This window comes from Actinomycetota bacterium (assembly GCA_019347575.1).
Taxonomy (GTDB): domain Bacteria; phylum Actinomycetota; class Nitriliruptoria; order Nitriliruptorales; family Nitriliruptoraceae; genus JAHWKY01.
This window is the reverse complement of the sequence record JAHWKY010000002.1, coordinates 1-57671: the sequence shown is the minus strand read 5'-3', so window position 1 is coordinate 57671 and position 57671 is coordinate 1. Positions and strand designations below refer to the sequence as shown.

Sequence of the window (57671 nt, the reverse complement as noted above, 5' to 3'; positions counted from 1 at the left end):
ACGAGCCCCGACCGGCTGAGCCGGACCCCGCCGACGCGACGCCACAGCCGGACGATGCGCGCGTCGATGGGGCTGAACGCGGCCGGATCGTCGTCCGCGCCGGCCAGCGCCGGGGCGTGCTCGAGCGCCCACTCCCGCCCATCGCCCCAGGCCTCGGCGGTCAGGGTCTCACCGTCGAGCCGCAGGTGGAGCGTGACGGGCCCGACCGGCGTGTGGAAGGCACGCCACCCCTCGTGCGGTGACAGCCGGATGGTCGGGTCGTCGGTGCCCATCCTCAGTGGCGCCAGGAGGCGTTCGAGGTGGACGGGCTCGGACAGGGTGAGGCGTCGGCGCATGGCCGCACGGTACCCATCGGTGTCCCGGTTCCGGTGCCACGTCACCCCTCACCGCTACATCGACGCCCGCGGGCCGGCCCCGCTGCGGGCTAGGTTCGTGGGCCCGGACCTGGAGGGGAAGGTGACCACCCTGGAACGTGCGCTGGTCACGGGTGCATCCAGCGGCCTGGGTGCGGAGTTCGCCCGGCAGCTCGCTGCCCGAGGGCTCGATCTGGTGCTCGTCGCCAGACGAGCGCCCCGGCTGCGCGAGCTCGCCGCCGCCATCGAGCGCGACCACGGCGTCGAGGTCGACGTGCACGTCGCCGACCTGGTGGACCCCGATGGCCTCGCCGGCGTCGAGACGCGGCTCGCCTCGGGCACAGACCCCGTCGACCTGCTGGTCAACAACGCAGGTTTCGGTCAGTACGGCGGGTTCGTGGACGTGCCCGTGGGCCAGCAGGAGGAGCAGATCGAGTTGAACGTGCTGGCCGTCATGCGGCTCACCCGCGCGATCCTGCCGCGGCTCGTCGCCGTGCGGAGCGGCGGCGTGATCAACATCGCGTCGATCGCGGCGCTGCAGCCCGGTCCCTACGGCGCCGTCTACGCCGCGACCAAGGCCTGGGTGAAGCACTTCACGGAGGCCATCCACGAGGAACTTCGGGGTACCGGGGTCCGCGCGCTCGCCGTGTGCCCCGGCATCGTCGAGACCGAGTTCCAGCAGGTGGCGGGTCTCGACGCCAGCGTCATGCCCAGCTTCCTCCGCAGCGACGACGCGGCGGCGGTCGTGCGTGAGTCGCTCGAGGCGTTCCGACGTGACCGCGCGGTCGTCGTGCCGGGTGCCGTCAACAAGCTGGCCGCGGCGGGTTCGAAGCTGACCCCTCACGTCATCTCCGCCCGGATGGCCGCCGAGGCCCACCGCCGCCAGCTCGACAGGTGACCCATCCGCCCGCGTTCCTCCCCCGATCGTCCTGGATATGCAGGACGACACGGGGCGAAGTCGAGGTTGCCCGCTCGTCGTCGGGCAGCTCCGCCCTGTCGGCTTCCACAGCCCGCAACAACCTCGTCGTTGGGAGCGGGTAGCGGGCGTGCGACGCTCGCCCGCATGGAAGAGGACGCGACCGACCGCCCGCTCGCGCGGCTCGCCTACGAGGCGAGACGCCGAGGCGGGTGCTTCACACGCCAGCAGGCGCTGGCGGAGGGCGTGACGCCCAACCGGCTCGACCACCTCGTCACGACCGCGGCCATCTTGACCGTGCGCCCCGGAAGGGGCGTCTACCGCTTCGCCGGGGCGCCGGCGACGTGGGAGTCCGACCTGCACGCCGGGGCGCTCGTCATGGGGCCGGCGGCGGTCGTGAGTCACCGCTCGGCCGCACGGTTGTGGGACCTTCAGCGCTTCGCCACGACCCGGGCGCTCGAGGTGCTCGTGGCGGGGCGCAAGTCACGCAAGGCTCCGGGCGACGTGCGGGTTCACCACACGAGGTGGCTTCCTGACGACGACGTCGTCAAGGTCGGGACTCACGAGCGCGTGACCAGTGCGACCAGGACCGTCCGTGATCTGGCGCGCTACCTCGACGACGACCCGCTGCTCGAGGTTGCGGTGGACGCGTGGCGACGCGGCCTCACCGACCCGGAGCGACTCGCGCGGTGCGATGCCGAACTCGTCGGAGCATGGGGTGCGGCGCGGATGAGACGGGTCCTGGAGGCCATGGACACACCGTGCGTCCGTGCGCGGTCCGTTCCTGAGCTGCGGGTCCACGTGCTCATCGTCCGGGATGGTCGCTACCCGCCGCACGTGCTCGACCACGCGGTCGTGCTCAGCAGCGGACGGAGGGTCGTGTTCGACGTCGCGTGGCCGGAGCTGCTCGCCGCGGTCGAGGTCGACAGCACCCGCTACCACGGCACCGACTACGACCAGGAGCGCGACCAGGAACGGGATGCGGTGACGACGGCGGATGGGTGGTTGGTGCTCCGGATCACGACGGACGATCTCGAGCGCCCCGCCGAGGTGCTCGCCGCGATCACCGCACACCTCGACCGGGCGCGTCAGACCTTGCCTGCGCGGCTGGCCGCTTGAGGAGAGCGAGGCCGGACTTCTCCCCTGATCGCCCTGGATATCCAGGACGTCGCGGGGAGAAGTCGGATGGCAGGTGGACTGCGCCCCGCTCACGTGCGGAGAGCGCGCGCGCCCTCGTTCGGTACCTTCGGCGTTCCCTCGCACCGGACAGGAGGTGGCTGTGCGAGTCTGGTGGCTGACCCCCGCCGGGACACCCGTCGTCGTGCTCGAGGCAGCGGGCGTCGCGGCTTCGGTCTCTGACCGCGTCCGTGACGGTGGTCTGGGGAGCGTGCCCGCGTTCTACGACCACACCCCGCCGCGCCGACCGCCGCGCGTCGGGTTCGCGCTCGACGCTGCCGAGCTGCGGCTCGTCGACGAGCACGGCGATCCGATCGTGCGTGTCCCCCGTGAGAACGTGGACCGGACGTGGCTGCAGACCGCTGTGGCACGCAAGGGCACGCTCACCTACGTCACCCCCGAGCTCGACCTGGATGACGAGGGAGGGCGCGAGGTGGCCGACGCGGTCGATGCAGCCGCGCGCGAGGGGAGCGTGCTGGGCGGCATCGTCGGAGTGGTGGAGGAGCATGTGCGACTGCCGTTGACGTTCTGAGTTGGGGCTCAGATGCGGCGGAGGATCCCGGGCTCGAGGTCGTCGAGGGACGTGAACCCCGACATCGCCATCGTCAGGTCGAGGTCCGCGAGCAGGCCGCGCACGACGTGACGCACGCCGTCCTCGCCACCGAGCGCCAGACCCCACACGTACGGCCGACCGAGCAGCACCGTCTTGGCTCCTAGGCCCAGTGCCTTCACGACGTCAGCGCCCGTCCGGATGCCGCTGTCGAAGAGGATGTCGAGCTCTCCGTCGACCGCGGCCGCGACGTCGGGTAGCGCATCCAGGCTCGCGATCTCGCCGTCGACCTGGCGTCCACCGTGGTTCGACACGACGATGCCGTCCATCCCGTGGTCCGCGGCACGGCGGGCGTCGTCGGGATGCAGCACGCCCTTCAGGACCATCGGCAGATCGGTGTGCTCGCGCAGCGATGCCAGGTCACCCCAGGTCGCCTTCTTGTTCAGGAACACCTGCGCCCAGCGCAGGACGGCAGCCTGCAGGTCGTCCTCGGCGGACACGTCGAGCGGGTCGGTGAACACGGGGTCGGTCGTGTAGTTGGCGAGTCCCTCGCCCACGAGGAAGGGCAGGTACGCCCCGTCGATGTCGCGCGGTCGCCACGCCAACATCTTCGTGTCGAGGGTGACGAACACGGCGGTGTACCCCGCGTCCTTGGCTCGCCGCATCAGGCTGGCGGCGAGCTCCACCTCACCGGGCCAGTAGAGCTGGAACCAGCGCGGCCCGTCTCCGGCCGCCTCCGCGACCTCCTCGAGGGGCTTGGACGACACCGTGCTCAGGGTGAAGGGGATGCCGACCGACGCCGCGGCACGTGCGGTCGCGACCTCGGCCTCGGGGTGGACGATCGACTGCACGCCGACGGGTGCCAGGGCGACCGGCGCGATCAGGTCCTGACCGAGCACGTGCGTGGAGAGGTCACGGACGTCGATGTCGACCAGCATCCGCGGGACGATGCGCCAGCGACGGAACGCCTCGCGGTTGGCCGCGACCGTGTCCTCCGACGAGGCGCCTCCGGCCACGTACCCGAACGGACCGTCGTCGAGTTCCTCGCGGGCCCGCGCCTCGAGGTCGTCGTAGTTCGCGGGCAGCTCGGGCACGACACCCGCCAGTCCCTGGAAGTAGATCTCGTACTGGTAGTTGGCGAAGTCCACGGCGGCCTCCCTGTCGGCGCGCACCGTAGTCATCGGTCACAGCGGAGCCGGCGCGGGACGACGCCGCGCCGAGAGCGTCGCGATGGCGACCCCGGCGAGGATGAGCGGGGCGCCGACCCAGAACAGCGGTGCCGGCGACTCGTCGAGGAGGATCATCGCCAGAACCGTCGCCCCGACCGGCTCGGCGAGCACGACGATCGCGATGACCGTCGCGGTGACGCGGGACAGCAGCGTGTTGAAGACCGTGTGGCCCAGCAGCTGGGGGCCCACGACCAGCCCCAGCAGCGCGAGCCAGGTCGCGCTGTCGTAACCGGTCAGGGCCGCCTGCGAGAGGAGCGTGGCGATCAGGAGCGCGACGGCTGCCACCCCGTACACCACGGTCCCGTAGACCGCGATCGGAACCTGGGGTCGCAGCGCACGTCCGATCAGCAGGTACGCGGTCACCGCGACTGCGGAGGCCAGCGCCATCGCGTCCCCGAGCAGCGCGCGACCCCCCAGCTCGAGTCCCGACGCGTCTCCGACCCCGATGGTGATGGCCCCCACGACCGTCACGGCCATCCCGGTCCACATGCGGCGGCTCGGGGGTTCGCGGAGAAACCAGGTGGCACCCAGTCCGACGAACAGGGGCGACATCGTCGCGAGCGTGACCGACGACGCGACGGTCGTGTACGACAGCGACCCGATGAACAGCGCGAAGTGCACCGCCAGCGCGAGACCCGACCAGGCCAGGCTTCGCACCACGCGGTCGGTGGGTCGAGCTGCGCGCAGCCGAGGCGCCGCGAACGGGGCGAGCGCGATGGTGCCACCGAACGTGCGCCAGAACGCGATGGCGAGGGCAGGGGCGGCAGCGACGCGGATGAGGATGGCCGCGGACGACACCGCCAGGACGCCGACCGCGAGGCCCGCCGTCGTGACGGGGTCGAGACCGCGCTCGCTCAGCTCGGCGGCTCGGTCGGGGGCACGCTCGGGGGCACGCTCGGAGGCGGCAGGTCCGCCGTGACGAGGTTCTCGTACAGGCCGAGCACGCGCAGCACGTAGAACTGCGTCTCGGCGTACGGGGGGATGCCTCCGTACCGCTGCACCGCCCCCGGCCCCGCGTTGTAGGCGGCCAGTGCCAGGTCCCAGCGGCCGAAGGTCGCGTGCTGTGCCGCCAGGTACCGCGCCCCGCCCTCGAGGTTCTGGATCGGGTTCCACGGATCGACGCCGAGCCGCTGCGCCGTGAACGGCATGAGCTGGCTCAGACCGATCGCCCCCGCGTGCGACACCGCACCGGGGTGGAAGTTCGACTCGGCCCACACCAGCGAGGCGAACAGGCGCGGGTCGATGCCGTGGCGGAGCGCGGACTCGACGATGTGGGGCACCCACGTGCGCGCGTGCGCGGGGAGGGAGTTGACCCAGTTCGGCGCCGACGCGGGATCGAAGACGCCGTCGGCGTACGACTCGGCGAGCTCGGCCGCGAGCCGTGCCTGCAGCGCGCCGACCCTGCGGGTCAGCTCGTCGATGAGGGCGAGCTGGCGATCGCGATCCTGCTCGAACGACCCGAGGATCTGCGCCCGCCCGGTGCGCTCCTCCTCGATCGAGTCGATCAGGCCCTGCTGCCGGTCGACCAGCCGCTGGACCTTCGCTCGGGCCCGCGCGGTCGCGTCCCTCGTCGCCACCGCCTCCGCCCGCTTGACCGCGACGTCCCGGCGAGCGTGGGCGGCGGAGACGGCCAGGTCGCTCGCGTTCTCGACGAGGTCCCGGTCGTCGCGGAGCACCTTGTCGAGCGCACGCGTCGTCACCGCCGCGTCGTGCAGGCTCTGGGCCTCGAGCAGCACCCCGAACAGCGTGCCGGCCGCCGCGCCGGCGCCGTGCTTGTAGGCGCTGGTGATGCGGTCCTCGAACACGCGCCGGTGGGTGGTCCACTGGCCGACGAGCGCGTCGAGCTGCTCGTCCGCAGCGGCGAGGTCACGGGAGATCGCGAGCGCCTCGGCCACCGCCTCGGCCTCGACCGCGCGAGCATCGGCGAGCTCGGCTTCGAGCTCGAACAGCTCGGCGCTGCGTTCGTCGAGATCGCGCTCGATGACGCTCAGCGCGTGCTCGGCCTCGCTGACCGTTAGGGTGAGCTCGTCCAGGCCCGCCCGTGCGCCGACGAGCTCGCGGCTGGCCTCCTCGATCTCGCGCGCGGTCTGGCCCGGGTCCTGGGCGAACGCGGGAACCGCAGCCAGCGCGACGAGCGCGGCCGCAGCGATCGTTCCCCCTTTGTGACGCATCACCACCCCACGTGAGCCACGGAAGAGTACCGTGGTGTCGCTGGACTCGGTAGGGAGCTGCTATCCGACCGAGAGGTCCAGCCAGCGCTCCTCGGCCGCTCCCAGGTCCTCTTCGACCCGTTGGAGGTCACGGTTAAGGCGTTGTGCCAGTTCGTGGTCGGCGCCAGCGGCCGCGAGTCGCTCGTGCAGCTCGCCCCGTCGGCCCTCGAGCTTGGCGATGCGCTCCTCGAGGCGGCGCAGCTCCCGGCGCTGTTCCTGCCGCTCGCGGTTGCGCGCGGCCGACGCGGACTCCTCCTCGGCGACGTCGATCTCCACCGGTGCGGCGGCCGACCGGTACGACTCCCAGTCGAGGTGGTGTCGCAGACCGGTGGCGGTCGGCTCGACCAGGCCATCGACCAGCCGGTCGAGCAGGTAGCGGTCGTGGCTCGCGACGACGAGGGTGCCCGCGAACCCGTCGAGATGGTCCTCGAGCGCCGCGAGGGTGTCGAGGTCGAGGTCGTTGGTCGGTTCGTCGAGCAGCAGCACGTTCGGGGCGCGGACGAGCGTCAGCAGCAGTGCCAAGCGGCGGCGCTCACCGCCGGACAGATCGGCGACCCGGGCCTGCTGCAGCGTCGCGTCGAACCGGAACCGCTCCGCGAGCGCGCTGGCGGGTAGCCGTTCCCCGTTCGCGAGTGGGATCCACACGCCGACGTCGTGGACGAGATCGATCACCCTACGATCTGAGGGCGGGGCGGAGGCCTCCTGCTCGTACACCGCCAGCTCCACGGTGGCGCCGATTCTCACCCTGCCGCGGTCCGGTGCGATGCGCCCCGCCAGGACCTCGAGCAGGGTGGTCTTCCCGGACCCGTTCGGGCCGACCACGCCGACCCGGTCGCCCGGGCCGAGCCCCCACGTGACGTCGGTGAGGACGGGGCGGCCTCCGCGGTCCACCGACACCGCGTCGAGATCGATGACGCGGCGACCGAGCCGCCGCCGGCCGGTCCCCAGCTGCAGCGTGGTCTCGTCCGCAGCATCGGCGACGGCGCGCATGGCCTCGACCTGCTCCAGGCGGAACTTCGGCTTGCTCGTCCGCGCCTTGGGCCCCCGTCGCAGCCAGGCGATCTCCTTGCGGAGCAGGTTGCGTCGGCGCCGGTCCGCCGCCTCGGCCTGAGCCTGCCGTTCGGCTCGTGCCTCCAGCAGGTCCGCGTACGTTCCGTCGTGCCACCGGACGACGGCACCGTCGATCTCGAGCATGCGGTTGCTCAGCCGCTCGAGGAGGTAGCGGTCGTGGGTGACGACGAGCAAGCCGCCCCGCCGCTGCGCGAGGTGCTGCTCGAGCCAGTCGATCGTGTCGACGTCGAGGTGGTTGGTCGGTTCGTCGAGGATGAGCAGGTCGCTGTTGGGGAGCAGGGCACGCGCCAGCGCGACACGTCGCCGCAGCCCGCCCGACAGGGTCCCGAGCGTCGCGCCGGGATCGAGGCCGAGCGCGTCGGTCATCGCGTCGGCCTCGTGGTCGCGCACGGCGGGGTAGGCCGGATCGTGGATGGCCTCGGCAACGGTCAGATGGTCGGCGTGCTCGGGCTGCTGCGGGAGGTAGGCGCTACGAGCCGAGCGGTTCCACACAACCTCACCCGCGTCGGGCGGCTCGATACCCGCCACGGTCCGCAGGAGGGTGGACTTGCCGGAGCCGTTGGGACCGACGAGCCCGACGTGGTCGTCGGTCGTGATCCCGAACGTCACGTCGGCCAGGACCGTGCGGCCGTCGTGCACCCGAGCGACGTCCTTGACGCTGACGACGTGCACGACCTAGAACGGGACGTCGAGCGCGCGGCACAGGAAGCGCATCAGCGGCTTGGCCTCGACGCACGCCTCGAGGTACGTGTCGAGGAAGTCGGGCGAGGTCACGTCACCTTCGTCGAACGGCTTGACGACGATGACGTCCTTTCGGCGCAGGTCCTCGATCAGGGGGTGATCGCGGTCGTAGCCGCGCGGGGCGGTCTTGACCGCGTCCCCGGTGAACGCCCAGTCGCCGTCGCGCAGCCACCTCCCGTTGCGCACGCGCTTCCAGGCCGCCTGCTCCCCGTCGATGCGCTCGCGGATGGCCGCGAGGGCGGCGCTGTCGGGGTGCCAGATGCCCGCCCCGGCGAACACGTTGCCAGGTTCGAGGTGCAGGTAGTAGCCCGGGGCGTGCACGTCCCGGCCCAGCTCGTGGCGGAACTGGCACGCCGCCCACGTCTTGTACGGGGAGGCGTCCTTGCTGAAGCGCGTGTCACGGTGGATGCGGAACATCGATCCACCCTGCTTGCGTGGATCGGCCACCAGGTGTCGTGATACCCGTCGCCGTAACGGGGCCGCGATGTCGGCGATGAACGCCAGCATCGGCTCGCGCACGTCGCGCTCGTAGCGCTCGCGGTTGCCGTCGAACCACGTGCGATCGTTGTGCACGTCCAGATCGAAGAGGAAGTCGAACAGCTCCGGACCGAACTGCGCTGCCAGCGTCTCACCTCCCGCTCGTCGGCAACGGACGGTACCGGGGTAGGTAGCTTCCTCGTTCCGTCGGATCGCTGGAGGAGGGTTGGAGGAGCTGCAGCGCGACGACGACGTTGCCCCGTACGTGGCCGAGCTCGGGTTACCCGGGCTGGTCGACATCCATGTGCACTTCGCGCCACCGTCCGTCCAGCGGGCGATCTGGGGATACTTCGATCGGCTGGAGGGGCCGGCGTGGCCGATCGCGTACCGGGTACCCGCACAGCAGCGACTCGTGACACTCTCGGCGCTCGGCGTGCGCCTGCACACGGCGCTGGCGTACGCCCACAAGCCCGAGATGGCAGCGTTCCTCAACCGCTACACCCTCGACCTCGCGGCGCGCGAGCCGACCGTGGTGCCGACGTTCACCTTCTACCCCGAGGACACGGTCGAGACCTACGTGGGGGATGCCCTCGACGCCGGTGGACAGGTCGCGAAGGTGCACCTGCAGGTCGGACGCTTCCACGCGACCGACCCGCGCCTCGACGAGGTCTGGCGCGAACTCGCACGCCGGCGCGTGGTGATCGTCCTGCACGCGGCCGCCGTCTACGGCGTCGACGGAGGCGAGGAGTACTGCGGGGCGGACGAGGTCGCCGCGCTCCTCGACCGCCACCCCGACCTGGTCATCGTGATCGCGCACCTCGGCGCCCCGGACTTCGGTGACTTCCTCGTGCTGGCCGAGCGCACCCCCGGCCTGTACCTGGACACCGCGATGGTGCTGACAGACCCGCCCTACATCGGGCGGTACCCGGAGGCACTGCACGAGCGTCTGCTGAGGCTGCACCCACGGATCCTGTTCGGGTCCGACTTCCCCACCATCCCGCACGACTACGCGGCTCAGGTGCGCGGGGTCGTCGAGGCTGGATGGGGGCCGGAGGCGCTGCGGGGGATCCTGCATGACAACGCGGTGACGCTACTGGAGCGTGTCGGCAGCGGCCTCTGACACCGTGGTGATCGAGCGGCGCCTGACGAACGCTGTTACGTCGTCGGCCTCCAGCGGTGGGGTGAAGTGGTAGCCCTGGGCGACGTCGCACCGGATCCGGCGCAGGAACGCCACCTGCTGCTCGGTCTCGACCCCCTCCGCGATGGTCGCCAGCTTGAGGTGGCGGGCCAACCCGGTGATCGCCGCGGGCACCACCGTTGCCTCCTCGTCCTCGCCGAGACGTTCCACGAAGGATCTGTCGATCTTGAGTGCGTCGATCGGGAAGGAGCGCAGGTAGCTGAGCGACGAGTAGCCGGTGCCAAAGTCGTCGATCACGACCCGGACGCCGATGCCGCGCAGCAGCCGCAGGGTGACGCTCGAGGCCTGCACGTCGCTGACGAGCGTGTCCTCGGTGATCTCCAGCTCCAGCAGCCTCGGATCGGTGCCGCTCGTGGTCAGGATCGACGCCACGGTCTTGGCCAGGCGGTCATGGTGGAACTGCCGCTCCGACAGGTTGACCGCGATGCGCAGCCCCGGCAGCCCGTCATCCCGCCACGCCCCGCTCTGACGGCACACCTCACGCAGCACCCAATCGCCCAGTGGCACCATCAGGTCGGTGTCCTCAGCGAGCTCGATGAAGTCGGCGGCGGGGACGTCGTGGCCGTCGGGGCGCTCCCACCGCACGAACGCCTCGACTCCGACGACCCGGCCGGAGTCGATCTCGACCTGCGGCTGGTAGACGAGGCGGAGATCCCCACGGTCCAACGATCCGCGGAGTGCCGAGATCGTGTCGAGGCGCCGGATGTTGCTGGCCCGCAGCTCCGGCGTGGAGAACTCGAAGGTGTTCCGGCCCGCGCTCTTCGCGTGGTACATCGCGGAGTCGGCCTCTCGGATCAGCGACTCGATCGTCGTGCCGTCGTCGGGGTAGATCGCGATGCCGATGCTCGTGGTCACCATCACCTCGTTGTCGTCCAGAGGGATCGGCGTCCGGAGCGAGTCCGTGATCTTCTGTGCGACCGTCGCTGCGCCGTCGGCGGTCTCGAGGTTCTCGAGGATGAGCGTGAACTCGTCGCCTCCGAGGCGTGCGACCGTGTCGGTCCGGCGGGCACAGCCCTGGAGGCGCGCCGCCACCTCGATCAGTAGCTGGTCGCCGACGTCGTGGCCGAACTGGTCGTTGACCTCTTTGAAGCGGTCGAGGTCGAGGAACATGACCCCCACGAGCTTGCCGCTGCGTTCGGCGGCCGCCAGGGCGTGCTCGAGACGCTCGCGGAACAGCGCCCGGTTCGCGAGTCCCGTCAGGTGGTCGAAGCGAGCCAGCCGCTCCAACTGACCGCGTGTCCGCTCGCGCTCGACCTCCTGTTGCTGACGCCGGCGCTCCATCACCTCGCGCACGCGTCTCGTCGCGGGCAGCAAGACGAGCACGCCCTCGATCAGCAGCAGCAGGAGCACGCCGGCGAGGACGGCGAGGTTCACCCACTTCGCCTGCTGGCCGTCGTCCATCGCGCGGCTGCGCAGCGTCTGCTCCAGCGTGCCAAGGTCGTCCTGGAGGGACGTATTCGTCGTCGCGATGTCCGGTGATCGTGTCGGCGCGAGCGAGGGGTCGGCGACGACCTCCGTGGCCATGCTCGTCAGAGCAGCGGTCCCGACCTGGGCGTCCTCGAAGACCAACCGGAGTGTGGTGGGGACCGTCGCATCCGCTCGGCGCTCCAGCAACAGGGCCCGTTCCCTGATCGCCTGGATGATCTCTTCGAGCTCGACCGCGATCTGCTCGGCGGTGTCCGGGCTGGTGATGTCGGTGAGTCGCTGGGTGAGGGCGGTGACCCGCTCCGCGTCGGCGCGTTGCGCGGCGACATCGGTGACGGATGCGAAGCTCGCCTGGCTCGAGTTCAGCACCGACCGGGTGAGCGCCGCACCCGCGACCACGACGATCGCGATCGCCACGAGCGCGACCAGCCACGCGAACGTCAGGCGTTCGGTGCCCGCTCGCGTGCCCGCGTCCGTCGTCGTATCGCTCATCATCGAGGTTCTCGGCACGTCGGACCGCCAGGTTTCGTGATCGGAGCGAGCCGCGCGAGATATGGCTCCGAGCGTCTAGTCACCGGTTGACAGCACGAGGCCGGGCTTGGCATCGCGTGCGGTGGTCGGCAACGCTCCCCACGCCGTCCGAGAGGAACGTCACGTGGTGGAGCTCCGCGATGCGGTCTACGTCGATGGTGTGCGCGTCCCGATCGGTCGTGCGCGAGACGACGGCTACTACGCCCACACCAGAGGGGACGACCTCGCCGTCCGCACGGTGCGGGCGCTCCTCCAACGGAACCCCGGCCTCGATCCTGCACGCATCGACGATATCGCCTACGCGGCCACGGCCCAGGTCGGCGACCAGGGTCTGACGATGGGTCGCGCCGTGGCGGTGCTGGCCGGGTTGCCGCGGTCCGTGCCCGGCTACGCGCTCGACCGCATGTGCGCCGGGGCCGTGACCGCCATCGTCAACGCTGCCAACGCCATCCGCGTCGGGGGACAGGACGTGGTGATCGCGGGTGGGGTGGAACACATGGGCCACCATCCGATGGCCGCCGAGGTCGATCCCAACCCGCGGTTCCTGGCCGACGACCTCGTCGATCCCTCGGCGCTGGTCATGGGCAACACCGCCGAGAACCTCCACGACGAGCTCCCGAGCGTGACCCGCGAACGTGCGGACGAGTTCGCCTTGCTCTCCCAGGAGCGCGTCGCCAAGGCACAGGCCGAAGGGGTGTTCGCCGAGCATGTCGTGCCGATCACCGTGTGGTCACCCGCCGGCTGGCGCGTCGTCGACGTCGACGAGCACCCGCGCCCCGGCACCGGCCTCGAGGACCTCGCCGGGCTGCGGCCGTCGTTCCGCCCGGGTGGGCGGGTGACCGCCGGCAACGCGGCGGGACTCAACGACGGGGCGGGGAGCGTGCTGCTGGCCAGCCGCGACGCGGCCGAGGAGATGGGCCTGCAAGCACGGATGCGCCTGGTCGACTTCGCCTTCGCCGGGGTCGAGCCCGAGACGATGGGCTACGGACCGATCCCGGCCACCGAGAAGCTCCTGGCGCGCACCGGCCTGGGCATCGACGACATCGACGTCATCGAGATCAACGAGGCCTTCGCGGTCCAGGTCGTCGCCTTCCTCGACCACTTCGAGCTCCCGCTCGACTCCCCGAAGGTCAACCCCTACGGCGGTGCGATCGCGCTCGGCCACCCCTTGGCCTTCTCCGGTGCGCGCCTCGCCATGCAGCTGGCCCATCACCTCCAGGCGAACCCCGAGGCCAACCGCGGCATCACCACGATGTGCGTCGGTCTGGGGATGGGCGCGTCGGTCCTGTGGGAACGGGACTGACCGACCACCGGCACCCCCGACGCGAGGAACGCTCATGGCCGAGACCGAGATCCACACCCAGTTCAAGGTCACCTACCACGACTCGCGACGGACGGGGCGCCTGGCACTCGTGACGATGGACAACGGACGCGACCACACCAAGCCCAACACGTTCGGCGAGCGCGCCCTGGAGTCGCTCGGCGCCGCGCTCGACGAGGTCGAGAGCCAGAGCGACGTCAAGGGGCTGCTCCTGACCGGCAAGCCGTTCATCTTCGCCGTTGGCGCCGACCTCGACCGGTTCCCAGGAGCCGATGCGGAGTTCGCACGGCGCGCCGGCGAGGAGGGCCATCGCGCCTTCCGCCGCCTCGCCGGCTTGCCCTTCCCCACGCTCGCGGCGATCAACGGGGCGTGCATGGGCGGAGGCCTCGAGATCGCGCTGCACTGCGACTACCGCACGCTGTCGACCGGCTCGACCGTGCTGGCGTTCCCGGAGGTGTTCCTCTCTATCCTCCCCGCCTGGGGAGGCACCCAGCTCGCGCCCCGCATCGTCGGGGCGGAGGCGGCGCTGCAGACCATCATCACCGACGCGCTGAACAACAACACCACGATGCGGCCCAAGCAGGCGTTCGAGCGCGGCTTCGCCGACCGCTTCCTGCCGTCGGTCGACTTCCTCGAGCACAGCCGCGAGCTGCTCGAGGCGTTGATCGTCGGGGACGAGACGATCGAGCGCGAGCCAGCGTCCACCGACGGCCTCGACGAGGCGCTCGAGAACGCCCGAGCGTTCGCCGACGCGAAGGTCCACGGCGCCACCCGCGCCCCGTACGTGGCGATCGACCTCATCGAGTTCGCCGCACGCGGAGGTGAACTCGACGAGGGCTACCGACGCGAGGAGGACGCCCTGGCCGAGCTCCTGCCGGCACCGCAGGCGCAGGCCTCGGTGTACGCGTTCAACCTCACCCAACAGCGGGTGAAGCGCCAACCCTGGCGCCCCGACGTCGAGCCACGCTCGATCCGCAAGGTCGCCGTCATCGGGGCCGGCTTGATGGGCGCGCAGCTCGGGGCGCTGTTCCTCCAGCGTTTCGAGGTGCCGCTGGTCATGAAGGACATCGACCGGGAGGTGCTCGACCGTGCCCGCGAGCACATCGAGGGCGAGCTCGACGAGCGCGTGCAGAAGGGCCGGCTGAAGGCGGGGCGCGCCGAGTTCCTGAAGGGGCAGGTCACCTACACGCTCGACTACGCCGACGTCGCCGGTGTCGACTGGGTGATCGAGGCGGTCCTGGAGCGCATGGACCTCAAGAAGGCCATCCTCGCCGACCTCGAACAGGTCCTCGACGACGGGGCGGTGCTGGCGACCAACACGTCCTCGCTGTCCGTCGCCGAGATGGCCGCCGACCTCGACCATCCCGAGCGCGTCGTCGGCTTCCACTTCTTCAACCCGGTGAACGTGCTGCCGCTGGTGGAGGTCGTACGCGCGAAGGCCACGAGCGACGAGGCTGCCGCCACCGCCTTCGAGGTGGCCAAGACGCTGCGCAAGTCCGCGGTCCAGTGCGCCGACGCCCCGGCGTTCGTGGTGAACCGGCTGCTGTCGAGGTTCATGGGGGCGTGCATCGGGGCGACGCGCCACGGCAACGGGTTCAAGGAGATCGACGCCGCGATCCTCGAGCTCGGCCTGCCCATGGGACCGTTCACCCTCCTGGGGTTGGTCGGTCCTGCGGTCGCGCTGCACACCGTCGAGACCTTGCACGATCACTTCCCCGAGCGGTTCGAGGTCGAAGACGACTTCCGCGCGTTCGTCGAGCTGGGGCTGCCGGGGGTGTACGACTGGGACCGGGGCGGGGAGCCCTACGAGCAGGTTCTCGACCTGTGGCACGTCGCCGAGGACGCCGAGCCGCTCACGGGCGACCAGATCCGCCAGCGCGCGCTCGAGGCGGTCGCGGACGAGGCCAAGCGGATGCTCGACGACGGCGTGGTCGCGGACGCCCGTGACATCGACACGTGCCTGCTGCTCGGGGCGGGCTGGCCGTTCTTCCTCGGCGGCATCTGCAAGCACCTCGACCAGATCGGCATGAGCCAGGACCTGTTCGGCGCCGCGCTCGTCGGCCCGATCGACGAGGCCACCTGACCCCGCTCCGTGGAGACCTGTGCTCACCAGTGAGGCCAGCTCTCCACGCAGCGGGCGCGGCCCGCCCCGGCCTCGGCTCCGTGGAGACCTGTGCTCACCAGTGAGGCCAGGTCTCCACGCAGCGGGGCGCGGTAGCGTGGGGGCTCCGCTACCCGGGAGCAGCACCATGCCGGTCGCGAGCGCGTCCTACTCGCTGACGATGCGTCTGCGTCTGGCGCCCGACGACCCCGGTGCGCTCGGACGCGTCACGACGGCGATCGGTGACCACGGCGGCATCGTCACAGCGGTCGACTTCGTCGAGCCGGGACCGATGCAGCAGACCGTCGACGTCACCGCGAACGCGCGCGACTCTGACCACGCCAACGAGATCACCGATGCGGTCGACGGGGTCGAGGGCGTGTCGGTGCACCGGGTCTCGGACCGCACCTTCCTGCTGCACCTGCACGGCAAGCTCGCCATCACACCGACGGTCCCGCTGGCCACGCGCGACGACCTGTCGATGGCGTACACGCCAGGGGTCGCGCGGGTCTGCCTAGCCATCGCCGAGCGCCCCGAGGACGTGAGGCGACTGACCATCAAGGGCAACACCGTCGCCATCGTCACCGACGGCTCGGCCGTGCTCGGCCTGGGCAACATCGGCCCCGAGGCGGCGCTGCCGGTGATGGAGGGCAAGGCCGTGCTCTTCAAGCACTTCGCCGACGTCGACGCCTGGCCGGTGTGCCTCGCCACCCAGGACCCCGACGAGATCGTGCGGACGGTCGAGGCGATCGCCCCGGTGTACGGAGGCATCAACCTCGAGGACATCGCGTCGCCCAAGTGCTTCGACATCGAGGCACGGCTGCGTGCGTCGCTCGACATCCCCGTGTTCCACGACGACCAGCACGGGACCGCCATCGTGGTCCTGGCCGCTCTGCACAACGCGCTGCGCCTGGTCGGCAAGACGATCGGCGACGTGCGCGTGGCGATGTCCGGGGCGGGCGCGGCTGGAATCGCCATCACCAAGCTCCTGCTCGCGGAGGGCATCGGCGACGTGATCGTCTGTGACCGCGCGGGCATCATCTGGGACCCCGCCGCCGAGGAGGACGAGTCCAAGCGCTGGGTCGCCGAGCACACCAACGACGAGCGTCGCACCGGCGAGCTGGTCGACGCCCTCGACGGCGCCGACGTCTTCATCGGCGTCAGTGCCCCCGACGTCCTGCAGCCCGACGACCTCCGGCGGATGAACGAGGACGCGATCGTGTTCGCCCTGGCCAACCCCGATCCCGAGGTTGATCCGGAGGGTGCGCGCGAGCACGCGGCGGTGGTGGCGACGGGGCGCAGCGACTACCCCAACCAGATCAACAACGTGCTGGCGTTCCCGGGTGTGTTCCGCGGGGCGCTGGATTCGCGGGCGCACAACATCACCGAGGAGATGAAGGTCGCGGCCGCACACGCGATCGCGGACGTGGTCCGGGAGGACGAGCTGCACCCGACCTACATCATCCCGAGCGTCTTCAACGCCGACGTCGCCCCCGCCGTCGCCGCCGCCGTCACCGACGCCGCGGAGTGACCGAACCGGTCAGCGCTGGTCGAGGGGGACGTAGTCGCGCTCGTCGGCACCGACGTAGATCTGGCGCGGCCTCGCGATGGCCTGCTCGTCGTCGAGCAGGTTCTCCTGCCACTGCGCGCACCAGCCGGCGATCCGGCCGATCGCGAACAGGACCGGGAAGATGTCGGTGGGGAAGCCCATCGCCTGGTAGATGATCCCCGAGTAGAAGTCGACGTTGGGGTACAGCCTCCGGTCGACGAAGTAGTCGTCCTCGAGGGCGATCTTCTCGAGCTCGACGGCGATGTCGATGAGCGGGTTCTTGCCGGTGACCTCGAACACGTCGTGTGCCAGCTTGGTGATGACCTTCGCCCGCGGGTCGTAGTTCTTGTAGACGCGGTGGCCGAAGCCCATCAGGCGGAAGTCGCCGCGCTTGACCGCATCGATGTACTCGGGGATGGCCTCGGTCGACCCGATCTCCTCCAGCATCTGGAGCACCGCTTCGTTGGCGCCGCCGTGCTTGGGCCCGTACAACGCCGCGACCGCCCCGGCCGAGGCCGAGTACGGGTCGGGATCGGAGGAACCGACCGTGCGCATCGTCGTCGTGGAGCAGTTCTGCTCGTGGTCCGCGTGGAGGATGAACAGCTTGTCCATCGCGTCGACCAGCACCGGGTCCGGTTCGTACTTCAGCTCGGTGGTCTTCCACATCATGTTGAGGAAGTTGCCGGCGAAGCTGAGGTCGTTGTCCGGGTACGCGTAGCGCATCCCGACCGAGTGCCGGTACGCGAAGGCCGCGATCGTCGGCATCTTGGCGATGAGCCGGATGATGTTGAGGTGGCGGACGTCGGGATCCTCGATCTTCTTGGCGTCGGGGTAGAAGGTGGACAGCGCCCCGACCGTCCCCACGAGGATCCCCATCGGGTGGGCGTCGTGGTGGAACCCGTCGATGAACTTCTTGATGTTCTCGTGGATGAACGTGTGGTGGGTGATGTCGTACACCCACTGCTCGTGGGCCTCGCGCGACGGCAGGTCACCGTGGATCAGCAGGTAGGCGACCTCGAGGAAGCTGGAGCTCTCGGCGAGCTGCTCGATCGGGTAGCCGCGGTACCTCAGCGCCCCGGCGCCACCGTCGATGAACGTGACCTCGCTGCGACAGCTGGCGGTGTTCTTGAACCCCGGGTCGTACGACAGGAGGCCGAAATCCTCCTCGGAGGCCTTGATCTGACGCAGGTCCATGGCCCGGATCGCACCGTCGACGACCGGCAGCTCGTAGGTCTGACCGGTGCGGTTGTCAGTGACCGTCAGCGTGTCCTTGGAACCGCTCATCGGCGTGGTTCTCCCTGGGTAGCTTCGGAGGTCGTTGCCCCCGAACCTAGCCCGCCGCGCGGGTGGGCGTGTCTCAGGGAAGGTCCGCGAGCCGGCGGCGGAGCGCGTCCAGATCGAGGATCGTCACGTGCTTGCGTCCGGTCTCGATCACGCCCTGCTCCCGCAGGGTCCGCAACGCCTTGGCGACCGCCTCGCGGGACGAACCGATCCAGGCGGCGAGCTCCTCCTGCGTCAGGGGGAGCGATACCTCCAGTCCGCGCTCGCCGACGCTGCCGTAGCGCGCCCCGAGCTCGAGCAGGCGGCTCGCGACCCGACCGGCCGCGTCCAGGGCACCGAACTCGATGCGCTTGCGGTCGCTGTCGCGGAGCTGGCTCAGCACGCCCCGCAGCAACGCCGCGGCGACCGCCGGCTGCTGGTCGAGGAAGTCGTTGAACGCCGGACCAGGGACCACCTGGCCCTCCGTGGGTTCGATCGCCGTCACCGTGGCCGATCGTGGGCGTCGGTCGAGCACCGAGTACTCGCCGAGGATCTCTCCCGGGCCGCGCAGCGCCAGGACGACCTCACCGCCCGCGGGTGTGTACGACGAGACCTTCACACGCCCCGCCTGCAGCAGCACGACGTGGTCGGACCGCTCGCCTTCCCGGAACAGGATCATCCCGGGCCGGTAGCGGCGCCGCGCACCGCGGGCGAGCAGCTCCGCGCGGGCATCAGCGTCCAAGCCGGCGAGGAACGAACCGGGCGGAGCGTCGGCGCTCAAGACCCCCCTTGACCCTCGGAGGTCACCAGCCTAAACGGCTGGATCGATCCGAGAGAGCGCGCCGACGCTCCGTCCTGAGCCGTCAGCTCGTCCGGACGACGAGCACGTCACACGGCGCCCCGTGCGTGACCCGATCGGGTACACACCCCCCCAGCAGCCGCGGTGTCGTGCTCATCCCGACGTTGCCGACGACGATGAGCTGTGCGTCGTGCGAGACGGCTGTCTCGCACAGTCCTTGTGCGACATCGTGGGCCACGACCACGTGCGTCTTGGGCTCCACGCCGCACGACCGCGCGACCTCGGCGGCGACCTCGAGATGACCGACGTCGTCGTGCCCGTCGGTGACGGTGGCGATGAGCAGCTCGGCGCCGGTAGCGCGCGCCAGCTCGGCAGCCGCGTGGGTCGCGCGCGCAGCGGACTCGGTGGCGTCGACGCCAACCAGCAGACGCGTGTAGTCGGGCAGCTCGGATCGGGGCGTCAGCGCCTCCTCGTGACGACCGTCGGTCGAGTGCACGATCAGCAGATCGGTCGGCGGGCGGTGCGACAGCTCGTCGGGCACCGAACCCATGAGACGGCGACGGACCGACCCCATCCCGCGGTTGCCGACGACGACGAGGTGCGCGCCGGAACGCACCGCGGCGTCCTCGAGCACCTCGACGACGTCGCCGGCCCGCAGGATCGTGGTGAGACCGACGGTCTCGTAGCGCCGCCTCGCCGCGTCGAGTACGACGCGGCCCTGGCGGGCGGGGTCGAGCGGTTCGCCCCCCAGCAGCGGTCCGGGCACCCCCCTGGTGTCGGCGTACGCGTGGACGACCAGCACCTCGCTGTCGTCAGCGTCCGCCACCCGGACCGCCCGCTCGACCGCGAGCTGTGCGCTCGGCGAGCCGTCGGTCCCTACCACGATCGTTCCCGGCATCCCAGGTGCCTCCCTGCAACGTGGGACCATCATCACCTGAGCAGCTGGGGAGCTCTGCGGCCCAGGACGCACCCCGGGTGTGTCGTTGTGCACATCTGGAGCGGACACCGACGCCGGGGCGGGGGTCGCGGCGTGGGGTAGCCGTCGTGCCGCGCGTCGCCACGCCCGCTCACCTCAGGAGCCGGCCCTCCATCCCGCCCGCGACCGTGATCAGCTCGCCCGTCACGTGCCCGGCAGCGGTCGGGGACAGCAGGAAGGCGACCGCGGCCGCGACGTCCTGGGGCGTGGCCACCTTGCGCAGCGGCATCGTCGCCGTCACGCGGTCGATGGTCGCCTGGTCGAGGTCGCGGGTGGTCATCGGTGACACGGTCCAGCCCGGCGCGACCGCGTTCACGCGCACGCCCGGCCCGAGTGCGACCACCTCGTTCTTGAGCGACAGCAGCAGCCCGTACGCCATCGCGGCCTTCGCGGCGGCGTAGTCGGCGTGGCCGGCCTCGCCGAAGCGTCCCGCCGTGGACGCGGTCATCACCAGCGAGCCGTGGCCCACCGTGCGCACGTGTCGCAGGTACGCGCGGGCGGTGAGGAACGTCGCGGTGAGGTTGGCGTCGAGCGTCGCGCGCCAGCGGTCCAGGTCCATGTCGACCACCGGCACGTCCTCGCGGGGCCACACGCCCGCGTTGGCCACACAACCGTCGAGGCGCCCCCTCGGGGCGCCGGCCTCGGCGACAACGCGCGCGACCTCGACCTCGTCGCGCAGATCGCCTGCGACCACGTGGCCGGCGATCTCGGCCGCGACCTCTTCGGCGGCGTCGCGGTTGCGGTGGTAGTGCACCGCAACGTGGGCGCCCTCGGCGGCCAGCGTCCGGGCGACCGCGGAGCCGATGCCTCCGGATGCCCCCGTCACCAGGATGGTGGTGCCGTCCAGCCCGAGGTCCATCAGCCGAACCGCCTCCCACCGACCGCGCCCGAACCCTAGCCACCGGGGTAGAGGCTCCTGTGCCACCGGTACCACACCACCGCCCCGGCGGTCACCAGGAACAGCAGCACCAGCCCCGCACCGCCCGCATCCATGGGGACGGAGGGTACGGGGCGCCCACCCGAGCGTGTGCAGATGGACCCGCGAGGCGGGCCTGGATGCACACGCTGGAGGTTGCGGGGACGAGCGTGTGCAGATGGACCCGCGGGGCGGGCCTGGATGCACACGCTGGAGGTTGCCGGGACGAGCGTGTGCAGATTGACCCGCGGGGCGGGCCTGGATGCACACGCTCAGGTCGGGGCGGGTTGGCAGGCGGGGCACCAGTACCGTGGACGGTCACGCCGCTCCCTGGAACTACAGCGCTGTCGGGGGTGTTAGCGACCGTGTGTACGGATGGCCACCATCGCGGAACAACGCGCCAGCCCCCGGCGTGAACCGGGGGCTGGGACGCGTGGTGTCGCTGGTACGGCCTACAGGTCGTGCGGACGGACCGTGCTGCGCCCGTTCTCCTTGGCGCGGCTGGCCGCTTCCTTCAGCATCGAGTGGATCTTGTCGTTCAAGGCATCGGGCAGGCTGCCGTCCGTGCGCATGCCCTGCTCCTTGATGGCTGCCTTGACCTTGCTCGTCACGATGACGGATTCCGCCATGGTCGGTGCTCTCCTTCGTATCGGAGGTGGATCGCGGTTCGAGCCTACGCCACGTCCGGCGCCGTTCGGCGCATCTGCTGCACGTTCTGCGGGGGTTGGGGGCGGTTCCGGTGCTCCACCGGCGGGCGGGCGCGCGCTCGCGGCAGCGCCCGTGCCGTCGCGTCTGCTCGCGCAACGCGGCCGGTCAACCGCGATACGTGAGCCCTTGAGGACTGTCCGTGAAGCCGACCCGACGCAGCGTGTCCGTCACGGGTGATCGGTGCGGTTCGTCACCGTCGATGCGGCTCAGCGCGATGCGGCGCAGGCGGCCCTCCTTGACCAGCGTGGCCAGCGTGTCCGCCCAGCGCTCACCGCGCTCCACGGCCCCGTAGGTGAGCAGAGAGCGCGCACCACGCTCCAGGAACGCCGCCGGCGCCCCGCCGTCGAGCACCACGTACGCCCCCGCGCTGCGTGACGGCCGCCCCGCATCCTCCGGCCGATCCGGCCACGGCAGGGCGGCGCCGTAGGGCTGCGCCGGGTCGGTCGCGGCCAGCGCCAGGCAGTCGCCGGGATCGGCATCGCGCTCGCCGCGCAGACGGTCCACCGCGCCCGGGACGGCGAACTGGGCCGCCCCGAGCCCGGCGACGAAGTAGCCGCGCCGCAACTGGCCCGCCTCCTCGAGCGCGCGCAGGACCGGGTAGACGCCGGCGAAGCCCCCCGGCGTGCCCTCGGCGCGGACCGCCTCGCGGGTCACGACGCCGTAGCGGTCGAGCAGGCGCGACGCGAGGGCGTGGGCGACCTCCGTCGACGTCGGTTCCGGCTGCAGCAGCGGTGCGACCAGCGACCAGCGACCCGACGCCGGGGCGGGAGCGGCCCGTCGCGGGCGCCGGGGACGGCTCCGTCGCGGCCGACGGCGCCGGCGACGGGCGCGGACCGGCACGAGCGTGTCGTTGGTCACCTCGCCGGCCCACACCAGGTCCCACAGCGCCTCGAGCACCTCCGTGGGATCGACCGGCCCCGCCGCGGCGAGCAGGTCGGCCCAGAAGGAGGCGCCGCGGTCGTCGAGGTGATCGCGGATGACCGCGTGGAGGGGCCCGTCGGGCACGTCGTCCGTGGCCAGCAGCGGACCGAGCAGCGGCGCCTGGTCGCGGTACGCGAGCACGATCCGACCGTCGTCGGCGCCGAGGCTGCCCGCGCCGATCCACACGATCTCGCCGGTGGCACAGAGCTGGTCGAGGTCGGCCTCGCGGTAGTCGGCGACGCGGGCCGACAGGACGTCGCGTTCGAGCACCGAGGCGGGGATGGCCGCCCCCTCGAGCCGGCCGACCGTCTCGTACAGCGCGTCGGGTCCACGGCGGCGGCGGTCGAGGCCGTGCCACGCCGGCAGGAACCGGCCGTAGGCCTCGGCGTCGACCGGCTCGATCTCGCGGCGGAGCGCCGCCAGCGAGCGGCGCCGCAGCCGCCGCAGGACGTCGACGTCGCACCACTCGCGCTCGACGCCACCGGGGCGGAACTCCCCCTGCACGATGCGGTCCGCCTCCTGCAACCGCGCCAGCACGGGACGGACGCGCTCGACCGGGACGCCGAGACGGGCCACGAGCTGGCGCGTGAGGAAGGGGCCGTGGGTGCGGGCGTAGCGGCCGACGAGCTGGTCCAGCGGCAGGTCCACGGGCTCGGTGAAGGCTGCGGGCAGGCCCGGCGGCAACGCCACGCCGAGCGCGTCGCGGTAGCGGGCGGCGTCCTCGGCAGCGGCGACCCGATCCTCGTCCGCGACGCGGATGCGGATGGCGCGCCGTTCGGTGACGAGCTGGTCGATCCACGCGGTCGGATCGGACGCGCTGCGCACCGCGAGCTCGGCCGGTGTCAGGTCACCGAGGACCCGCAGCAGGTCGGCGAGCTCGTCGGCGTTCCGCGCGCGCCGGTCGTCGGTGAGATGCTGCAGCTCCAGCTCGAGCTGGTCCAGCACGTCGGCGTCGAGCAGCTCGCGCAGCTCCTCGCCTCCAAGCAGCTCGCGGAGCAGGTCGCGGTCGAGCGCGAGCGCGGCAGCCCGCCGCTCGGCGAGCGGGGCGTCGTACTCGTACATGTAGGTGCCGACCCAGCTGAACAGCAGGGACTGGGCGAAGGGGGAGGCGTGCTCGGTGTCGACCGCGACCAGCCGGACCCGCCTCGAGCGCAGGTCGGTCAGCAGCTCCTTCAGGGCGGGCAGGTCGAACACGTCCTGCAGGCACTCCCGCGTCGCCTCGAGCGTGATGGGGAACTGCGGGTACGCCGCCGCGACCTTCAGCAGGTTCGCGGCGCGTTGGCGCTGCTGCCACAGCGCCGTGCGTTCGCCGGGGCGGCGCTTGGGCAGCAGCAGGGCACGCCCCGCCGCCTCCCGGAAGACGGTCGTGAACAGTGCGGTGCCGGCGAGCTGGCCGACCACCAGCGGCTCGACCTCGTCGGGATCGGTCTGCAGCAGCTCGAGTGGCAGCTCCTCGACCGCCTCCTGCAGGCGCAGCACGATGCCGTCGTCGCTCCACAGGATCTCGGCGTCCAGCCCCGCCCGGAGCAGCTGCGCCTCGATGGCCATCGCCCACGGGGCGTGTACCTGCGCCCCGTGCGGCGAGTGGATGCACACGCGCCAGTCCCCGATCTCGTCACGGAAGCGCTCGACGAGCACGGTGCGGTCGTCGGGGACCGAACCGGTCACCTCGGCCTGCTCGTCGAGGTAGTCGAGGAGGTTGCCGGCCGCCCACGGGTCGAGGCCGTGGTGCCGCTGCAGCGTGGCGAGCGCCTCGTCGCGCGGGGCGGCCCGGACCTCGCGGACGAACGCCCCGATGGCGCGGCCCAGCTCGTAGGGCCGCCCCGGGCCGTCGCCGTGCCAGAACGGCAGCTTCCCGGGCTCGCCGGGGGCGGGGGTGACGACAACACGCTCGTGGGTGATGTCCTCGATGCGCCAGGTGGACGCTCCGAGGATGAAGGTCTCGCCGGGGCGGCTCTCGTGGACCATCTCCTCGTCGAGCTCGCCGACGCGCGTGCCGTCGGGGAGGAACACGCCGAACAGGCCGCGGTCGGGGATGGTGCCGGGGTTGGTGACGGCGAGCCGCTGCGCACCGGGGCGGCCACGGACGATCCTGCCGATGCGGTCCCAGACGATGCGGGGGCGCAGCTCGGAGAACTCCTCGGACGGGTAGCGGCCCGCGAGCAGGTCGAGGACGGCGTGGAGCACCTCGTCGGTCAACTCGGTGAAGTTGGCGGCGCGGCGGACCACGCGGGCGAGGTCGTCGACCGTCCACTCGTCCATCGCCGCCATCGCGACGACGTGCTGGGCCAGCACGTCGAGAGGGTTACGTGGGTAGCGCGTCGCCTCGATCTGCCCGTCGAGCATGCGCTGGACGACGACCGCGGTCTCGACCAGATCACCGCGGTACTTGGGGAACAGCTTGCCGCGGCTGGGCTCGCCGACCTGGTGTCCCGCACGACCGATGCGCTGCAGACCCCGCGCGACCGAGCCGGGGGAGGCGACCTGCACCACGAGGTCGACGGCGCCCATGTCGATGCCGAGCTCGAGGGAGCTGGTCGCGACCAGCGCCCGGAGGTGACCGGCCTTGAGCTGGTCCTCGATGTCGGTGCGGCGCTCGCGGCTCAGCGAACCGTGGTGGGCGGCGACCAGCCCGGCCAGCGCGGCCGACTCCTCGTCGTCGGACTCGAGCGCGAGCTCGTTGAGACGCGCCGCGAGGCGCTCGGCGAGACGCCGGGCGTTGACGAACACGAGGGTCGAGCGGTGCTGCTTGACCAGCTCGAGCAGGCGGGGGTGGATGGCGGGCCAGATGCTCTTGCGGGTCGGTCCGCTCGCGGCGGGTCCGTCGGTGTCCGGGATCACCGACCCCAGGTCGCCCATGTCCTGCAGCGGCACGACGACCTCGACGTCGAGCTCCTTGCTGACTCCGGCGTCGACGATCGTGACGGGGCGGGCCTCGAGCCGGTCGTCCTCGATCCAGCGCGACCCGCCGAGGAAGCGGGCGATCTCGTCGAGGGGCTTCTGCGTCGCGGACAGACCGATGCGCTGCGGGGGCCGGTCGGTCAACTCCTCGAGCCGTTCCAGCGACAGCGCCAGGTGCGCCCCCCGCTTGGTCCCGGCGACCGCGTGGATCTCGTCGATGATGACGGTGTCGACCGAGGCGAACCGTTCGCGCACCTTCGAGGTCAGCATGAGGAAGAGGGACTCGGGCGTCGTGATGAGGATGTCCGGGGGGTGGCGCTGGATGCGTCGGCGCTTATCCGCGGGGGTGTCGCCGGTGCGGATCGCGACCTCGGGGGCGTGCACGTCGACGCCGAGGCGCTCGCCGGCGAGGGCGACGCCGCGCAGCGGGGCGCGCAGGTTGCGGTCGATGTCGACGGCGAGCGCTCGCAGCGGTGACACGTAGACGACCCGCAGGCGCCGGTCGTCGTCAGGAGGCGGCTCGCGCGTGAGCTGGTCGAGGGTCCACAGGAACGCGGCCAGGGTCTTGCCCGAGCCGGTCGGGGCGAGGATCAGGCTGTGCTCGCCGGACGCGATGGCGGGCCAGCCCCGCGACTGTGCCGGGGTGGGCTCCGCGAAGGTGGTGGCGAACCAGGTCCGGACGGGCTCGGAGAACCCGAGTTCGTCGAGGACGGCGTGCGGGCCGGTCGGGGTGGCGGGGTGGTCGGGCACGCCCCGACCGTACCCCGCCGCTGCGACACCGCCGACCTCCGCACCTCTACCCTCGCCCGCCAACGACGAGGAGGCGTGCGTGGACGTGTCGGGTCGGACGGCGATCGTCACCGGCGGAGCGTCAGGTCTCGGCAACGCGACGACGCGGGCGCTGCACGGGGCGGGCGCGAACGTGGTGCTGCTCGACCTGCCGGAGTCGGCCGGTGCCGACCGAGCGTCCGAGCTGGGGGATCGCGCCGCGTTCGCCCCGGCGGACGTGCGCGACCCGGACGCCGTGACCGACGCCCTCGATCTCGCCACGGAACGGTTCGGCGGGATCGACATCGCGGTGAGCTGCGCCGGGATCGGCCCGCCCCAGCGGATCGTCGGCCGTGATGGCCCCCACGATCTGGACCAGTTCAAGCTCGTGGTCGAGATCAACCTCGTCGGCACGTTCAACGTGCTGCGTCTGGCGGCCGTACGGATGGCCGAGCGCGACCCGGACGCCGATGGCCAGCGGGGGGTGATCGTCAACACCGCGTCGATCGCGGCGTTCGAGGGCCAGATCGGCCAGGCCGCATACAGCGCCAGCAAGGGCGGGATCGTCGGGATGACGCTCCCGGCGGCACGGGACCTCGCCCGCTACGGGATCCGCGTCGTCACCATCGCGCCGGGCACGTTCGACACGCCCCTGTTGGCGATGCTGCCGCAGGAGGCCCGCGACGAGCTCGCCGCGGCGATCCCCAACCCGCCCCGACTCGGCGGCCCCGACGAGTTCGGGGCGCTGGTCCTGCACATCGCGCAGAACGACTACCTCAACGGGGAGGTCATCCGCCTCGACGGCGCCCTCCGCATGGCGCCCCGCTGACCCGACGCCGCCCGCCCCGCTGCACCGCCGAGCCGAAGGCCCCGCGCGTGCGCTAGCAGGAGTTCGCGCCCCGGGCGTCGAAGCGGTGACAAGGCCGTCAAGCCCACCCTCCGACCTAACGTCCAGGACGCCCAGATATGAACCTCCGTCGCCACGCACGCCGCTTCCTCGTCGCCGCGCTCGCGGCTGCCGTGCCCGTCGCGGGCGCCGTCGCCGGCACAGTGACCGCCCCGACCGCTCCACTCACCCCCACCGAGGTGACCGCGGCCGAGCGGGCCGACACCGCCCCGAGGGCGCCCGACGTCGCCGCCGACGCCGCCGCGCCGGGCCTCGACACCTCCGGGCTCGACGAGCTGCTCGACAGCGCCGCCCTCCAGGACGGCCAGGTTCTCGTCGGGGCGCACAAGGTGTCGCTGTACCCCGACCCGGAGGCGTACGAGGAGGAGTTCCCCGGGGCGCGCTGGGAGACCGACCACGGCAAGTGCGCCACGCTGTCCGACTCGTTCTTCGAGGAGTTCGTCGAGGACCCCGAGCACGCGCACCTCGTCACCTCGACCACGAGCCCGTGGCCGGAGAACCCCGACTGCATCTACAGCGGTGGCTTCGGGCTCGGACCGATGAACCCACTCACCGAGTGGGATCTCGCGCCCGGCGATCCCGGCTACGAGGACAGCGGCTTCGGTGAGGACGGCGATCCCACCACCGGCAACGGTCTGTGGGTGCGCTCGGTCGCGCTCAGCGACGGTGACGACACCTTCGTCCTCACGGTGATCGACGCCGAGGGCTACCTGTACGACTACCAGAGCAAGTGCGACGACTGCGGCATCAAGCAGCTCCAGCAGGAGCTGGGCGTCGAGCTCGACGTCGACCCGGCCGGCATCATCATCCACGCGACCCACGCCCACAGCGCCATGGACTACCTCGGGGGCTGGGGGTTCGTGCCCGACTGGTACATGGCGCAGACCGTCGATGCCATCCGCGAGAGCGTCCGTGGCGCCGTCGAGGCTGCTCGCCCCGCGGTCGTCGAGATCGGTGAGCAGGAGGCACGCGCGCACAACAGCGAGCGCCGCGACACCTACCGCTCGGCAGAGGAGCAGCAGCTGTCCTGGCTGCGCGCGCTCGACGCTGAGACCGGCAAGACGATCGCCACCGTCGGAACCTTCGCCGGGCACCCGACCACCCGCGGCAGTGGTGCCAGCCGAGCGCACGCGGACTGGCCGGGGGTCTTCGCGACGACCGTCGAGCAGCGCTTCGGCGGGATCGGCCTGCACTTCATGACCGGCCTGGGCAACATGTCCACCCGCGGCGGCACCGCCATGGGTCACGCGCTGGCGCAGCGCGTCCCCGAGATCGGCGCGGGCACGACGCTGACCGACAACGACGTCCGCGTGGCCGGCGCGACGTGGGTCCAGCCGGTGACCAACGCCCCGCTGTCCGCCCTCGGCCTCCCCGGCTTCTTCGACCGCGAGTTCGTGCCCGGTCCGGTATCGATCCGGACCGGCAAGGAACCCGACTCCGCCCCGTGCACGTCGGCGTCGGCCTTCGGTGTCGAGCTGCCGGTCTCGGCGGCGCGCATCGGCACCCAGTTCGCGCTGACCACCGCGCCAGGTGAGGTGTTCGCCAACCTCACCAACACGATCAAGGAGAAGTCCGGGGCGCTGGTCACGATGCCGATCGGACAGACCAACGACTCGCTGGGCTACATGCCGCAGGACTTCGAGATGAGCATGGTCGGTCAACAGGGCCTGGGCTTCGTCGCCGGGGGCGTGCTGATCGTCAACTACGAGGACAGCTACGCGATCGACCACTGCACCGGCGACCACGTCCTCGAGACGTCGATCCAGCTGCTCGACGATCTGAGGTAGCCCGCTCCGCCCCTACCCTCTCTACCCTGACGCCGCCCCGATCGGGGCGGCGTCACTTTCCGAGGAGGTAGGAGCGACCGTGGTCGACGACCATGTGCCTGCGCACGCGCGGGACCGTCCCCGCGCGGCGGAGATCACGGGCGAGCTCCCCGCGTTCGTCGCGGACGCCATCGCCGACTCCGCGGTCGAACTCACCGAGGAGGACGAGGAGACGATCGAGGCCCTCGTCAGCCTCGGCGTCGACGAGGACGAGGCCCGTCGGGCGGTGCGCACGGGGCGCGTCCCGCTGGTGCTGACCCAGCAACTGTTCTCCGATCGGCGCAGCTACACGCTCGCCCGCATCGCGGGCAAGTCCGGCGTACCGGAGTCGGTGCTCGGCGAGATCCGTGCCGCGCTCGGCCTGCCAGTGGTCGACCGCTACGGACGCAACGAGCTCGAGTGGGCCCGGGAGGTCGCCAAGCTGCTCGAGACCATCCCCGTCGACACCGTCATCCGTGGCACGCGCAGTCGCGGTCAGGCGGCGTGGTCGATGGCGATGAGCGACCTCGCGCTGATCCGCGACGAGCTGGTGATCCCGCTGCGGCAGTCCGGCGCCGACGACCTCACCGTCGCGGTCGCCCTCGCCGAGATGGCGCGGCGGCTCGAACCCATCTCCGAGAAGCTCGTCGTGGCCACCTACCGCATGGTGCTCGAGCACGTGCTCAGCACCGAGGTCGCCGCACTCGCAGCACGTGGGCACGAGCCCGAGATCGACATCGCGGTCGGCTTCGTCGACGTCGTCGGCTACACCGCCCTGTCGGCGCGCATCGACCCCCAGGGACTCGACGAGGTCCTCGACCGCTTCGAGTCGCGCGTCATCGAGGTGGCCGCATCCGCCCTCGAGGTCGCGGTCGTCAAGTACCTCGGCGACGCCGCCATGCTCGTCGCCCCGGACACCGTCACCCTCGTGCGGGTGCTGCTCGACCTGGTGCGGCCGATCGAGGCGCTCGAGGAGGCCCCCCTGCGGGCCGGCGTCGCTTCCGGCCCCGTCCTGGTCCGTGAGGGCGACTACTACGGCTCCGCCGTGAACCTCGCCGCTCGCTTGACCGACCGCGCCCGCCCGTGGTCGCTGCTCGCGGACCCGACCCTGCAGGACGACCTCGAGGAGCTGTTCGACGTCAAGCGCATCCCGCCGGTGCGGCTCCGCGGCCTTGGGACGCAGCGTCCGCTCGTGGTGCGCTGGCTCGAAGGTCCCACCTCCGAGGAGGAGTGACGGGCGTCACGCGGTCACGCTCAGGGAGGGTTCCCCGCGAACAGCGGGGCGTTGTTCGGAGGCAGCAGGCCCTGCTCCTCGGCACGGGCGAACAGCTCGGCGACCGCCATCTCTCCCTCGTCGCCCACGTCGAGGGAGAAGTCGTTGACGTACAGCTCGATGTGGGCCCGCGTGACCTCGGGATCGGACTCCTGGGCGTGCTCGGCGACGTAGCGGGCGGACTCGTCCGGGTGCTGCTGGGCGTACTCGAGCGAACGGCGGATGCCGTCGTTGACCGCCTCGGCGACGTCGTCACCGAGGCTGCGGCGGATGAGGATGGCGCCGAGCGGCAGCGGCAGGCCGGTCTCCTCCTCCCAGCGCTCGCCCACGTCCATCACCGCCGTCAGCCCGTGCTGGCGGTAGGTGAAGCGCGACTCGTGGATGATCAGGCCCGCGTCGACGTCACCGTGCGCGACCGCTGCCTCGATGTCGTCGTAGCGCATCTCGACGGTCATGACCTCCTGCGGGACCAGCATCCGCAGCAGCAGCGTCGCCGTGGTGAGCCGCCCCGGGATGGCGATGGTCGCCTGCTCGACATCGAGCATCCCGTCGCGCGCCACCAGCAGCGGGCCCACGCCCCGCCCCATCGCCCCACCGGCCCGGAGCGCGACGTACTCGTCGCGGAGGTGGCCGTAGGCGTGGTAGCTGATCTTGGTCAGGTCGAGCCGCGCCTCGGTCGCCCAGCGGTTGAGCGTCTCGACGTCCTCGAGCACCTCGCGGACGGTGACGTCGCCCACCTCGACGAGCCCGTGCGTCAGCGCGTGGAAGATGAAGGTGTCGTTGGGACAGGGGGAGTAACCGAGCTCCAGGTCCTTCACGGGGCGGTCACCTCTGCGATGGTGGGCAGGACACGACGGGCGGCCTCGGCAGCGGCCGTGATGGCGTCGTCGAGACGCCACGCCGCGCGGTCGCGACGGCCGACGACGTTGGACGCGGCGCGGATCTGCACGAACGGGGTGTCGGTGAGCGAGCACACGTGGGCGGCCGCGGCGCCCTCCATCGACTCGACCAGCGGGGCGTAGCGCGCGACGAGGTCGCCGGCGCTGTCGTCGCTGCTGGTCACGGTCTCGAGCGTCACGAACGGTCCCGTCGCTGCACCGAGCGCACTCGCCGCCGCCGCCGTGGCCTCGGGGTGGCAGGGGAAGGTGGCGTCGTGGACCGCGCCGTCGCGCTCGACGAGCGGGAAGCCCAGCTGTGCGGGGCCGATCCAGCCGTCCTCGCTGCGCACGCCGAGGTCGGCGTAGGTGTCGGTGGTCGCCAGGGCGACCTCACCGACGTCCAGCGCAGACTCGAACGCCCCGCCGACGCCGACCTGGACGACCGCGTTGGGCTCGCTGAGCAGCAGTCGCGAGAGGACGAAGGCGCAGCCCGCGCGGCCGATGCCGGTCGTGGCGAGAGCGACGTCGATGCCCGCGATGGAGCCGGCGCCGACCGCGACGCCGTGGACCGTGGCAGGGGAGAGGTCGACCAGCGACGACACCAGCGGAGCGGCCTCGCGGGGTGTGGCGGCGACCACCAAGAGCACGGCCCCGTCACCCGAGCGAGGTGGCGCTGGCCCCGCTGGAGTCGACCCGCCAGGTCTGGAAGGGGATGTCGAAGAACGTGCGCAGCTTCACGGTCGCGGTGCCGGACGCCAGGCCGCTGCGGTCGCCCTCGCAGGCGGCGTCGCCTGACAGCTCGCTGACCGTCGTGCGCTTGGTGATCGTCAGCTGCCAGCTCGACAGCGCCTCGGCGACGGCGGCCTCCGCGCACGCCGCCTCCGCACCTTCCACCGGCGGGGCGCCCGACCACGGGGCGGTGCCGAGGAGGAACGCGGCGCCGATGCCGAGCGCGATCAGCCGCATGACGAGCTTGACCGCCTTGTACGCGATGAACAGCGCGATCACACCGGCGACGATCAGGATCGGTGTCAGCGACCCGCCGCCGAAGACGTCCCCGACGCGCTCCAGCAGGCTCTCCACGCGGCTCCCTCCGATCTACCGGGCCCGCCCGGTCGCGGCGGGTCCGGCCCACGCCCTGCGACGCCGACGTCATAGCTGACGCTGGTCCGTTGGGCGCGGTTCACGTCCACCCCGGCGCGGCGACTACCGTAGCCGCCCGTACCCGAGCCCCCGCGTGCTCCCACCCCCGGACCCGACCTCCCGCGAGGCTGTCATCCTCACCGCGCTCCGACCACCGACGCTCCCGCGCGTGCGTGCGCAGCTGCCGCTGGTGCTCGCGCTCGCGGTGGTCGCGGTGCTGGCGCCGGCCACCGGGGTCGCCGCTGGGGTGCCGGCCGACCTGGTGCCTCCCGCCACGATCCGGGTCTGCACCGACGGAGGGCCCGTGACCGTCGCCTTCGACGAGTACGTCAAGTGGGTCGTGCCCTACGAGTTCGGCGAGAACGGCGCGGACGCGTACCTCCAGGCCGGCGCCGTCGCCGTCAGGAGCTTCGCCTGGTACCACGTCGAGCATCCGACGACGGCCGAGTGCGACGTCTTCGACGACGGGCGCCACCAGCACTACATCCCCGGCAACTCCCAGCGTGACGCGCGCACCGATGCCCTGGTGGACGCGTCGTGGCACCTGCGCCTCGAAGAGCGGGGCGCGCCGGCGTTCGCCCAGTACTGCTCGCGGTCGTGCGACAGCTTCACGCCGGGGCGCCACCTCGATCAGTTCGTGGCGATGGAGCAGGCCGCGAACGGCTGGTCGGCGGCCGACATCCTCGCCCACCACTACCGCGCGCTGGAGGACTACGCGCTCGTCGACTGGCGTCAGGGCTTCGGTCTGACCTGGGACGGCCGCGCCCCGTACGCGCTGGAGTCGAACGCCGACCCGCAGGTATCGATCTCGCTGTCGGGTGTCTCGCCGGGTGACGCCCGGGCGGAGGTCGGGTTGTTCGCGGTCTGCACCATCGAGGGCGGCCTCGCCGCACATCACGTGCAGACCGCCCCGGTGGGCGATGTGGACGGCCGGGCGATCGCGACCTTCGATCGCACCGCGCGGCTGCACGACTGCGCCGAGCGCGAGTTCCACCTGTTCGCGCTGCTGACGATCAACGGCTGGCAGGTCGCCGCCGGCCGCTCGGAGGTGTGGCGTCCGTGGCGCTCCGCCGCGCCTCGCGAGGTCGAGCGGCTGGCCGCCACCGACGACCCCGTCGCCGCCGCCATCGAGCTGTCCCGGGTGCTCTTCGACGACCACGTCGGTCGCCCGTCCGGCGAGGACGGGGGTGAGGTGACCGGCATGCTCCTGCCGCCCGAGCGCGAGACCGACGACGGCACCGCCGATGACGGCACCGTCGACGCGGTCGTGCTCACGCGCAGCGACAAGTACCCCGACGCGCTGGCCGCGGCCGCGCTGGCCGGGACCGAAGCTCCGATCCTGCTCAACCCCGGCGGCCCGGACTCCCGTCTCGACGAGCGTGTCCGCACCGAGATCGATCGGCTTCTGGGTGGTCAGGGCACGGTCCACCTCGTGGGCGGTCCCGCCGCGCTGTCGGAGCACGTCGCGAGGTCGCTTCAGGACGCCGGCTACACGGTCGCACGCCACGGCGGTGACGACCGGGTGGCGACCGCCGTGGCCGTCGCCGATGCCGTCATCGCCGACGGCGGCGATGCCTCGACAGTGCTGCTGGCGCGTGCCTTCCCCGATGGGACCGCCGGCTGGGCCGACGCGATCGCCGTGGGCTCGTACGCCGCCGCGTCCCGTCACCCGGTGCTGCTGACGCGGCCCGAGGCGCTGGCACCCGGCGTCGAGGCGTGGATCGAGGGGGGCGGCAACGGCGTCGCGGAGGTGCTCGTGCTGGGCGGCCCCGTCGCGGTCTCGCCCGCGGCGGCTGGGGCGATCGACGGCGCTCGCGTGACGCGCGTGGCCGGTGCCGTCCGCGACGACACCGCCGTCGCCATCGCCGAGCAGCTGTGGAGCCGCTCCGACGCGCCGCCGGTGCGTGCGGCGCTGATCGACGACATCTTCCGCCCCGGTGCCTGGTCGTTCGCCCTCGCCGCCTCGGTGTACGGGGCGACCGTCGGGGCGCCCCAGCTGGGCGTCACCACCCTCGTCCCCGCCACGTCCACGGGCCGGTGGCTCGACGCCCACCAGGGCTTGCCCGCAGTGGTCGTCGGCGGACACGGCGTGGTCGCCAGCCGGATCGATGGCGACCTGGCCGGAGGCTGAGGCGGTGGGGGTCCGCGTGGACCCCTAAGCTCGGGGTGATCCGACCGGAGGGCCCATCGTGGGCGCAGGGCACGGTGACCGGCTGACCTCGCTCGACGCGTCGTTCCTGCACATGGAGACGTCCACCGTGCACATGCACGTGGGTGGCCTCTTCCTCTTCGACGGCCGCGACGTGCCCGACTTCGACTTCGGCCAGTTCCTGCGGCTGGTCCGCTCGCGGCTGCACCTCGTGCCGCGCTACCGGCAGAAGCTCGCCTACGCCCCGGTGAACCTGCACAACCCCATCTGGATCGACGACTCGTCGTTCGACCTCAGCTTCCACGTCCGCCACGCCGCCCTCCCGGTGCCGGGGACGATGGCACAGCTGATGGAGTACTCGGCGCGGATCCTCAGCCGCCAGCTCGACCGCAACCGGCCGCTGTGGGAGCTGTACGTCATCGAGGGCATCGAGGGCGACCGCTTCGCCATCCTCGGCAAGAACCACCACGCCATGATCGACGGCGTGGCCGGGATCGACATCGCCACCGTGATGCTCGACGTTTCACCCGATTCCGCCACCGACGTGCCGGCACCCGAGCCCTGGAGCCCCGCACCTCCCCCCGCCGACTTCGAACTCGCCTGGGACGCGGTCAAGGACCTGGTCACCGCGCCGCGCGGCATCGTCGACGCCAGCCGCCGGCTCGCCGCGGCCCCGGGCGCCGCCGCGGCCAAGGCGCTGCGGGTGGGGCGGGGCGTCGTCGGTGTGCTGTCGTCCAACCTCCCGCGGCCCGCTCCCCACAGCCCGCTCAACCGCGCACCCGGCCAGCACCGCCGCTTCGCGGTCCAGCGGATGGCGCTGGAGCGGATGAAGGCGGTCAAGAACACCTACGACACGACCGTCAACGATGTCGTGCTCGCGATCACCGCTGACGCGACGGGGAGGTTCCTGCGCTCGCGCGGGACCGACACCGAAGGGCTGTGGCTCAAGGCGATGGTTCCGGTCAGCGTCCGCGTCGACGACCAGCGCGCGGAGCTTGGCAACAAGGTCGCCTCGGTGTTCGTCTCCCTGCCGATGTTCGAGATGGACGCGGTGGAGCGCCTCCGCGTGTGCAGCGAGGCGATGGGCGAGGTCAAGCAGAACCAGCACGCCGTCGGGGCGGACTTCCTCATCGGCCTGACCCAGTTCGCCCCGCCCACCATCCACGCCGCCGCGTCCCGGCTGGCCGCTCGCGCGCGGCTGTTCAACTTCCTGGTGACCAACGTCCCTGGGCCACAGATCCCGATCTACTGCCTCGGGGCGCGGCTGGTCGGGGCGTTCCCGTTCACGCCGCTCGCCCCCAACCACACCTACGCGGTCGGGATCGTGTCGATCGATGGCTGGCTCAACTTCGGGTTCACCGCCGACTGGGACACGCTGCCCGACATCGAGAACGCGACCGGGTTCCTCATCGATGCGATGCAGGAGCTCGAGCGCTCCGCCGAGGCCGCTGACACGCACTCGCAGCTCGCGCGCAGGCGCGACCCGGTCGAGCCGCCTTCGGAGCTGCGCAAGGCCTGACGTCCTGGGGGTCCGGGTGGTCAGGTTGCGCTGGGCGAAGGCGCCGGCGCGAGGACCGCCGGGATGCGGCGCCGCAGCTTCGCGAGGTCGTCGAGCAGTGCCACCGCCATCCGACGTGCAGCACGGCTCGCTGCGACGGCACCGCGGTCGAGGGCCACCTCCGCCCCGGCGGTCGTCGCCGCGGTGAACCCGAACGGATCCGGGCCGCCGAACAGCTCCTCGTAGCGCCGGTTGTAGGCGTCGAGCTCGCCCGCCTCGAGCAAGCCGACGGCCTCGTCGACCCACGCGAGGTTGGCCTCGACGTAGTCGCGGTGCGCCATCGCGTACGGTTCCAGACCGTCGACCTCCACTGCTCGTGAGGTCGCGTCGAGGTAGGCGTGGAGCGGGGCGCGCTCGGCCCTCCAGGCTTCGGCCAGCTCCTGCGGGTCGGTGGAGGGGTCGTGCGACTCGACCAGCTCGACGTAGGCACGCGCTCGCTGCTCGAGCATCACCAGTGCGCTGCTCCACCGCTGCGATACTTCGGTCAGCTCGCGGAGCTGGGTCGCGAGGTCGGCGGCCCGTTCCCGCAAGGAGGTGAGCTCGTCCGCGAGCTGTGCCCCCGGAGTGCCGATGAGGTGGCGCGGGACCTCAGGCGGTTCCAGCTGCGATGCAAGCTCGAGGGCGACGGCAGCCTCCTGCAGTTCCGACTCCAGCCGTTCGCGGTCGGAGATCACGGCGTCCAGCAGCCGCTCGGTGAGGGTCAGGTGCTCCTGGAGGGTGTGCTCGAGCGCGGCGAGGTGCTGGCTCGCAGCTTGGGTCGGGGCGAACAGCTCGTCGCCCCGCGCCGACAGCGCCTGGGAGTAGGCGAAGCTGGCTTCGGCGAGCTCGGCCTCGACGCGCGCATGCTGCTCGCTGCGGACCTGCACCACGCCGAGCACGACCAGGCCGGCGACGAGGCCGGCGATGAGCAGGCGGGTGAGTCGGGGCGGCACGGGATCCGTCGCGGCTAGGGCACGGCGCGACGAGGCTACTGTCGAGCGACGTCAGGCAAGGAGGTGCGGTGGAGCAGGTCGACGTCAAGGTCACCCGACTCGCGGCTGACGTACCGCTGCCGACCTACGCCCACCCCGGCGACGCGGGTCTCGACCTGTCAGCGTCCGAGCCGCTGGTCCTCGGGCCGGGGGAGCGGGGCGCGTGCCCGACCGGGATCGCCGTCGCGATCCCGCCGGGATGGGTCGGCCTCGTGCACCCGCGGTCGGGGCGCGCCATCCGGGAGGGGCTCACGCTCATCAACGCCCCCGGCACGATCGACGCCGGCTACCGCGGCGAGGTCAAGGTGCTGCTGGTCAACCTCGGCGCAGAGGAGGTTCGGATCGAGCGGGGCGATCGTGTCGCCCAGCTGCTGTTACAGCGCGTCGCCCAGGCCCGGCTGGTCGAGGTGGACGAGTTGCCTCGAAGCGAGCGAGGGGCGGGGGGGTTCGGCTCCAGCGGGGCGTGACACCTCGGCGACAACTAGAGCGGAGTCGACAGGGCGGGTTGAGGCGCTACGCGGCGAGTCGGTAGTCTCCCGTCTGCTCACGCGGACGTGGCTCAGCTGGTAGAGCACCACCTTGCCAAGGTGGGGGTCGCGGGTTCGAATCCCGTCGTCCGCTCCACACGATCCCGGCGCGAAAGCGCCGGTTTCCGTGTCTCTGAGCCCTTCTGCGCATGTTCCCCTCGAGTCATCGGTCCGGAAGGTAGCGGCAGCGAGCGGCCCTGGGCGGCATCTACTGCCCTCAGGCTGGGGGAATCCTGGGGGAATCGTCGCGCCGACGCGAGCGACGGCGGTGTCGGGGTGAGGTTCTCGACGCTTGGCAGACCCGGCACGTCTTATCACTCCAGCTGCGACCCGTCCGGGGTGACCGACACGCGTCTCGCCCGCCCCTGACGGGACGTCCCCCTCTGTCGTTGGCACGGAACTGCTCGGCCCGGCCGCCGGGACGGACGGCTGGTCCGTCGCCGGTGGCGCCCCGTTCGTCAGCCTCGCCGCCGCCGCGCTGACCGGTCGTCGCACGCCCGTCATCATCACTGTGGCTGTGCTGTCGCTGGGTGACGCTCGCGCGCGGCCTGCTGTCTGACCTGCACACCGTCGGCGCGAGTGTTGGGACGATCCTGGTGTTCGTCTTCGGAGGCCTCGCGTTGCTGTGGCTGGTCCGGATCGTGCAGCGGGGCGAGCAGGAACGCAGCGCGTTGCGTGAGGAGGTCACCGCAGCCGAGCGCGAGCGGGCGGTCGCTGTGGAACGTGCCGAATCCGCCGCACGACTCCACGACTCCGTCCTGCAGTCGTTGGCGGTGATCGCGCGTGTGGACGACGCGCCGAAGCGCGCGAGTTCGCCGCGGACGCATCCTCGCAGCTGCGCGTGTGGTTGCGCCCGACCGCACCAACCGCGGACTCCCGCGCTCACACTTTGCGCGCGCCTTCGAGCTGGTGCCTCTGGACTCGACGGTTCCGATCTTCAGGACGTCCGTTATCCACATGGTCGAAAGAACCACTCGCGCGGCCATCTGGGCCGGTTAAGGTCAGTGCCATCTGTGGCCGGGGGGGGTTGCGGCTGACGGCGGGATGGTGCGGGACGCACGACCGGGGTGCCATCGTCGTCGTGTGGCCCGGACCGTCGGTGCCAGCGGCTAGCCCGTGTAGATCTTGGCCTCGGAGAACGAGAACCGTCGGATCGCGATGGCCGACAGCACCGCCGCGAAAGCGAGCAACACCGCGATCGGCTGGAGGGTCTGTACCACGCCGCCGGGCTCGAGCACGACCGCCCGGTACCCCACCATGGCCCAGTACGTGGGGGTCGCCGGTGCGACGGCCTGCGCCCAGCCCGGCAGGGCCTCGATCGGGGTGAACGCCCCGCCCAGGCCCGCGAGCGTCATCACCGTGATGCTGTTGAGTGCGTTCAGCGCCTGCGTCGATCGCAGGAACGCCGCGAACACGACGCCGACGGCGAGGAGGCAAAGCGCCAACGCGACCGAGACGAGGGCGACGCCGAGGACGGATCCGCGGATCTCGAGCCTGAAGAGCCACACCCCGGCGAGGAACAGGATGAGCTGCTGCGACAGGACCAGCAGGAAGGTGGGGACGGCCTTGCCGACGACGATCTCGAACGATCGCGCTTGGCTGGAGCGCAGCCGGTCCCAGGTCCCCCACCCGTGTTCGCGGAAGAAGCCGAAGCCGACGAGTCCCGCACCGAAGAAGCTGAACATCACGATCATCCCGGGCACGGCCTGCTCGGCACCGGTGGCGCCCTCGTAGCCGGCCTCGGCCAGGGCCGGGCCGAAGGCGGGCGTGAGGAAGGCGATCATCACGATGGGCATCAGCACCATCTGCACGAGCATGCCGGGCTCTCGGCGGAACAGCCGCAGTTCGTGCCGGGCGAGCACGACGGAGCTAGCCAGCGACACGTTCGACCTCCGGGGCGTCGTCCGCCGGTCGGCGACCGGTCAGCTCGATGAACACCGACTCCAGGCTGGGGCGCACGATCTCGAGGCCGAGGAGACGGGGAGCATCGGCACCGAGCGCAGCGACCACCCGGGCGGTGTCGAGCGCGGGCTCGCGACTGGGGACGAGTACCCGATCGCCGTCGACCGTCAGCGCGTGATCGCCGATCTGGTCCGGTGCCGGACCGTCGAACCGCAGCTCGATGTAGGTGGCGCCGTGCGCGTTGACGAGCTCCGCGACCGACCCCTGGGCGCGGATGCGACCGTCGGCGAGCAGCGCCACGGTGGCGTCCAGGACCTCGATCTCCGGGAGGTAGTGGGTCGAGTAGCAGACGGCGGTCCCCTCGTCCGCCAGGTCACGCACGAACTCCAGCAGCATCGCGCGGGTCTGGACGTCCGCGGCGACGGTCGGCTCGTCGAGCAGGACGAGAGCGGGCCGGTGCAGCAGCGCCATCGCCGTGTGCAGCCGGCGCTGTTCACCACCGGACAGCATGCCGGCGATGCGATCGAGGAGCGGGAGCAACCCCAGTGCCCCACCGACCTGCTCGATGCGCGCGTGCAGGTCGCGCCGGCGGAGCCCCGCGAGCTCACCGAAGAGGCCGAGGTTCTCGCGAACCGTCGCCAACGGGTAGACGCCGAGCTGTTGCGGCGCGTAGCCGAGCGAGCGACGGACGGTCATGGGGTCGGCGGTGGCGTCGTGGCCGCCGACGAGCACACGCCCGGCGTCGGGACGCAGGAGCCCCGCGACGATCGACGCGAACGTGGTCTTGCCGGCTCCGTTCGGCCCCAGCAGACCACAGATCTCGCCGGCCTCGACGGTCAGGTCGAGTCCGTCCAGCACGCGATGGTCCCCGTAGGACCTGCGCACGTCCTCCGCGACGAGCATCGTCATGCCAGCTCCTCGAGCTGTCGGGCGGCCTCGTCCGCATCGAGCTCGCCGCTGGCGAGGGCCTCGAGGATGGCGACGGCACGGTCACGCTCCTCCCGCGACTCCGCCGGCTCGACCTCGTCCGCGGCCTCGATGCCGAGCCGCTCGAGCAGCTCCGCGAACCGCGCCCGGGCGGTGGGGTAGCTGACCTCGAGGTGGCGCTGGAGGTCCTTGAGGTTCCCGCGCGAGGCCAGGAACACGCGGAGGAGCTCGCGGTCGGCTGCGCCGAGGGCGCAGAACTCGCACGCCTGGAAGACCCCGGACAGCTCAGTGTCGCACTCCTCACACGTGAGCCGGGTGAGCAGCAGTTCGTCGCCACAGACCGGACAGTCCCGTGGTGCCTGTCGGTGCCGGTGGCCGGTCATCCGCGGCTCCGGATGTCGACCGCACCGGCCGCCGTGTCGATCTCGAGCGTGGCCGTCCCGCGACCGAAGACGTAGCGGTCTTCCCTGAGGTCGATGCCGGCGCCACCCTGCCGGTCGGGGAGGCGGACCTCGCCCACCTTGGCGCGGGCCGTGACGGTGACGTCGGAGTCGGCGTCGAGGTCCAGGCGCACCTCGCCGAGCTTGCACTGCACCGTCGAGGCGCCGGAGGTGAGACGACCACGGCCCTCGACCGTGCCGGCCTTGAGCTTGAGCTTGAGGGGACCGCGGAAGCCTTCGAGCTCGAGGCTGCCCGCGGCGACCGAGGCGGCGATCGGGCCCCGCATGCCGGTCACGGTCAGCTCGCCGGCGGCTAGTTCGACCTCGAGATCGAGGTCGGGGTGGGCACGGACCTCGAGTTGCCCGCTGCGTCGCCCGATCCCGACGAACCCGCGGCGCGCACCGAACGTGAACCCGCGGCCCTCGACGCGGTCCTGGATAACCAGGGTGCGCCCTTCGGTGCGAGCTTCGTGGGGTCCGTCGGCGATCGCTCCGGCCACCGTGGGGTCGCCGATGATCCGGACCTCGGCCAGGCTGCAACGGACGCGGAGGGTCCGGATCCCGGGGTCCCTCGTGGCCGGCGGGGCGTCGGCGGCGTCGGCCGCGGCTCCGTCCCGCAGCTGGCGGAGCAGGGCCGCGGCGTCGTCGGGGCTGAGCGCGCCGGCGGCGACCTCGTCGAGGATGCGTCGTTGAGTGTCGTCCATGCGCAGTATGGAAACATCTATTTACTAATATGTCAAGACGGTCTCACATATCTTTACGACGGGTCGCCCGGGCGGGGCGGGCATACTCGCACCCGTGACACCACCGCGACTGGTCGGCGGGCAACAGGGCCCGCCCGTAGGATCTCACTCACTCGCGGGTTGCGCAGTATCGAACGATCGATTAGTCTGACGGCGAGACCAGACGCACCATGAGCCACCAAGCGGGGCAGCAATGAGTCTGTTCGCCACACGACTGCGCGGGCTCGCGTTTCTCCTGGCGATCGCCCTTGCCTCCGCATGTGGCTCCACGGCACAACAAGCTGGGGTGCCCGCCGCCCAGGGGACGGTCGCTCCTGGCGAGGACGAGCTGAGCCTGGGGCCGGCTCCTGGGGCACCAGGAGACGGCACAGGTTCCAGCGGAGATCTCCAGGTGAACGTCCCAAGGGCAAGCGGTGACGCGCAAGGCGACGCTCCAGACGGCCCAGCCCCTTCGGGAGAGACGGATCCATCCGACCCCGGGGCTCCCCCTGGGACGGGTCCATCGGATCCTGGGGCTCCAACCGCCCGTGCGAGCGGGCGCGGGTTCACCGCGACCCAGGTCATGATCGGTTTTCCGGTGTCGAAAGACGCGGGCGCAGCGAACAACGCTGTCGGGGGTACGGGTCTTGAGCAGGGCGACGAGCGCGAGATCCTGCGCGCCGTCGTCGAGGAAGTGAACAGGACTGGTGGGGTGGCGGGCCGCGAGGTCGTGCCGGTCATCTACGAGGTCGAGGAGAACAGCGCCCAGACATGGGAGCAGCAGTTCCAGGCCGCGTGCACCTACTGGACCGAGGACGAACCGGTGTTCGTCGCACACGTCAACACCAACTTCACGCGGGACTCGGTCCGAGCATGCCTGAACGACCGCGGCGTGCCGGTCTGGCGAGGCGGGTTTCACACCAACATGGACGCCGCCGTGTACGAGCGGTTCCCCCTATGGGTCGAGGTGCCCGCCATGGGCCTTGGCCAGATCAGTCGCACCCTGGCAGAGGACCTGGCCGACCAGGACTTCTTCAGCCCGACGGGTGTCGTCGACCAGGTGAAGCTGGGGTTGGTTCGCTACGAGCCGAGCCATTACGACCGAGCCACGGAGCAGCACCTCAAGCCGGCGTTGGCTCGCCATGGCGTCGAGATCGAGGAGGAGGTGCAGGTCACCGAGCCGAATGCCGTTAGCGACGTCAGTGGGGTTGCCGCCCAGCTCAGCAATGCCGTCCTGCGATTCAACACCAGGGGCGTGACACATGTGCTGTTCCTGGAGGAGACTTCCCTCCTGGCAGCGCTGTTCATGCGACAGGCGGACCCGCAGGAGTACCGACCGCGCTACGGCCTGCACTCGTTGAACGGACCCCAGGCGGGGCTGATCCCCAACGTCCCGGAACGCCAGCTCCATGGTGCGATCGGCATCGGGTACGCGCCGGTGCTCGACGTGCCGGTCGGGGATGCCCCGCCGACCCCGGGCCTCAAGAGGTGCATCGATCTGATGGAACAGGAGGGCATCGAACTCCCGAGTCAGTTCGGCCGGTACCTCGCGTTGGAGATGTGTGAAACGTTCTTCTCGCTCCAGGCGGCGGGTCGCGGTGCCGGCGAGCCGCTGAGTGCCGAAGGGCTCATGGCCGGCCTGTATGCGCTGGGTGACTCGTACCCCTCCGTGGTGGCCCCGCGGACCTCGTTCGCGAACCAGCGCCGCGACGGCGCCGCCGCCTACCGGCGCCTGGCGTTCGTGGAGGACTGCACCTGCTTTCAGTACACGAGTGACTTGCTGCCGGCGCGCTAGCTCAGCCCTGGAAGCCGCCGTCTTACGAGAGGGGAACTGTGGACTGGCGCTCGAAGGCGCGAACAGTCGCGAACAGTCGCGATCACGGCGCTTTGGGTCGCTGGTCGCCATCTCGGCATCGGCGTGGTGGACGGATGTCCTAGAAGCGGAGGAACGACGGCCGGCCTGTCGAATCCCCTCCATCGGGATCGTGACTGGTCTCGGCGGAGAGGTTGACGTGAGATCGTTCAAGGCCAGAGGGGCCGTCATGGCCACGGTGGTCCTGATCGGGGATCTCTCCCTCGCGGCGTGCGGGGTGGAGGGGTTGAACTTCGTCCGGGACGACCGGGTGCAGATCACCGCGCCGGAGGAGCGGTCACAGGTGAGGCTGCCCGTGACCGTCGAGTGGGAAGTTGAGGACTTCGAGGTTGCGGGGCCGGGGCAGGACGCGGAGGATGCGGGCTTCTTCGGGGTGTTCGTGGACCGGGCGCCACAGCCGCCGGGAGAGCCGTTGGAGTGGCATGCACGCGACGACGACGGCTGCGTGGCGGCGCGGGGCTGCCCTGATGAAGAATGGTTCGAGCGTCGGCGCATCTTCGTGACGACGGAGTCGTCGCTTGTCATCGAGGCGCTGGCGCGGGGGGAAGATGATCGGCGGGAACTGCATGAGGTGACCATCGTGCTGCTCGACGGGCAGGGTCGGCGTATCGGCGAGAGCGCCTGGGATGTCGAGTTCGAAGTTGTCAGGAGTCGTTGATGGTGGCCCAGGTGCAGACGGGGGGTGACGAGTCATCGACGAAGCGGGTGGCGTTCGCCGAGGCTGAGGCGCTCGTCGATGAGATCACCGCAGACCGTGAGGAACTTCGGGAGCAGGCTCGCGCCCAGCTGGGCATATCGGGGTTGCCGTCGGGGGATGTGCCCCCGCTACGGGAAACGCTGAAGCGCGAGCGACTGAGCGTGTATCCGATGGCGGCATTGTGTCTGCTGGCGGTGATCGACACGTTTCACGGCCACGCATTCGCGGTGCTCGCACCGGATATCAGCGCGGCTCTGGGAGTGTCGAAGAGCGCGATCGCGGTGGCGCTGGCTGTCAAGACGTTGGCACTCACGGTAGGTCCATTGCCGATGGCGGCGCTCGCGCAGGCGCCGCGCCGAGCGTTGCTGACGGTGTCAGCAGCGGTGTTGATGAGCATCACGGCGATCGGATCGGGCTATGTGACCCTGATCTGGGGGTTGCTGCTTGTTTTGGTACTTGACGGGTTGACGACGGGTGCGCAGTCGGCGTTGCACCGACCGTTGATCATGGACTACTACCCGCCCGAGGCGCGGGTGCGGGGGTTGACCTACTACCAGGCGTTCGACTCGGCAGGCAGCGTGGTGGGCCCCTTGGCGGTGGCGCTGTTGGCCGGCTGGTTGGCGTTCACCTGGCGGGGGGTGTTCGTGATGCTGGGTGTCGCATCGCTGGTGGCGACACTGTTCGCCCTGCGGTTGCGCGACCCAGGATTCGGCCGGTGGGACACCGACCAGATCCGCCAGACGGTACTGAGCCACCACGGCGCGGACGAGGCGGTGGCCAAGGCCGACGTCGAGCTGGGGTTCTTCGAGATCGCCCGCCGCCTGTTGATGATCCCAACAATCCGGCGGATTCTCACGTCGATGGCGATCATCGGGGTCCTGCTCATCCCGTTCCAGACGTTCTTGTTCTTCTTCCTCGAGGAGCGTTGGAACCTCGGGCCCGGTGGGCGGGGCCTGTTCTTCGCGTTCATCTCCGCGGTGCAGATGGTTGTGTTATGGGCGTTTGCCAAGCGCGGCGAGCGGATGTTTCAACGCGATCCGAGCCGGCTGATCGATCTGGTTTCGGTGCTGTTAGCCGCGGCCGTGGTGGTGATCTCGGCGGCCGCTTTGTCAACGAACTTCGCGCTCATGGTGGGGCTGTTCGGACTAGCGTGGGGACTGATCGCCATCTTCTGGCCCGCCTTGATGGTGGTGATGTTGTCGGTGATTCCCTCCCGGATGCGTCCCCACGCGGGCGCGTTGGCCGGGGTGTTCTTGGCCGGGGTGGGCGGCATGCTCGGCGCCATCTTCTTGGCGGGTATCGATAGGCGCTACGGGGTAACCGGCACCATCATGTCGCTGCTGATCCCCGGGGTCGTCGGCTCGCTCGTGCTCCGCACGACGAAGAAGCTGGTCATGCCCGACCTCGACCGGATGATCGACGAGGTCATCGAAGAGACCGAGGTGCAGCGCATCACCGCTGCGGGCGGACAGCTGCCGATGCTGGCGTGCCGCGGCATCGACTTCTCCTACGGCCAGCTGCAGGTGTTGTTCGACGTCGACTTCACCTGCGACCACGGGGAGATCGTCGCACTGCTCGGTGTCAACGGCGCGGGCAAGTCCACGCTGCTGCGCGTCATCTCCGGATTGGGTCTGCCCTCCACTGGCTCCGTGCGCTTCCACGGCCAGGACATCACCTACCTCGACGCCGAACGTCGCATGCGTCTGGGCATCAGCCAGGTGCCAGGCGGTCGGGCAGTGTTCGGCCCGATGAGCGTGGTCGACAACTTGCGGTTGTTCGGCTACACGCTGCACAAGTCACCGAGGGCCCTCGATGCCGCGATCGACGCGAGCTTCGCCGCCTTCCCCCGGCTGGGGGAACGACGCAACCAGCTCGCCGCCACGCTGTCGGGCGGCGAGCAGCAGATGCTCGGGCTGTCGAGGGCGCTGATACTCAAACCGCAACTGCTGCTCATCGACGAGCTGTCGCTGGGCCTCGCCCCGGTCATCGTCGAGCAACTGCTGGACATGGTCCGTCAGATCAACGCCACCGGCACCGCGGTGATCCTCGTCGAGCAGTCGGTCAACATCGCCCTGTCCCTGGTCGACCACGCCTACTTCATGGAGCAGGGCGAGATGCGCTTCGACGGCAAAGCCGCCGATCTGCTCGCACGCGACGACCTGCTCCGCGCAGTCTTCCTCGAAGGGGCGTCGAAGGGCACCACCGACGGGAGGGCACGTCGGTGAGCGTGACGCTCATGGGGTTCGAGCTGGCCCTGCCGGTGGTCATGCTTGGGGTGATCACCGGACTGACGTACGGGCTGCTGGCGGTCGGGCTGGTGCTGGTGTACCGCACGAGCAAGGTGATCAACTTCGCACACGGCGAGGTGGGCGCATTCGCCGCGTCGGTGTTCGGCCTGGTGGTGCTCCGCTACGGGATGCCCTACTACCTGATGCTGCCGTTGGCGATCCTGTTGGCAGGGGGCATCGGGGCGGCGACTGAGGTCGTGGTGATCCGCCGTCTGCGCAAAGCGCCGCGACTCATGAGCATCGTCGCGACCTTGGGGGTCGGCCAGTTCCTCGTGATCTTCTCGCTAGTGGTCAACGAGCAGGCGCATGCAGGCACGTTGTTCCCGCAGCCGCCCGGGGTACTGCAGTTCGACATCGGGGCGTTGCGGATCACGCCGGCGTACTCGGGGATGCTGCTGCTCGCGCCGCCGTTGGTGGTGGCGCTGGCGTGGTTTCTGGCCCGCAGCCGGTTCGGGCTGGCGATCCGGGGAGCCGCGGCCGACGGCGACCTGGCGCGGTTGTTGGGAATCTTCTCTTCGCGGATGTCGTCGCTGTCGTGGGGGATCGCCGGGGCGGTGTCGGGGTTCACCGCGATCCTCTACATCCCGGCGCTGGGGGTCGCGTCGGGACAGGTGGTCGGGCCCGGTTTGCTGTTGCGCGCCTTGGCAGCGGGGGTGATCGCAAGGATGCACAGCCTGCCGATCGCATTGGCAGCCGGGGTGGGCATCGGCGTGGTCGAGCAGACGTTGCTGTGGAACTACCCGCGCGGCGGGCTGGTGGAGATGTCGTTGTTCACGATCATCCTCGGCGCGCTGCTGGCACAGCGTCGGGTGGGCGGCCGCGAGGAGGAGAAGGGTTCATGGGCCGAGGTGAAGCCGTGGCGGGCGCTGCCGGAGGCATATGCGCAGGTGCGGGCGATCCGCGCGCTTCCGACCATCGTCGCCGTGGTGGGGTTCGTGGTGCTGGTGGGCCTGCCGGCGGTCGTGAACAACAGCGTGTCGGTGACGTTGAGCGGGTTGATCGCATTCATGATTGTCGCGTTGTCGGTCGGGTTGATCACGGGGCTGGGTGGGCAGTTGAGCCTTGGCCAGTTCGCCTTGGCAGCGATCGGTGCGACCATTTCGTACTGGGTGTCGTCACGCACCGGCAACTTCTTCCTCTCGTTCCTCTACGCCGGTCTCGCCGCAGCGGTCGCGTCGCTGGTGATCGGACTGCCAGCGTTGCGCATCCGAGGGTTGATGCTCACGGTCACGACCTTGTCGTTCGCCCTCGCGACGCCGGCGTGGTTGTTGCAGCAGCCGTGGATGCTGGGCGACGGGATCGACCCGGGCCGCCCGATCATCGGTGAGTATGCGTTGACCTCGGGGCACGCCTACTACTACGTCGCTGTCGTCGCGTTGCTGGCGATGATTTGGCTGTCGCGCAACATTCGCTGGTCGGGCATCGGCCGGCAACTCGTTGCTATCCGCGACAACGAGGACAACGCCCGCGCCTTCACGGTTCGGGCGGCCGGGGTGAAGGTGCAGGGGTTCATGCTTGCGGGGTTCGTCGCGGGGATCGGCGGCGCGGTCTACGGGCACGGGCTGTCGGGCCTCGGCGCGCAGGCATTCCCGCTCAACGCAAATATCAACGTCGTGGCAATGGCGGTGATCGGCGGCATCGGAGTGCTCGCCGGCCCGATCCTCGGAGCGCTGTACATCATCGGCATCCCCGCGTTCGTGCCACTGGATTCCGCCGGACTGGCGGCGACGAGCCTCGGCTGGCTGCTGTTGATCCTCTACGCGCCCGGTGGGATCACCAAGATCATCGAACCGGTCCGCGACCGGCTCGTCGACCGTCTCGCACGTCGTGACGGGCTCGACGTCGAGGCAGTTCGTGCCGGCGAGGACGCCCAGCCTGGGGCGGGCGCAGGCATCGCGATCACCCACGCGAGACGCGACCCCGTCGCTGGGTCGGCGATCAAGGTGGCGGCCGGCAACGGGCAGCTCGGTCCGTACGGCATCGAATTGCTGCGTGTCGATGACGTCCGCCGCCACTACGGCGGCGTCAGGGCTGTGGACGGGGTCAGCTTCTCGGTGGCGGCCGGCGAGACGGTGGGGTTGATCGGCCCCAACGGTGCTGGGAAGACGACGACCTTCGAGCTGATCAGCGGGTTCACCGCGATCCAGAACGGGCAGGTGACGTTCGACGGCATCGACATCACCCGCCTGGGGCCAGAGGACCGCGCCGACGTCGGGATCATCCGATCGTTCCAGGACGCCGCCCTGTTCCCCACCATGTCCGTACTGGACACGGTGACCCTGGCCTGCGAAAAGGTCGTGCCAACCCGGTTCTTCGCTTCGCTCCTTGGCCTGTCCGGCGGCGAACGCGAGCGAACCCAACGGGCCCGCGAGCTCGTCAGCTTCTTCGGGCTGGAGCGCTATCGGAACAAGACGATCGCGGAGCTGTCCACCGGTACCCGCCGCATCACCGAGTTGGCTTGCACCGTCGCGCTCCAACCGCGTCTGCTGCTCCTCGACGAGCCGTCCTCAGGCATCGCTCAGCGCGAGACCGAAGCGCTGGGAGCGCTGCTCGAGGACATCAAGCGCCACCTCGACCTCACGATGGTCATCATCGAGCACGACATCCCGCTGATCATGAGCCTCGCCGAACGCATCGTCGCGATGGACTCCGGGCGCAAGATCGCCGAAGGCACGCCCGAGGCCGTGCAACGCGATCCGAGGGTCATCGAGGCATATCTCGGCGGCAGCGTCGCCGCTATCCAACGCTCCGGAAACCTCGGCGCCGCGACCGGTCAGCTGCCGGCAGCCAACGGCGAAGCAGCGCTCGGCGCCATCACGGGTATCGGTCCGACCAGACGCGCCGCGCTGATTGACGCCTTCGGCACCGTCGACGCCATCCGATATGCCACGACCGCTGAGCTGGCCACGGTTCCGGGTATCAGCCGAACCCTCGCTGAACGCATCCACGACACGATCACCATTGGCGGCGCCGAACTCGCGAACCATGGCGACGGCCCGCCTGGAAGGGACCCCGTATGATGATCGGACGGATCAAGGGGGGTGTAGCAATGCGCCCGACTTCACCGATCCTGCTCTACATCGGGCTCGCCGTGACGGCGGCGGGGTTCGCGCTGATAGCGATGACCTGGGGACGGGTGGCGCCCCTCGATTCGGTGGCGCTGCAACTTCCCTACCTCGTATCGGGCGGTCTGACGGGTCTTGGCCTGATCATTGTCGGAGCGGTGATGCTCAATGTGCACGCCAAGCGGCGCGAGGCTGCCCAGCGTGAGCGCCAAACGCAGCAGCTTTTGGAGATCCTCCGCCGGTTGTCACCAGAGACAGATGACGGCTCGGTGCCCGAAGCTGCTGACGCGACGGAGCCCGAGGACCCGTCCGGTACCGAGGAGCTGGCATGGCGTCGATGAAGGAAGTGCACATCGTCCTTCGGTGGCAGCCGGCGTACTGGGCGACCGTCATCGGCGCTGCGATGGTGCTCGCGGGCTTCGCGATGCTGCTGCTGGGTTGGCGAGGTTCAGCGGCGCTGCTGCTCGTTCCGTTGCAGTTGCCGTACGCGACCTCGGGCGGCCTTGCGGGACTTGCTCTCGTCGGCTGCGGTGCCGCGCTGCTCAACGTGCAGGTCACCCGCCACCTTGCCGCTCGAGAACACGCCCACATGGGACAGGTGATCCGACAGGCCACCGCCCTCATGGCGTCGGCAGAGCCCGTCGGCTCAGTTTCCGGGCCGCATCCACCGACGCAAGGCTGATCCATGGCCCCGGTCTACCGCCGTCGCAACGGCGAAGCGCCGGCTCCTCGACGCTCGTTCCCCGGGTCACGCGTTGCCGCGACGTTGCTCGGTGCGGTGTGGTTGGTGGCGCTGCCACTGCCTGCTGTGGCCGACGGCGAGGAGGAGGTGGGCACCTCCGTCGAGGCGTGGTATCGGGGCAACCTGACCGAAGCGGACGAGCCGCTCTGCATCCTGCCCTGCCCAGAGCTGGCTGTGCCTGAGAGCCCGCAGGCCGAGGACACCTTGCACGTGGGCGTGTCGGCTGGCCGCGAAACCGCGCGAACCTATTTCAGTCTCGATCTGTCCGGGCTGGCCTCCGGCTCGACGTTGACGGGTGGGACGGTCCGACTGCCGGTGGCCGGTGCGGATGCGGGAACGACGTCACCTGAGCTCGCCGACCTGATCGCGTGCGCCGTCGACAGTTTCGTGCATCCGGCGCAGGGGGGCCCACCAAACGAGGCGCCGCCCGTTGACTGCTCGAGATCCGTGATGTTGGAGCTGGACGACGACGGCGAGGCCTTTACCTTCGACCTAGCGCCGCTGACGACCGCTGAGCCGACCTTCGGCGACTTCCGGGTCGCGGTGATCCCCTCCGAACTGGCGGCCGAAGAGGCGCAGACGTGGCGCGTGGCGTTCCACGGCCGCGACCGAGAAACCGACGATGCCGAACCCATCACCGCACAGATCCGATACCGCATCGACAGCGACTTCGGCGCGCCGCAGCCTGGAATCGGCGGTGTCGAATCCGATGAGGAGATCGATCCGCCAGCCGATGGAGCCGTGGCGAGTCCTTCGTTCGAGAGTGGGCAGTGGTCCGCGCCCACCTTCGACGACACACCGGCGCCGACGGTCCAACCTGAGGGCGGCAACGCGGTCATAGAGGAGCCGCTTGTGGCGCCTGATGAGCCGCAGCAAGCACCTACACAGCCGACGCTTGCAATAGCGCCGGCAACCCATCCCGCCTATCCGCAGGTGTGGCTGCTCCCGCTGGCGTTCCTGGCTCTCGGGGGGCTACTCACCCGCTCGCTGTCGGTGGGCTACGTGGTGGACGACGCATCATCGAAAACCTGAAGGAGACGGACGAGCGTGGCACGGGGTGCTCGCTTGGTGATGGGAGGCCCAGCGCGGTGAGGTGCGGGACGTGCTCGGAAGGTGGTCGTCGATTGGCCGTAGACGTCGGGGTGATTGCCGGTGTAGACCGGAAAGCAATCGATGTTGAACGGCCCCTCGGGCAGCGGCGTCGCGTTGGTCACGCGCTACTCCTGGGAGGCGGCTGTCCGCTCGGCTAATCGCTCGCCTGCACAGGGGCACCAACGCCGTGGAGCAAGGACGCGAACCAGCTTGACGCCGGGAGGTCCAGGTCGTTAAGGGTCAGAGGTGCGCCATCGCGAGTCGCGCGGACCATGGCTAACGCGAGGTCTGCGAACTCCTGCGCGAGTTGTTCTGGGTCCATTTGACCATCCGGGGAGTACCAGTGCGCGACTCCATTGCACATCTCGACAAGTGCGAGCCGCGTCGTGCGTGCGTTGATGAAGGTGAACACGCCCTGCGTCCGCCCCCGTTCGAGCGCGTCGGTCCAGCGCGCTTCGATCTGGTCTCGCAGTTGGATCATCTGCTGGCGGCCCTCGGCACCAAGGGCGCGAATCTCGGTGTCGACGACGGAGGCTTCGAGCCGGTAACGCGCTTGGCCTATGACGTGGAGCTGGGTCAGTCCGGCGAGTTGCTCTTCGGGCGCCGAGAGCCGCTCCGCCACGCTCCGGCAGGCTGCCACGAGTTGTTCCTGGGTGTCCCGCATGATCTGGAGGAGAAGTTCCTCCTTGTTGCTCACGTAGTAGTAGAGGGCCGACACGGACAGGCCGGCTCGGTCGGCGATGTCGCGGATACCCGTGGCGACGAAGCCCTTCGAGGCGAACAGCTCAACCGCCGCGTTCCAGAGGCGTGGGTCGATGGAGCGCATCTCGTTGCCTGTTCGTCGCGTCGCCGATGCGGGGGCGTCCCGCCGGAGTGACGGGCTCAGGTTACTTGAGGCGACGTAGGAGGAAGTCGGTCCAGTCGACCATCGCAACCAGGCTGTCCCACGTGGCGCTGTCGGTGGTCTTGCCATCGGCGAGCCGGTGGGCGATCGGCACGGCCCCTTGGCTTGGTCTCGGCGGGGGACCGGTTGCGGGTCGCGATTGCTGGTCGCCACGCCGTGACGTTCGCACGTGTTCCCGAGGACGGTGACCCCGTCTTCAAGGTCGAGCGGAACCAGCACCAGGCTTCGTACATCGACCTGCCCGTGCGGCGCCGGACCCTGATTGCCGAGGGTGCGGGGCACCAGCAATCGGCGGACTTGACATTTGTCGAACGTTCGATATAGCATCGTCAGCGCAAAGGTCGGAGAGGGAGAAACCGTTCGATGTCGGTGAGTGGATCGACGCAAGGTAGCCGTTGGAACCGGACGTACCGTCGGTTGCGCGATAATCCCAGCTGTGCAGGTCGAGCATGAGGGGCGGCAGTGGCGCTGGGGGGGTCCGCACCATGGCGACGGTGCACGAGCGCTTCGTCGAACGAACGCCGAAGTCCGCAGCGTTGGCTGATCGAGCGCGCGCCCTCATGCCGGGGGGCGACACTCGGGCCGCGTCGCACCACCCCCCGTACCAGCTGACGTACGTACGGGGTCAAGGCAATCGGTTGTGGGACGCCGACGACAACGAGTACCTCGACCTCCTGGGGAACTACACCAGCCTCGTACACGGCAACGCATTCCCTCCGGTGGTCGAAACGGTCCAGCGTGTCGTTCCCGACGGCACCGCCTGGGCTGGTCGCAACCTCCACCAACTCGAGCTCGCGGATGAGCTGCTAAGGCGGATCGCGTCGGCGGAACTGGTGCGCTTCACCAACTCCGGTACTGAAGCAGTCATGCTGGCCATCCACATCGCGAAGATCGCGACGGGACGCCAAAAGATTCTCATGGCTCGCAACGGCTACCACGGGGGACACGAGGACACCGAGGCCGGCACGTTCGCGGGAACCCGCACCGAGCCGCTGTTCGGCGGTCCGCGCGGCACCGACCACGCGACGCACGTCGCGACCTTCGGCGACGCTGAGTCCTTCGAGACCATCCTCGCCGAGAAGGGTCACGAGATCGCGGCGGTCCTGCTCGAGCCCGTACAGGGCGCGGCCGGCATCGTGCCCCCGCCGCCGGGGTTCCTCCGGAGCGTCGCAAAGGCCACGAGAACAGCGGGCGCGGTTTTCATCCTCGACGAGATCATCACACTACGGCTGGCCGACGCCGGAGCACAGTCCCTCTACGACGTGACACCTGACCTCACAGCGCTCGGCAAGATCATCGGAGGCGGGTTCCCCGTCGGCGCGGTCGCTGGACGCGGCGACCTCTTGGAGCTGACCGACCCCGCGAACGGACGCCTGCACAACTCAGGCACGTTCAACGGCAACCCCGTAACGATGGCCGCGGGTGTTGTCGCCTTGCGCCACCTGACCCCCGAAGCCATCGAAGTCATGCACCGGCAGGCAGAGCGCATCTCCGACGCGATAGCGCACACGGCCCGTGAACTCGAACTGCCACTCGATGTTCGGCGGACCGGCTCGCTCCTGGCCTTGGGGGCGCCTCCGGAACTCGAGATTCCCTTGCACCTCGCCAGCCTCAACAACGGGGTGTATTTCGCCCCTAGAGGCCTGCTGGCGCTGTCCACCGTGTTCAGCGACGACGACGTACAGTCGGTGATCGACCGCTTGGGCGTCGCCATGACCGAGGTCAGCGCGGAAGACCGCGTGGTCCCATGAACGTCACGATCCTCGGCGCGGGACTCATGGGTCAGGCACTCGCGGCCCTCTTCAGCGGACACGGCCTGCACGTCCGAGCCACGACCTCACGCCGGCACCATCCGGATGAGATCCGTCGGGCCATCCGCGAACGCCGCGACCGCGACGACGGCGTCGAGGTCGAGGTGATGTACGACACGAGCGCGGCGGTCACTGGGGCGGACATCGTCATCGACTGCCTCCCCGAGGACCTCGAACTCAAGGTCGCGGAGCTCGGCCTGGCCCAGGAGACTGATTCGAACGCGGTCGTCGCGACGAACACGTCTTCCTTCGGGGTCGGCGAGATCGCCAGCAGACTCTCGAACGCCTCGCAGGTGCTCGGCCTGCATTTCCTCAACCCACCGACCCTGCTGCCGGTCGTGGAGGTGGTTGCCACATCCCAGACGAGCGCGCGTGCTCTGCAGCGAGCTAACGAACTGGTGATCGCCTGCAGCCTGGAACCTGTGGCGATCAACGACACGGAGGGTTTCGTGATCAACCGACTGCAGTTCGCGCTGCTGCGCGAGGCGCAGGCGTTGGCCGAGGCGGGCGTCGCCACGCCGACGGCGATCGACACCATCGTGCGCGACGGCCTTGCCCGACGCTGGGCAGGTTCAGGGCCGTTTGAGACCGCGGCACTCGGCGGGGTCCCTCTGTTCGACGCGCTTGCGAGTCGTCTGTATCCGCACCTCGACCGCCGTAGCGAACCAGCCACGTCGTTCGCCGGAAGCACCGTCGACGTGGACGTCAGCGCTGCCTCGCGCCGCCGAGACGCCGTGCTCCGACTCCTGGCGGATGTTCCCCGACCGGAACGCCGATCGAAGACCTTGACCAACTCGTGACCAAGGAGCACCAAATGGCGAAGTCAGCGATCGTCACCTGCGCCATCACCGGCGGCGTGCACACGCCAACGATGTCGCCGTACCTGCCGGTGACGCCTGAGGAGATCGCCGAGCATGCGGCAGGCGCCGTGGAAGCCGGGGCCGCCATCATTCACCTCCACGCTCGCGATCCGAAGGATGGGCGCCCCACCCCCGACCCGACCGTGTTCGGCGAGTTCATCCCCGCCATCAAGGAACGGACCGGAGCCATCATCAACATCACGACCGGTGGCGGGCTGGGTATGACGCTCGACGAGCGGCTCGCAGCGTCGTTGAAGTTCAGCCCGGAGGTGGCGTCGCTCAACATGGGGTCGATCAACTTTGGGATCTTTCCCGTGCTAGACCACATCAAGGAGTTCAAGTATTCCTGGGAAGCTCAGTACCTCGAGTCCAGCCGCGACTTCGTCTACAAGAACACCTTCACGGACATCGAACGGGTCCTGCGAGAGCTCGGTGAGGTGCACGGGACGCGGTTCGAGCTGGAGGTCTACGACCTCGGGCAGCTCTACAACGTCGCGCACTTCGTTGAGCGCGGGTTGATCACGCCTCCGTTCTTCATCCAGTTCGTGTTCGGCATCTTGGGAGGCATGGGGGCAGAGGTCGACCACCTGATCCACCTGCGCGCGACCGCCGAGCGTCTCTTCGGCGACTCGTTCGAATGGTCCGTCCTGGCTGCGGGCCGCCACCAGATGCCGATGGTGACGACCGCGGCCTGCGCAGGAGGCAACGTCCGGGTCGGGCTCGAGGACAGCCTCTACGTCTCGAAGGGCGAACTCGCCAGGACCAACGGCGAACAGGTGCAGAAGATCGTGCGCATCCTGGGTGAACTCTCGATCGACGTTGCGACCGTCGACGAGGTCCGCCAACGTCTCGCGCTCAAGGGTGAGGACGCCGTCAACTTCTAACGGTCGCCTGTGCGAGCGTCTCCTTCACGGAGAGGGTTTGTGCAACAGCCTAAAGATGGTAACCCTGGATCATCATCGATCGTTCGATAGGGAGTCGGCGGTCCCTCAAAGGGCCGATGAGGAGGAGTGGACCGTGCAAGAGGGCCAAGCGATGCTTGAGAAGTTTCTCGCCGCCAATTCGGAGGTGCCGGGTGTGCTCCTACACATCGATGGCCCGCGAGGCTCATGGTCCGGTGCAGCAGGCGTGCGGGATCACGAGACAGCGGAAGCCCTAGAGCCGGACGCCACTTTCCGGATCGCCTCGGTCACGAAGACCTACACCGCTGCGTCGGTACTGCGACTCTGCGAACTCGGAAACATGAGCCTCGACGATCCCATTGGTACCTACCTCGACGAAGAGCTGCGCGACCTCCTGGGTGACGACAGATGCCAGGGCATCCTCGTCTCTCACCTGCTTAGCCACACCAGTGGGCTGTGCGACTTCGTCGAAGACACGAACTACGTAGACCTCGTCATGTCCGATCTACAGCGCCAATGGACGCGGGAGGAGCAGGTGCATCTCGCGCTCACCGGCTGTTCTGACGTCGGAGCGCCCGGTGAGACGTTCCACTACTCGGACACTGGTTACGTGCTGCTCGGCGCTGCGATAGAGAACGTCATGGAGGCTGACCTCGCCCAAAGTCTCCGCTCACTGCTGCACTTCGATGACCTAGGCCTCGTATCCACGTACCTCGAGTCGCTCGAACCGACTCCGCCGCAAGCGAAGCCCCGGGCATGTCAGTACCTCGATGGGCGGGACACCTGTGACGCAGATCCCACGTTCGATCTCTGGGGCGGAGGAGGACTGGTAGCTACGACGCAGGATCTAGCTGGATTCTTCCGCGCCCTCTTCGAACACCGCGTCTACGAGTCCATTAACACTCTCGATCGTATGATCGAGCCCGCAGCCATCAGTGATGATGGCGCCCAGATCGGTTTTGGCATCGCGGGCCGACCGGTTCCCGGCGGCATCCTCTACGGCCACGGAGGCTACTGGGGGGTGTATGGCGGATTCCTGCCCAATCTCGACATGGCGTTTGCCGTGGCCATCCTCGAACGAAGCGGGATGGATGCACTTGCCGAAGAGTTGCTGCCCCAAATCATTGCCAGCGCCGACGGCTGAGGCCTTGCCGTAAGTGAGGAGTCATGGAGTGACTTGAGCTCCAGCAGCGTCCACGTCCCCGGCACCACCCCCGGCGGGCCCGGCCAATGGTCGCGGCCCGCCGACTTCACCCCCACCTCGACCCGCACATCGTCACTATCGGCCAACGACCTGCCCGACACGCATGCAGCTCAACGAGTGGTGTCCACGTCGTAGTAAGGGGCAGGCTCAGCCCGTCGTCTCAACGAAACGAACTCGGTGAACCCCTGTGACGGTGTCGTCCACTCGAGGGTCCGGAGCAAGGGTTGAACGGTTGTAGCCGCTGGGCGCGAGTCGCGGGCTTGGTGTCGTTGTGGGATCTCGCGCCGGCAGCCGGATGAGTAGAAGAGCCTCACTTGATTTATATCGAACGATCGATTATCCTAGGTGACAGTGCATCCCCATGACCACGCATCCAGGAGACGACGTTGGGGCGAGGAAGCGCAATGCAGCTAAGGGGCCGTGACCAGGTCGTCAAGCTCAGGGTCGGCCGAGGGATCGGGGCGGCCCACTACGGCGACCCGAATGGGACCCCGGTCTTCCTCTTCCACGGCTTCCCCGGCAGCCGCCTCGAAGGGATGCTGGCCGACGAACCAGCGTCGGAAGCCGGCGTGCACCTGATCGCGTTGGACCGGCCCGGGTTCGGCCTGTCCGACTTCGCGCCGCGTCGCACGGTCAGCAGCTGGGCCGACGACGTCGCCGAGGTCGCGACGATCCTCGGCATCGACCGGTTCGGAGTCATCGGGGTCTCCGGCGGGGGCCCGTTCGCCCTCGCGTGCGCGGCACGGATCCCCGACCGCCTCCTGGGCGTTGCGTTCGTCTGCGGTGGCCCTCCGCCCGAGGCGCCCACGACCCAGGAGTCCGCGTTCGAAAACAACGCGAAGATCTTCCGGCTCGGCCGCTACGTCCCGATCATCCCGCGGATGCTCAACGCGTACATGGCCCGCAAGACCCGCCGCAACCCCGACGACATGCG

47 protein-coding genes and 1 tRNA gene (1 of these 48 running past the window's edge) are annotated in these 57671 nt (G+C 70.2%); 26 read left to right on the top strand and 22 right to left on the bottom strand.

The window, feature by feature from the left end; all coding sequences use genetic code 11:
• Positions 1 to 335, bottom strand: partial view of a DNA-3-methyladenine glycosylase 2 family protein gene (locus KY469_01580; protein ID MBW3661762.1) — the 5' portion only. The gene continues 562 nt to the left of window position 1, outside the view; only the first 335 of its 897 coding nucleotides appear in the window; its start codon is at positions 333 to 335; its stop codon lies beyond the left edge, outside the window.
• Positions 336 to 456: 121 nt separating this feature from the next.
• Between KY469_01580 and KY469_01575 the strand changes: the two genes are divergently transcribed.
• The 3 genes from KY469_01575 to KY469_01565 all read left to right on the top strand — a co-directional run bounded on the left by KY469_01575 (position 457) and on the right by KY469_01565 (position 2977).
• The gene (locus KY469_01575; GenBank protein MBW3661761.1) at positions 457 to 1251 is read left to right on the top strand and encodes an SDR family oxidoreductase; all 795 of its coding nucleotides are present in this window, start codon (positions 457 to 459) and stop codon (positions 1249 to 1251) included.
• A 165-nt stretch (positions 1252 to 1416) separates the two neighbouring features.
• Positions 1417 to 2388: a hypothetical protein gene (locus KY469_01570; protein MBW3661760.1), complete on the top strand. Its 972-nt coding sequence runs from the start codon at positions 1417 to 1419 to the stop codon at positions 2386 to 2388.
• 160 nt (positions 2389 to 2548) lie between these two features.
• Positions 2549 to 2977 (top strand): hypothetical protein, encoded by a 429-nt coding sequence (locus KY469_01565; GenBank protein MBW3661759.1) that lies wholly within the window; start codon positions 2549 to 2551, stop codon positions 2975 to 2977.
• An 8-nt stretch (positions 2978 to 2985) separates the two neighbouring features.
• On the opposite strand, the gene KY469_01560 is transcribed toward KY469_01565, so the two are convergent.
• From KY469_01560 to KY469_01540, 5 genes are all read right to left on the bottom strand, one after another.
• Positions 2986 to 4176, bottom strand: coding sequence for a lactate 2-monooxygenase (locus tag KY469_01560; GenBank protein MBW3661758.1), 1191 nt, complete (start codon positions 4174 to 4176; stop codon positions 2986 to 2988).
• A gap of 3 nt (positions 4177 to 4179) precedes the next feature.
• Positions 4180 to 5022, bottom strand: coding sequence for a DMT family transporter (locus KY469_01555; GenBank protein ID MBW3661757.1), 843 nt, complete (start codon positions 5020 to 5022; stop codon positions 4180 to 4182).
• Positions 5023 to 5078: 56 nt separating this feature from the next.
• Entirely contained in the window at positions 5079 to 5690 is a 612-nt protein-coding gene (locus tag KY469_01550) for a lytic transglycosylase domain-containing protein (GenBank protein MBW3661756.1), read from the bottom strand.
• Between the two features lie 765 nt (positions 5691 to 6455).
• Positions 6456 to 8177 (bottom strand): ABC-F family ATP-binding cassette domain-containing protein, encoded by a 1722-nt coding sequence (locus tag KY469_01545; GenBank protein MBW3661755.1) that lies wholly within the window; start codon positions 8175 to 8177, stop codon positions 6456 to 6458.
• A 3-nt stretch (positions 8178 to 8180) separates the two neighbouring features.
• Positions 8181 to 9023, bottom strand: coding sequence for a DUF2461 domain-containing protein (locus KY469_01540; protein ID MBW3661754.1), 843 nt, complete (start codon positions 9021 to 9023; stop codon positions 8181 to 8183).
• On the opposite strand from KY469_01540, the gene KY469_01535 reads away from it, so the two are divergent.
• The gene (locus KY469_01535; GenBank protein ID MBW3661753.1) at positions 8989 to 9843 is read left to right on the top strand and encodes an amidohydrolase family protein; all 855 of its coding nucleotides are present in this window, start codon (positions 8989 to 8991) and stop codon (positions 9841 to 9843) included. The genes KY469_01540 and KY469_01535 overlap by 35 nt on opposite strands.
• Here KY469_01535 and KY469_01530 read toward each other — a convergent pair.
• Positions 9814 to 11841, bottom strand: coding sequence for an EAL domain-containing protein (locus KY469_01530; protein MBW3661752.1), 2028 nt, complete (start codon positions 11839 to 11841; stop codon positions 9814 to 9816). The genes KY469_01535 and KY469_01530 overlap by 30 nt on opposite strands.
• A 160-nt stretch (positions 11842 to 12001) precedes the next feature.
• Here KY469_01530 and KY469_01525 point away from each other — a divergent pair, with 160 nt between their 5' ends.
• The 3 genes from KY469_01525 (at position 12002) to KY469_01515 (ending at position 16830) form a co-directional block, all read left to right on the top strand.
• Positions 12002 to 13180 carry a thiolase family protein gene (locus KY469_01525; GenBank protein ID MBW3661751.1) on the top strand — a complete coding sequence of 393 codons (1179 nt, stop codon included), beginning with the start codon at positions 12002 to 12004 and terminating at the stop codon, positions 13178 to 13180.
• A 34-nt stretch (positions 13181 to 13214) separates the two neighbouring features.
• Positions 13215 to 15281, top strand: a complete 2067-nt coding sequence (locus tag KY469_01520; GenBank protein ID MBW3661750.1) for an enoyl-CoA hydratase/isomerase family protein — start codon at positions 13215 to 13217, stop codon at positions 15279 to 15281.
• 166 nt (positions 15282 to 15447) lie between these two features.
• Positions 15448 to 16830 carry an NAD-dependent malic enzyme gene (locus KY469_01515; protein MBW3661749.1) on the top strand — a complete coding sequence of 461 codons (1383 nt, stop codon included), beginning with the start codon at positions 15448 to 15450 and terminating at the stop codon, positions 16828 to 16830.
• Positions 16831 to 16839: 9 nt separating this feature from the next.
• Here the strand turns inward: KY469_01515 and KY469_01510 are convergent, their stop codons facing one another.
• The 6 genes from KY469_01510 to KY469_01485 form a co-directional block, all read right to left on the bottom strand.
• Positions 16840 to 18132 (bottom strand): citrate synthase, encoded by a 1293-nt coding sequence (locus tag KY469_01510; GenBank protein MBW3661748.1) that lies wholly within the window; start codon positions 18130 to 18132, stop codon positions 16840 to 16842.
• Positions 18133 to 18205: 73 nt separating this feature from the next.
• Complete coding sequence (locus tag KY469_01505; GenBank protein ID MBW3661747.1) at positions 18206 to 18889, bottom strand: Crp/Fnr family transcriptional regulator; 684 nt, start codon at positions 18887 to 18889, stop codon at positions 18206 to 18208.
• Positions 18890 to 18971: 82 nt separating this feature from the next.
• Positions 18972 to 19805 carry a universal stress protein gene (locus KY469_01500; protein ID MBW3661746.1) on the bottom strand — a complete coding sequence of 278 codons (834 nt, stop codon included), beginning with the start codon at positions 19803 to 19805 and terminating at the stop codon, positions 18972 to 18974.
• Positions 19806 to 19974: 169 nt separating this feature from the next.
• Entirely contained in the window at positions 19975 to 20742 is a 768-nt protein-coding gene (locus KY469_01495; protein MBW3661745.1) for an SDR family oxidoreductase, read from the bottom strand.
• Positions 20743 to 21251: 509 nt separating this feature from the next.
• Positions 21252 to 21428, bottom strand: coding sequence for a hypothetical protein (locus KY469_01490; protein ID MBW3661744.1), 177 nt, complete (start codon positions 21426 to 21428; stop codon positions 21252 to 21254).
• A gap of 184 nt (positions 21429 to 21612) precedes the next feature.
• A complete protein-coding gene (locus tag KY469_01485; GenBank protein MBW3661743.1) occupies positions 21613 to 26079 on the bottom strand; it encodes a DEAD/DEAH box helicase in 4467 nt (1488 codons plus the stop codon).
• A 79-nt stretch (positions 26080 to 26158) separates the two neighbouring features.
• Here KY469_01485 and KY469_01480 point away from each other — a divergent pair, with 79 nt between their 5' ends.
• From KY469_01480 to KY469_01470, 3 genes are all read left to right on the top strand, one after another.
• Entirely contained in the window at positions 26159 to 26926 is a 768-nt protein-coding gene (locus KY469_01480; GenBank protein MBW3661742.1) for a 3-hydroxyacyl-CoA dehydrogenase, read from the top strand.
• Between the two features lie 137 nt (positions 26927 to 27063).
• The gene (locus KY469_01475) at positions 27064 to 28791 is read left to right on the top strand and encodes a hypothetical protein (GenBank protein MBW3661741.1); all 1728 of its coding nucleotides are present in this window, start codon (positions 27064 to 27066) and stop codon (positions 28789 to 28791) included.
• 79 nt (positions 28792 to 28870) lie between these two features.
• On the top strand, positions 28871 to 30043 hold the full coding sequence (locus KY469_01470) for an adenylate/guanylate cyclase domain-containing protein (protein ID MBW3661740.1): 1173 nt from the start codon (positions 28871 to 28873) through the stop codon (positions 30041 to 30043).
• A 20-nt stretch (positions 30044 to 30063) separates the two neighbouring features.
• On the opposite strand, the gene KY469_01465 is transcribed toward KY469_01470, so the two are convergent.
• The 3 genes from KY469_01465 to KY469_01455 are packed head-to-tail and all read right to left on the bottom strand — an operon-like array spanning position 30064 to position 32043.
• On the bottom strand, positions 30064 to 30900 hold the full coding sequence (locus KY469_01465) for a 1,4-dihydroxy-6-naphthoate synthase (GenBank protein MBW3661739.1): 837 nt from the start codon (positions 30898 to 30900) through the stop codon (positions 30064 to 30066).
• On the bottom strand, positions 30897 to 31607 hold the full coding sequence (gene mqnB, locus KY469_01460) for a futalosine hydrolase (protein ID MBW3661738.1): 711 nt from the start codon (positions 31605 to 31607) through the stop codon (positions 30897 to 30899). The genes KY469_01465 and mqnB overlap by 4 nt, the downstream gene beginning before the upstream one ends.
• 7 nt (positions 31608 to 31614) lie before the next feature.
• A complete protein-coding gene (locus KY469_01455) occupies positions 31615 to 32043 on the bottom strand; it encodes a hypothetical protein (protein MBW3661737.1) in 429 nt (142 codons plus the stop codon).
• Positions 32044 to 32197: 154 nt separating this feature from the next.
• Between KY469_01455 and KY469_01450 the strand changes: the two genes are divergently transcribed.
• Together KY469_01450 and KY469_01445 are read left to right on the top strand one after the other, a co-directional pair.
• Complete coding sequence (locus KY469_01450; GenBank protein ID MBW3661736.1) at positions 32198 to 34234, top strand: cell wall-binding repeat-containing protein; 2037 nt, start codon at positions 32198 to 32200, stop codon at positions 34232 to 34234.
• A gap of 58 nt (positions 34235 to 34292) precedes the next feature.
• Positions 34293 to 35771 carry a wax ester/triacylglycerol synthase family O-acyltransferase gene (locus KY469_01445; protein MBW3661735.1) on the top strand — a complete coding sequence of 493 codons (1479 nt, stop codon included), beginning with the start codon at positions 34293 to 34295 and terminating at the stop codon, positions 35769 to 35771.
• A gap of 20 nt (positions 35772 to 35791) precedes the next feature.
• On the opposite strand, the gene KY469_01440 is transcribed toward KY469_01445, so the two are convergent.
• Entirely contained in the window at positions 35792 to 36742 is a 951-nt protein-coding gene (locus KY469_01440) for a hypothetical protein (GenBank protein MBW3661734.1), read from the bottom strand.
• A 68-nt stretch (positions 36743 to 36810) separates the two neighbouring features.
• Here KY469_01440 and dut point away from each other — a divergent pair, with 68 nt between their 5' ends.
• Positions 36811 to 37248: a dUTP diphosphatase gene (dut, locus tag KY469_01435; GenBank protein ID MBW3661733.1), complete on the top strand. Its 438-nt coding sequence runs from the start codon at positions 36811 to 36813 to the stop codon at positions 37246 to 37248.
• A gap of 81 nt (positions 37249 to 37329) precedes the next feature.
• Positions 37330 to 37405: transfer RNA gene (locus tag KY469_01430), tRNA-Gly, on the top strand.
• Between the two features lie 1012 nt (positions 37406 to 38417).
• On the opposite strand, the gene KY469_01425 is transcribed toward KY469_01430, so the two are convergent.
• Genes KY469_01425 through KY469_01410 form a run of 4 tightly spaced genes read right to left on the bottom strand, consistent with a single transcriptional unit; the run spans position 38418 to position 41281 of the window.
• The gene (locus KY469_01425; GenBank protein MBW3661732.1) at positions 38418 to 39191 is read right to left on the bottom strand and encodes an ABC transporter permease; all 774 of its coding nucleotides are present in this window, start codon (positions 39189 to 39191) and stop codon (positions 38418 to 38420) included.
• Positions 39178 to 40113, bottom strand: a complete 936-nt coding sequence (locus KY469_01420) for an ABC transporter ATP-binding protein (protein ID MBW3661731.1) — start codon at positions 40111 to 40113, stop codon at positions 39178 to 39180. Before KY469_01420 ends, KY469_01425 begins: the two co-directional genes overlap by 14 nt.
• Before the next feature lie 2 nt (positions 40114 to 40115).
• Positions 40116 to 40520, bottom strand: a complete 405-nt coding sequence (locus tag KY469_01415; GenBank protein ID MBW3661730.1) for a DUF2089 domain-containing protein — start codon at positions 40518 to 40520, stop codon at positions 40116 to 40118.
• Positions 40517 to 41281, bottom strand: coding sequence for a DUF4097 domain-containing protein (locus KY469_01410; protein ID MBW3661729.1), 765 nt, complete (start codon positions 41279 to 41281; stop codon positions 40517 to 40519). The genes KY469_01415 and KY469_01410 overlap by 4 nt, the downstream gene beginning before the upstream one ends.
• Positions 41282 to 41897: 616 nt before the next feature.
• On the opposite strand from KY469_01410, the gene KY469_01405 reads away from it, so the two are divergent.
• From KY469_01405 to KY469_01375, 7 genes are all read left to right on the top strand, one after another.
• Positions 41898 to 43094, top strand: coding sequence for an ABC transporter substrate-binding protein (locus KY469_01405; GenBank protein ID MBW3661728.1), 1197 nt, complete (start codon positions 41898 to 41900; stop codon positions 43092 to 43094).
• Between the two features lie 190 nt (positions 43095 to 43284).
• Positions 43285 to 43830, top strand: a complete 546-nt coding sequence (locus KY469_01400) for a hypothetical protein (GenBank protein ID MBW3661727.1) — start codon at positions 43285 to 43287, stop codon at positions 43828 to 43830.
• The gene (locus KY469_01395; GenBank protein ID MBW3661726.1) at positions 43830 to 46094 is read left to right on the top strand and encodes an MFS transporter; all 2265 of its coding nucleotides are present in this window, start codon (positions 43830 to 43832) and stop codon (positions 46092 to 46094) included. Before KY469_01400 ends, KY469_01395 begins: the two co-directional genes overlap by 1 nt.
• Positions 46091 to 49177 carry an ATP-binding cassette domain-containing protein gene (locus KY469_01390; GenBank protein MBW3661725.1) on the top strand — a complete coding sequence of 1029 codons (3087 nt, stop codon included), beginning with the start codon at positions 46091 to 46093 and terminating at the stop codon, positions 49175 to 49177. The genes KY469_01395 and KY469_01390 overlap by 4 nt, the downstream gene beginning before the upstream one ends.
• Positions 49174 to 49563, top strand: a complete 390-nt coding sequence (locus tag KY469_01385) for a hypothetical protein (protein ID MBW3661724.1) — start codon at positions 49174 to 49176, stop codon at positions 49561 to 49563. The genes KY469_01390 and KY469_01385 overlap by 4 nt, the downstream gene beginning before the upstream one ends.
• Positions 49551 to 49904, top strand: coding sequence for a hypothetical protein (locus KY469_01380; GenBank protein MBW3661723.1), 354 nt, complete (start codon positions 49551 to 49553; stop codon positions 49902 to 49904). The genes KY469_01385 and KY469_01380 overlap by 13 nt, the downstream gene beginning before the upstream one ends.
• Before the next feature lie 105 nt (positions 49905 to 50009).
• On the top strand, positions 50010 to 50996 hold the full coding sequence (locus tag KY469_01375; GenBank protein MBW3661722.1) for a hypothetical protein: 987 nt from the start codon (positions 50010 to 50012) through the stop codon (positions 50994 to 50996).
• 214 nt (positions 50997 to 51210) lie between these two features.
• Here KY469_01375 and KY469_01370 read toward each other — a convergent pair whose 3' ends face one another.
• Positions 51211 to 51882, bottom strand: a complete 672-nt coding sequence (locus KY469_01370) for a TetR/AcrR family transcriptional regulator (protein MBW3661721.1) — start codon at positions 51880 to 51882, stop codon at positions 51211 to 51213.
• Between the two features lie 563 nt (positions 51883 to 52445).
• Here KY469_01370 and KY469_01365 point away from each other — a divergent pair.
• From KY469_01365 to KY469_01345, 5 genes are all read left to right on the top strand, one after another.
• Positions 52446 to 53711: an aminotransferase class III-fold pyridoxal phosphate-dependent enzyme gene (locus KY469_01365; protein MBW3661720.1), complete on the top strand. Its 1266-nt coding sequence runs from the start codon at positions 52446 to 52448 to the stop codon at positions 53709 to 53711.
• A complete protein-coding gene (locus KY469_01360) occupies positions 53708 to 54571 on the top strand; it encodes a 3-hydroxyacyl-CoA dehydrogenase family protein (GenBank protein MBW3661719.1) in 864 nt (287 codons plus the stop codon). Before KY469_01365 ends, KY469_01360 begins: the two co-directional genes overlap by 4 nt.
• A gap of 14 nt (positions 54572 to 54585) precedes the next feature.
• The gene (locus KY469_01355; GenBank protein MBW3661718.1) at positions 54586 to 55515 is read left to right on the top strand and encodes a 3-keto-5-aminohexanoate cleavage protein; all 930 of its coding nucleotides are present in this window, start codon (positions 54586 to 54588) and stop codon (positions 55513 to 55515) included.
• A gap of 133 nt (positions 55516 to 55648) precedes the next feature.
• Positions 55649 to 56677, top strand: coding sequence for a beta-lactamase family protein (locus KY469_01350; GenBank protein MBW3661717.1), 1029 nt, complete (start codon positions 55649 to 55651; stop codon positions 56675 to 56677).
• 464 nt (positions 56678 to 57141) lie between these two features.
• Positions 57142 to 57671: alpha/beta hydrolase (locus KY469_01345; GenBank protein MBW3661716.1), on the top strand; the 530-nt coding region annotated here is incomplete at its 3' end.

Bases quoted from the DNA above. Each gene is read 5' to 3' on its own strand.
- KY469_01570 (MBW3661760.1), top strand. From the start codon at position 1,417: ATGGAAGAGGACGCGACCGACCGCCCGCTCGCGCGGCTCGCCTACGAG.
- KY469_01560 (MBW3661758.1), bottom strand. From the start codon at position 4,176: ATGACTACGGTGCGCGCCGACAGGGAGGCCGCCGTGGACTTCGCCAAC.
- KY469_01540 (MBW3661754.1), bottom strand. From the start codon at position 9,023: ATGTCGACCAGCCCGGGTAACCCGAGCTCGGCCACGTACGGGGCAACG.
- KY469_01530 (MBW3661752.1), bottom strand. From the start codon at position 11,841: ATGATGAGCGATACGACGACGGACGCGGGCACGCGAGCGGGCACCGAA.
- KY469_01520 (MBW3661750.1), top strand. From the start codon at position 13,215: ATGGCCGAGACCGAGATCCACACCCAGTTCAAGGTCACCTACCACGAC.
- KY469_01515 (MBW3661749.1), top strand. From the start codon at position 15,448: ATGCCGGTCGCGAGCGCGTCCTACTCGCTGACGATGCGTCTGCGTCTG.
- KY469_01510 (MBW3661748.1), bottom strand. From the start codon at position 18,132: ATGAGCGGTTCCAAGGACACGCTGACGGTCACTGACAACCGCACCGGT.
- KY469_01500 (MBW3661746.1), bottom strand. From the start codon at position 19,805: ATGCCGGGAACGATCGTGGTAGGGACCGACGGCTCGCCGAGCGCACAG.
- KY469_01495 (MBW3661745.1), bottom strand. From the start codon at position 20,742: ATGGACCTCGGGCTGGACGGCACCACCATCCTGGTGACGGGGGCATCC.
- KY469_01490 (MBW3661744.1), bottom strand. From the start codon at position 21,428: ATGGCGGAATCCGTCATCGTGACGAGCAAGGTCAAGGCAGCCATCAAG.
- KY469_01475 (MBW3661741.1), top strand. From the start codon at position 27,064: ATGAACCTCCGTCGCCACGCACGCCGCTTCCTCGTCGCCGCGCTCGCG.
- KY469_01420 (MBW3661731.1), bottom strand. From the start codon at position 40,113: ATGCTCGTCGCGGAGGACGTGCGCAGGTCCTACGGGGACCATCGCGTG.
- KY469_01415 (MBW3661730.1), bottom strand. From the start codon at position 40,520: ATGACCGGCCACCGGCACCGACAGGCACCACGGGACTGTCCGGTCTGT.
- KY469_01410 (MBW3661729.1), bottom strand. From the start codon at position 41,281: ATGGACGACACTCAACGACGCATCCTCGACGAGGTCGCCGCCGGCGCG.
- KY469_01395 (MBW3661726.1), top strand. From the start codon at position 43,830: ATGGTGGCCCAGGTGCAGACGGGGGGTGACGAGTCATCGACGAAGCGG.
- KY469_01385 (MBW3661724.1), top strand. From the start codon at position 49,174: ATGATGATCGGACGGATCAAGGGGGGTGTAGCAATGCGCCCGACTTCA.
- KY469_01380 (MBW3661723.1), top strand. From the start codon at position 49,551: ATGGCGTCGATGAAGGAAGTGCACATCGTCCTTCGGTGGCAGCCGGCG.
- KY469_01370 (MBW3661721.1), bottom strand. From the start codon at position 51,882: ATGCGCTCCATCGACCCACGCCTCTGGAACGCGGCGGTTGAGCTGTTC.
- KY469_01365 (MBW3661720.1), top strand. From the start codon at position 52,446: ATGGCGACGGTGCACGAGCGCTTCGTCGAACGAACGCCGAAGTCCGCA.
- KY469_01360 (MBW3661719.1), top strand. From the start codon at position 53,708: ATGAACGTCACGATCCTCGGCGCGGGACTCATGGGTCAGGCACTCGCG.
- KY469_01355 (MBW3661718.1), top strand. From the start codon at position 54,586: ATGGCGAAGTCAGCGATCGTCACCTGCGCCATCACCGGCGGCGTGCAC.